Consider the following 56612-nt stretch of genomic DNA (forward strand, 5'->3'; position numbering starts at 1 on the left):
TCCACTACATCGGCCCCCACTTTTCGGTGCTGGATGGAATGCTGGACGGTCTGAAGGCGTTCGAGCAGGCGACTCGCGGACGGGAGGTACTGGCGCGGGCGGCCGCTATCGCGTTCGGTTTCGTCTACATCCACCCGATGAGCGATGGCAACGGACGCATCCACCGCTTCCTCATCAACGACACGCTGCAGCGCGACAAGGCCATTCCGGCCGGTGTGGTCCTGCCCGTGTCGGCGACCATCACCGGCGTGCGCGAGTTCGGCCACGGATACGACCGGGTGCTGGAGGTGTTCTCGCGCCCCTTCATGCGGCGATACGACACTGCGCACCGATTCGGGGAGATGGTCACGTACGAAGACGGTGTGCGGTCAAATTTCGTGTTCGATGCCTACGACGACGCCAACCATGCCTGGCGCTACCCGGACCTCACCGAGCACGCGATCTATACTGCCCAACTCGTCGCCCACACGATTCGGCACGAGATGGCGGACGAGGCTCGCGTCCTGGTGCGGTTCGAGCTCGCGCAGCGGCGCATCAAGGACGTGCTGGAGATGCCGGACCCGGACGCCGTGCGCATGATCCGGTCGATCAAGGAGAACGGATGGCGAATCTCGGGCAAGCTCGCGAAGGAGTATGCGGTGCTCCATGACAAGGCCCTGGCCTTGCGCGTCGTCGAGGCCGTGCAGTCCGCGTTCGAGGATCGCGAGCCGGCGCCCATCATCGAGTGACCCCGTGGCCTTAGGTCGACGCACGCCGGGACGCCTGACCGAGAGCGCCGGGGCCTGATCGAGCCGAGCAGCGAATTGCTCGAAGATCGCGTGCACCGCATGGGCACGCTGCGGCAGGTGTTCGGTGAAGGCGACTGGCTGAGTTCGGCGCAGTTGAATGCACTGAAGATCATCCCGCCCAAGACGGTGGGGCGACGAGAAGCGCGCTGCCGCTTCTGGCACAAAAAAAACCACGGCGTTCGGCCATGGGGGATCCGCTCATGCGGCTCGCCTCGTTTCTTCCATATCGGCTCGGCCGCTGCCCGCCTTGTCTCGGTCGAGATCGAGTTCCTTCTCCAGCGCCCGCTGGCGGGCCAGCAGGTCGGCGAGCCGGCCTTCGTGTTCAAAGGGCCGGGCCAGCTCCAGTTGCAGGTCTTCCAGGCGCTTGCGCCGGTTCGCCTGCGACTTCACCGCATCGGCGTGCGACTTGCCCATCAGTTCCAGCGCCGCGACCAGCGCCGGCCTCGTTTGGTAAGGGTCGGCGTGATACTGGCAGTTTCCGGCCAGATACAGATTCGGCACCTCGCCGCCGCGGGTGGCCCGGATGCCCAGCTCGAAGCCGCCGAAGCGGCCCACGATCCGTTCGACCGGGTGGCTTGCCGTTCGCAGGTCTTCCTTCGCGGACTTCACCAGGCTACGCAGCGCGTCGCCCACGGCATCGGCGCTGACGATCCGCCGGTGGCCGATGTCCACGGAAATACCCTCGAGGGTCGCGCCGGCGATCGCCTTCCAGATCCTCCTTCGTCGCCATCAGTACTGCGGCGTTCGGGTAGCAAGACATCCGGGCAGGGCACAAGAAGTTTGGGAGCGCCTCCCGGGCCGGGGCTGCCACGCCTGCAGAATCACATTTGACATTGTCAGTTATTTTGCTTCATAGTTTTGACATTGGAGGTGCTGATGAGCGATGGCCCTTACAGAAGCCTGCCCATGTCGCGCGGATGGAAGCGATTGGCGGAGTTTGCAGAGAACGTGAATTTCGATCGCGCTGATACCAGCGCGGCGGCCAGCCACGCCCTAAAGACGACCTGGACCAACGAAGTCCCCGCCATCGTCGTCAAGGGTCTTCGCGACGTGTTTTTAGAGAAGGAACCGGGGCTCTTCGCCGATACGCGCCTTGCGCGCGTCGAGGCTGTAGTCGCCGACACGGCGGGCTATGGGCTCGGCCGCCTGCTGGCTGCTCATGCCTCATCCGTCCTCGCCGAGGGGCTCACCGGTGAAGCAGGCCTCACGGAAGCGACGAGGCGCGCGCTCGAGTCGTACGCGGCACGGTCCGTGCGCCAAATCGAAGAGCATTACTGCCGCAAAGCATCCGCGCGTCTGACTGCGCAAGTCCGTACCCGTATCTCGGACGCTATCGGCAGTGCCGATATCACGACGCTCGCACGCCAGTGTGCAGGACTGGAGCCCCGCGCGCGACTGGGGAGGGGCATCCGCAAGCATGACGACATTGACGCAGGAGTTGCGCTGTGAAACTTGATGATGACAAGGCTGCAGTCCCGTCCTTGCGCGTCGATGTCGTCGAGACCGGCCAGCGCCCCCGGCGCGGCCGGACGCCCTGCGAGATCGGCGGCGACCTGACCTTCACGACTGAGCATCTAGAAAGCTACTGCTTGGCGCAGTGGGAGCCGATCATCTTTGACGCGCTGGTCGTCGCAGCGGCTGTGGAGTTCTGTGATCGCATGCAGCGGCGCAAAACCCAGCATTGGGGCCGGATCTTCGAGCTTTGCATTCCCGTTCACGATCCTGACCGCTGGCGCGCTGCCGCCGTAAGCACTAGCCTCAAGGACGCACTTGAATTCCTCACCGGGGACCGGTGGGAGATGTCTTTTGTTTCGCGCAAGGCTCCCGCCTATGTGCCGCATCAGTTTCCTTTTGATCTGTCGAGCGACGCGCAGGCTGTGATCCCCTTCAGCGAAGGGCTGGACTCTCGCGCCGTCGCGGGCCTGATGCACCGCGAAATGAGAGACGGCCTGATACGCGTGCGGCTCGGCACCAAGGAATTCCTGCCGGGCACCGGCGCATCGGATGTGAAGCAGCCCTTTACCTCGATTCCCTACCGGGTGAAGCCCAAGACCGGCGTGTTCAGAGAGTCGAGCGCACGCTCGCGCGGCTTCAAATTTTCGTTGGTAAGCGGCATCGCTGCCTATCTGGTCAAGGCCAAGCGGATCATCGTGACGGAGAGCGGTCAAGGTTCGCTCGGACCTGTGCTCGTAACCGTGGGTCAGGGCTACGAGGACTACCGCAGCTATCCGCCGTTCATGGACCGCATGGAAGTCTTCCTTCAAGCGCTGTTCAATTACCGCGTACAGTTTGAGTTTCCCCGGCTCTGGTACACCAAAGGCGAAACGCTGGCCGCCTTCGTGCGCGCGTGCACCGATGGGGGGGCGTGGAGCACGACCTGGTCATGCTGGCAGCAAAACCGGCAATCCTCCGTTGACGGACACAGACGCCAATGCGGCATCTGCGCGGCCTGCATGCTCAGGCGCTTGAGCGTCCATGCCGCAGGCCTGAGCGAAGCGCCAGAGATGTATGTGTGGGAGAACCTCTCGGCACAGACGTTTGAGGGTGGTGCAGCGCCCGGTTTCGCACACACCACGAAGGCGCTGCGCGAATACGCTATCGCGGGCACGCTTCACCTTGACCACCTGGCGACGCTACAAAAATCGCCGATGAACAAGGGAATGATCGACCTCACTATTTCTCAGCTTAGCCACTCCCGTGCGCTTCCCGAAGACACGGTCCGCGCTTCGCTGAACCGCCTACTAAATCAACATGAGAGTGAATGGATGAGTTTTCTGGATAGCCTCGGACCAGAGGCCTTCGTGATGAACTGGGTGGGGCGGCCATGACCGAATCCCCGCTAAGCGCGATGTCACCTGCCGAAGTGGGCGAGCGCCTGCGCCTTGCCCGCGAAGCCGTCCGCATGACGCAAAAGCAAGCCGCTGATGCCATATCGGTTGCGCGCACGACGTTGGTTGCCGTCGAGCAAGGCCAGCGCCGTGTGCGGATCGATGAACTGCAGCAGCTCGCCAAGACGTATGGCGTGTCCGTCAACGCCATCCTGCGTCGCGAGGCCGTGCATGTCGATCTGGTGCCCCGCTTCCGTAAACTTTTCGACGCCAAAGACTTTGCCGCTGCCGCGGCGACCGAACTGCTTGCCAACCTGGCGCGCGCCGAAGTGGAACTGGAGAACGTACTGGGCGTAAAGCGCGCCCGCAATTACCCGCCGGAGCGGCCGATCCTTCCCGGTGACGTGCGAGTGCAGGCCGAACAGGATGCACTGGAGCTACGACAACGCCTAGGCTTGGGCTTCGCCCCCATCGCCGACATCGTCACTCTGCTGGAGATGGAGCTTGGCATACGGGTGTATGTCCGGCGCTTCGAAGGATCGGTCTCAGGCGTCTTCGTCTACGATGAGACGCTCGGTGCATGCATCCTGCTCAACGCCAATCATCCGCGCGAACGCCGCAACCAGACGGGCGGTCACGAGCTGGGGCATTTCATTTCGGTGCGGCACGAGCCCGAGGTCCTGCATGCGGACGAGCCGGAGAACTCCCGAGAAGAGCGTTACGCCAATGCCTTCGGCCGTTCCTTCCTGACGCCTGCAGGGGGCGTGCGCCAGAAATTTCAAGAGATCACTGCAGGCTCGACGCATCTGACGCGCCGCCACATCATCGTGCTGGCGCACTTCTTCGGCGTATCACGCGAAGCTATGGTCCGGCGGCTTGAAGAGCTGGGTCTGACCAGGAAGGGTACGTGGGACTGGTTCGCGGCAAACGGCGGCATCACCGATGCGCAGGCGCAGCAGGTGCTGGGCGACCTGCGCACGGCCGACCACCAAAAGGCAGAGGCAGACAAGCCGACCACTCTGAGGCTCAATCTGCTGGCCGCCGAAGCCTATCGGCGCACGCTATTGAGTGAAGGGCAGCTTGCACGGCTTCTCCATCTTGATCGCATCGAGCTCCGTGAGATGCTGCAAGACATCGAGCTGCAGGAGGACGAGGCTGATGGCGCCCCCACCCTCCTTGCCTGAGAAACCCGCGCTCCTGATCGCGGATACAAGTGTCGTAATCAATATAAACGCGACGGGCTGTGCTGAGAAGCTTCTCAAGGCGTTGCCTCATCGCGTTGCGGTGGTTGATGTCGTCGTTGACGAGATCAAAGGCGGCCTCCGGAAAGGCCGTCAGGATGCAGTCAGGCTGGCGCAGCTCATCGACTCTGGTTTGGTCGAAGTGGTGACGCTGAGGTCACACGGCCTGATTCAATTCGAAAATCTGGTGATCGGCGCGTCCGGCGGGACCCTCGACGACGGCGAAGCCGCCACGATTGCCTACGCCGCCGATATCGGTGCGCATGCGCTCATCGAAGAGCGCAAGGCGCGCCGTCTGGCTGCCGATCAATATACGGCCGTGCCGCTCGGCTGCACGGTGGATCTCCTCAAGCATGCCAGCGTTGAGCGCGCACTCGGCATAGGAGGCATTGCCGATGCGCTTCACAACGCCCTTACCGGTGCCCGGATGCGTGTGCTGCCGCATCACATCGCATGGGTAGTCGGCGTCATCGGCGATGAGCGTGTGGCGGGCTGCCTGTGCTTGCCGGAAGCGGTCCGCAAACAGGCGCTTGCGCGCCTTTGACAAGTCGCCATGCCGATGCCACCCGCAACCCGGAGAGGGTGCGGGCGACAGCCGTGTGGTCAGTATTCGTTGGGCAACAGAATCGTCGCCACTGACCGGGCGGCTTCGGTCATGATCCAGAGGCAGTTGTCGCCAAAACCCGCACAAGGCTTCTCGGGATAGATGGCGTAGGCCGAGAGGATGCGCTCACCGGTATCGACCGCGTGCAGGTTCATCTCGGCGTTCTCGGGATCAATGCATCCCCGATCACGGTGGATGTGGCGTGCCACAAGGCCCGGAAACGTGGCGTTGAGCACCGACGAGCTGCGCTCATGCGCTGACCAAGGGACCGCTTGGTGTCAATCAGCGTGAGTACGTCGACCCGCAACCAAAGTCGGCAACCGCTGCACTCCGGTCATTGGGGCGAAAAGGCCGAACGGCTGTTGAGGGTCGGTAGTTCCAATTCGCAGGATGGAGAAGCTGTCATTCGCCGTCGCCTGACGGCCGAGCGGCAGGTGACCAGCGCATTGCCGCCCGACATCACGATACGCTGTCGTACCCTATGGCAGTGGCTGCAATTCTGGGAACAAGAACTCCCCCAGGTCCTGATGTTCTCGGGCGGGCTCAAACGCTGTGCGTCCTCGGCGCGACACGGCGTATAGCGCTTTTTCCAGCGCTCCGGCGTTCCCTCCGTCTGCATAGATTCTACCCCGCGCGACCAGAACACAGGATCGCCTACCGAGCTACACTACAACGAGTTGTTGAGGAAATCTGCTGCGCACCAGCGTCACCGCCCACGCCAGTGGTGCGTAGTGTGGGGTACTAATGGGGTATGTAAAAGTTCGAATTGAAGAAGGTGCTTTTAATCAATATTTTGAAAGCCAAATTCGACCCCGTCAGCACCCACCAGACATGCTGCCAGTCAGCAATTCAAAAGCCCGGCAAGCCGGGCTTTTGCTTTTCCGTCGCCGAACAAGGCAAAACCGATGTTCGGGAGCTGAGCGACAGGCGCGGGTTCTTTCAGGCGAGGGGAAAACCTTCTTCGCGCAAGGCGTTCATGGCCTCGCTGCCTCTCAGTGACAGGCATACCTTCTTCCCTGATGTGGTGCCCGCTTCGCGCAGATTGATGCGGATGAGCGGCGCCCCCTGTCTTTCGCCGAACAGGCGGACGGAAGGAATGGTCGTGCCGGCGCCGATCTCGATCACGACCAGGCGTTCGACCGTGCACCGCCAGGCATCCAGTCGGGCGTGTTGTGCCTCCGAACGGTTTTCGATCCAGCCCCAGTCGCCGAACATCAGGATGTTCGGGCGCGCCATCGTGCCGCAGCGGGGGCACAGGGGCGGGGCGTTGATCAGTTCGCAGGCCTTGGCATCGATCTCCGGGCTGAAGCCCTCGGCGGGCCAGATCGCGGCGCTGCAAGGTTCCATGCATTGCAGATGGTGAATCGAGCCGTGGCATTCGACGATGCGATCGGCGCTGAACCCCGCTTGCTGAAACTGCCCGTCCACATTGCTGGTGAATACGAAAGCGCCTTGCGGCAGGTGCTGTGCAATCTCCCGCAGCATGGTGAACGCGGGGCCGGGGCGGGTCTGCCGGTACAAGGCCAGCCGATGGCCGTAGAAACCCCAGGCGAGCCAGGGCCGGCGGCGAAAGGCGGCCGGGTTGGCGATTTCCTGGAAGTGCATGCGGGCTTTGCCGAGCGCGGGGTAAGCTTGCCACATGCCCTCGTTGCCACGGAAATCCGGCAGACCGGAATCGACGCCCAGGCCGGCGCCGGCCGTGATGAGAAGCCCGTCGGCCTGGGCGATGAGTCGGGCGCAGTGGATGAAATCGGCATTCAGATCGTGCATGGTGTGGTCTGTGGCGTGGTGTGTCATACAGCGATTGACCATTCTAGCGGCACAGCGACAGGCTGTTGCCGTATGAGAAGTGGATCGCCGCAGCGATCGGAGAAACGCAGAACGAGGGAGGAAAAATGAAGTTTCTGCGCACATGGCTTGAACCTCGCATTCTTGCGGTGGTGCTGTTGCTGGCTTCGGCGGCCTGGATTTTCATCGCGGTTGCGGACGAAGTGGCGGATGGCGATACCGTGACCCTGGATCGCGCCATCATGCTGGCGCTGCACCCGCAACCCGATACCGGCGGGCCGATGTGGCTGCAGTCGGCAGCGCGCGACGCCACCGCGCTGGGCAGTACCACGGTGCTCAGCCTGCTGGTGTGCATGGCCGTGCTGTTTCTGCTGCTGTCCGGGCGAAGAGGCATGGCGCTGTTCGTGCTGGCGTCGACCCTGGGCGGGACCTTGCTCAGCACCTTGCTCAAAGGTGTCTTTTCCCGGCCGCGGCCGGATGTGATCCCGCACGGCGACTTCGTGACGAGTGCGAGCTTTCCGAGCGGGCACGCGATGATGTCGGCCGTCGTATATCTGACGCTCGGTGTCCTGCTCGCCCGCCTGGCGAATGCACAGGCGCAGAAGCTCTACATCATGGGGGCCGCGCTTTTTCTGTCGGGTATCGTGGGCTTGAGCCGGGTCTATCTCGGTGTCCACTGGCCGACCGATGTGCTGGCAGGCTGGGCGGCCGGCGCGGCCTGGGCCCTGGGCTGGTGGATGGTGGCCGAACTGGTGTGGAGAAGGTGCGGATGAAGGGCGGTGCTGCGGGCAAGTGGAGCCGCTGTCAAGACAGGATTTGCCCGGCAGTCAAGCGACCGACAAAAAGCCGGCTTGACGGGCCAGGGTGCCGCTTCTACAATGCGCCCTCTTTGCGGAAGGGCGGTTAGCTCAGCGGTAGAGCACTGCCTTCACACGGCAGGGGTCACTGGTTCGATCCCAGTACCGCCCACCAGGCCTCAAGCGCCTCCTTTCGCAGACCGATCGCGCGAATCTTTCGCCGGATCGGGCGGTTAGCTCAGCGGTAGAGCACTGCCTTCACACGGCAGGGGTCACTGGTTCGATCCCAGTACCGCCCACCAGAATCCAAACCCCAGTCCGTCCCGGCTGGGGTTTTCGTTTTGTGCTCCCGTATGCTGAATGCGAGGCTCATTCCGTCAAGGCCGCTCCTGACTGAAGAGTGGAACGCATTTGCTCGATGGTGCCGAGAAAGGCTTCGAGAATCGGGGATTGATCGTCGCTGCGGTAGATGCAGCTCAGATCGACCTGGGCATGGTCCGGCAGGCCGGTGAGGGGTTTGTATATCACCCCGGGCAGGGCCAGCGAGGTGGTCGATTCCGGTACCAGGCAGACGCCGAAGCCGCCGGCGGCCAGTGCCACGCCGGTGATGGCGTCGCTCACTTCCTGCGAAACGAGGGGTTCGAAGCCCGCTTCGTGGCACAGCGTCATCACCTTGTCGATGAAGTTCGGGCGCGCGCCGGTGGGGAAGAGCACCAGCGGGTGATCGCGCAGCGCCGGGAATGGCACCGATTCTTGCGCGGCCAGCGGGCTGGTGTGGCTCATGGCCAGCAGCAGCCTCTCGTTGGCCACCAGCCGGGTGGTGATGTCGGGCAGTGGCGCCAGCATGCGGTTGAAGCCGACCGTGATGCGGCGCTGGCGCAGGGCTTCGATCTGTTCGCCCTTGTTCATGGTGTGGAGGACGATCTTCACCTCCGGGTAGGAGCGGCGGAAGGCCAGCAGCAGCTTGGGGATCGCGTCGAGGATCGCGGTACCGAAGATGCCGACGTCCAGCCGCCCGAGCTTGCCTTGCCCCGCGCGCTGGGTGCGCTCGGTGGCCTGCTCGACGACGGCGCGGATGTTGCGCGCTTCGTCGAGGAACAGCGCCCCGGCCTGGGTCAGCTCGACGCCGCGCGGCGTGCGGTTCAGCAGGCGGACGCCCAGTTCTTCTTCGAGCTGCTGGATCTGCCGGGTGAGCGGCGGCTGCGAGATGTGGAGCCGGGTGGCGGCGCGGCCGATGTTCTGTTCCTCGGCGACGGCGATGAAATATCTCAGGTGGCGCAGGTCCATGCGCTTTCTCCGGTATTGATCCGGGATGATCATACTTTAAAGGTATTAATCGGTCCATAAATCGGTATTGGACGGCATTTCGACTGCTCTATAAGGTTCGTGCCATCCCGGTAGGTCGGATACGGATCCGGGATCCAGATAACGATTGGAGGAGGAAGGCATGGACAAGAGGGCACACCCGCACGGCCGTACCCGTTTTCGCATCAAATCCGTCTGTCGTGCCGTTGCCGGCGCGTTCGCGGGGCTTGCGGCCTCCGGCGCCGCGCTCGCGTTTCAGATCGATACCGGCAATCCGGACATCAGGATGAGCTGGGACAACACCGTCAAGTACAGCGCGAGCTGGCGCGTGAACGGCATCGACCGCGGCGTGGCGGACGACTCCATCGGGCCGCAGGCGAACACCAATGACGGCGACCAGAATTTCGGCCGGGGGCTGGTCTCGAACCGGCTCGACCTGCTGTCCGAGCTCGATTTCCGCTATATGCGCAAGTACGGCTTCCGCATCAGCGGGGCGGCCTGGTACGACCAGGTCTACAACGAGTCGAACGACAATCCGGGCGCCCTCGGCGGCGCGCTGCTGAACCAGCGCTCGGCGCGCTACAACGAATTCACCCGGGCGACGAAGAAGCTGCACGGGCGCAAGGCCGAGTTCCTGGATGCCTTCGTCTATGGCAGCTTCGAGCCGGCCGGCATGAACCTCAACCTCAAGGCGGGGCGCTTCACCCAGCTTTACGGCGAGAGTCTGTTCTTCGGCTCGAACGGCATCGCCGGGGCGCAGACGCCGCTCGACCTCGCGCGTGCGCTGTCGGTACCCAACTCGCAGTTCAAGGAGGTCGCGCGCCCGGTCGGGCAGGTGTCGGTGACGCTGCAGATCAACCCCGAGGTGACGCTCGGCGCCTATTACCAGGCCGAGTGGCGCAAGTCGCGCCTGCCGGCGGCGGGCAGCTATTTCAGCTTTGCCGACTTCGTCGATGAGGGCGGCGAGCGCCTCATCCTTGGGCCGGGGCAGGAGGTCTTCCGGGGCAAGGACATCGAGGCGAAGGATTCCGGCCAGGGCGGGGTGCAGCTCCGCTTCAAGGCCGGGGATTCGGAATATGGCTTCTATGCTGCCCAGTTCCACGACAAGATGCCCCAGTTCTACGTGCGCCCGGGCGTCAACGTCCAGCCCGGCAGCATCGGCGACTACGTCATGGTCTATGCGGAAGACATCCGCACCGTGGGCGCCAGCTTCAGCACCCTGCTGGGCGAGACCAACGTCGCCGGCGAACTGTCCTTCCGCGACAACATGCCGCTGGTGGGCAGCGGCATCACGATGATCCTGCCGGGCGACGCCACGGCCGACGGCGGCGACGACGCGGCCTTCCCCAAGGGCCGGACGATGCACCTCAACCTGTCGGCCATCAGCGTGCTGGGCGGCAGCGCGCTGTGGGACGGTGCGACCTTCATCGGCGAGTTCGCCTACAACCGGCGGCTGAAGGTCACCGACAACGCCCATCAGCTCGACCGCCTCGCCACGCGCAGCGCGAGCGCGATCCAGCTCGTGTTCACGCCCGAGTACTTTCAGGTGGCGCCGGGGCTCGACCTGCAGGTGCCGATCGGTCTCAGCTACGGCCTCAGCGGCCGCTCCTCGGTGAATGGCGTGCTGTTCCCGTCCGAAGGCGGCGGCAACTTCAGCATCGGCGTCAAGGCCGACTACCAGCGGACCTGGCAGGCGGGCCTGAACTACACGCGCTACTTCGGTGCGGGCGGCTCCGTGATCCGCTACGACACCGCGGTGCCCGAGCTTTCGTACGACAACTTCCACCGCGACCGGGATTTCGTCTCGCTGTCGATCCAGCGCACGTTCTGACCCCCGGACACGAGAATTTCAGGAGACGACAATGATGAAGCACAAGATTCTGCCGCTGGCCGCGACGGCCGCCATGCTGATGGCGCAGGCCACCGGCGCGGCGGTCACGGCCGACGAGGCCGCCAGGCTGAAGAGCGCGCTGACCCCGCTGGGCGCCGAGAAGGCGGGCAACGCCGACGGCAGCATCCCGGCCTGGGACGGCGGCATCACCAAGCCGCTGCAGGGCCGGAAGGTGGGCGACATCCCGGGAGAGATCTTTGCCGCCGAGAAGCCGCTGTACCAGGTCACGGCCCAGAACATGGGGCAGCACGACGCCGTACTGTCCGAAGGGACGAAGGCGCTGCTGCAGAAGTACCCGGACAGCTTCCGGCTGGACGTCTACCCCACCCACCGCGCCGCGGCGGCGCCGCAGCGCGTCTATGACAACACCGCGCTGAACGCGACGCGCTGCAGCACCAGGGACGGCGGCTATTCGCTCGAAGGCTGCATCGGCGGCATTCCCTTCCCGATCCCGAAGGAAGGCGTCGAGGTGATGTGGAACTTCCTGCTGCGCGTCGAGGCGCCGTCGATCGAATACCGCTTCAAGAACATCGTCGGCAACGCCGACGGCTCGCACACGCTGGCCACGCGCAACGAGATCGCCTTCCAGTACCCGCCGTACTACGAGGACGCGACCATCGAGAAATGGTCCGGCGAATACGCGATGTTCCGCTTCAACACGCTGGAGCCGCCGTTCAAGGCGGGCGAGTCGCTGGTGATCCGCGACGGCATCGACCAGAAGAACGCGCGCCAGGCCTGGCAGTACCTCGTCGGCCAGCGCCGCGTGCGGCGGGCGCCGACGGTGTCCTACGACACGCCCGATTTCGTCGCCTCCGGGGCCAACTACTTCGACGAGGTGCAGGGCTTCTTCGGCCAGCTCGACCGCTTCGAGTGGACGCTGGTGGGCAAGCAGGAGATGCTGATCCCGTACAACAACAACGGGCTGGTCGGCGCCAAGCTGGAAGAGGCGCTGTCGCGCCACCACCTCAACCCCGATCAGGTGCGTTGGGAGCGCCACCGCGTGTGGGTGGTCGAGGCGAACGTCGCCGCCGGCAAGCGCCATGCGGTGCCCAAGCGTCGCTACTACCTCGACGAGGACACTTGGCTGATCGCGCTGATCGACGGCTACGACGCCGAGGGCAAGCTGTGGCGCACGACCCAGGTGACGCCCTTCGTGGTGCCGAAGATTCCGGCCACGTTGATGAAAACCGCCACCGTCTTCAACCTGCAGGCGGGCACGATGAGCGTCATTCAGGCGCTCAACGACGAGGACTTCAAGGTCGTCGAGCGCAAGGCGGAGACCTACTTCACCGGCGACGCGGTGGCGGCCGACGCGGCACGCTGACCTGCGCGGCGCCGGGCCGCCGGTCGCCGCTTCCCCAGTTCTTCAGATTGCTCGCCGCCGCCGCCCGCCACCAGGCGGGCCGGGGCGCGGCGAGGACACGGGTTCCGAATCATGTCCATCAGGGTTCCAGGCCGGCGCGGCATTGCGCGCGCGGCCGTCGTTCTGCCTGCCGTCCTGGCTGCGGCAATGGTCCTGGCCACCGAAACGCAGGCCGTGCCCGATCTTCTCGAGGCGCCGGCCGGCGCCGACGTCCGCGCGCAGCAGTCGCCGCAGTTGAGCGTGGCGGCGGCGGGCAGCCGCTTCGTCGGCGTCGGCGTGCGCGGCCTCGTGCTGCTGTCGGACGACGCCGGGCGCACCTGGCGCCAGGCCGGGGCGGTGCCGGTCAGCGTCGCGCTCACCGACGTCCACTTCGTCACATCCACCGACGGCTGGGCCGTCGGCCACGGCGGCGTGGTGCTGCAGACAACGGACGGGGGCGAGACCTGGCTGCGTCGGCTCGATGGGCGCGAGGCCGCGCGCATCGTCTTCGAGGATGCCCGGGCCCGCGCGGACGCGGATGCGGGCGACGCCGCTGCTGCCCGCGCGCTGCGCGACGCCCAGCGCCTCGTCGAGGAGGGGCCGGACAAGCCTTTCCTCGGCGTCCACTTCCTGGACGGGCAGCGCGGCTTCGCCGTCGGGGCCTACGGACTCGCGCTGGCGACCGGCGATGGCGGGCGGAGCTGGCATTCCTTGACGGGGCGCATCCCCAACCCGCGCGGCAAGCACCTGTACACGGTCCGTGCCAGCGGCGCCGACGTGCTCATCGCCGGCGAGCAGGGGGCGCTGTTCAGGTCGCTCGATGGCGGGCAGCGCTTCAGCGCGATCGAGACCCCTTACCCCGGGACCTGGTTCGGCGCGCTGGCGCTCGACCGCGACACGCTGCTGGCCTACGGCTTGCGCGGCAACGTCTGGCGCAGCGCGGACGGCGGCACCAGCTGGCGGCAGATCGAGCTGGGGCAGGCGGTGACGCTGACCAGCGGCAGCGTGCTGGCGGACCGCTCCATCGTGCTCGCCGACGAAAGCGGGCGCCTGCTGCGCAGCGTCGATGGCGCACGCAGCTTCACGCCCGTGGCGGGCAGTTTCCCGGCCGGCCTCACCGGCATCGCCCAGGGCGACGACGGGACGCTCGTGCTGTCCGGCGCGCGCGGACTGAGCCGTGTCGAACCGGCTCGACTTGCTGTGGAATCCAGATAATGGCTGTCGCACATACCCTTCCGGCCGAGGCTGTGATCGCGGACATCGCGGAATTCGATGCGCGTTCGGGCTCGCTGCCCGAGCGCCTGCTCTTCAACAACCGCCTGGCCGTCGTCGCCGTCTGCCTGCTGGTGACCGTGGTGCTGGCCTGGCAGGCGTTCGGCCTGCGGCTCAACGCGGCGTTCGAGAAGATGATTCCGACGAGCCATCCCTACATCGTCAACTTCCTGGAAAACCGCAGCCAGCTCGCCGGCATGGGCAACAGCCTGAGGATCGCGGTCGAGACCACCGAAGGCGACATCTTCAGCGCGGCCTATCTCGACACCGTGCGCAGGCTCGGCGACGAGCTGTTCCTGATGCCGGGGGTGGACCGCCCCTACATGAAGTCGCTGTGGGCGCCGTCGGTGCGCTGGACCGGGGTCACCGAGGACGGCCTGGACGGCGGCCCGGTCATCCCGGACGACTACGACGGCTCGCCGGAAAGCCTGGAGCAGGTCCGCATCAACGTCGAGCGCTCCGGCGAGATCGGCCAGCTCGTCGCCGCCAACTACCGTTCCAGCATCCTCTTCGTGCCGCTGCAGGACGTCGTCGCCGACACCGGGGAGCGTATCGACTACCACGCGCTGTCGCAGCGCATCGAGCAGTTGCGCGGCAAGTACGAGTCGGACACGGTGAAGATCCACGTCACCGGCTTCGCCAAGGTCGTCGGCGACCTGATCGACGGCCTGCGCCAGGTGATGGTGTTCTTCGCGGTGGCGATCGCCATCTGCACCGCGGTACTGTTCTGGTACACCCGCTGCCTGCGCAGCACGCTGCTGGTGGTGGCGTGTTCGGTGGTCGCGGTGGTCTGGCTGCTGGGCCTGCTGCCGACCCTGGGCTACGAGCTGGACCCTTATTCGGTGCTGGTGCCCTTCCTGGTGTTCGCCATCGGCATGAGCCACGGCGCGCAGAAGATGAACGGCATCATGCAGGACATCGGCCGCGGCACCCACCGCCTGGTGGCGGCGCGCTACACCTTCCGCCGCCTGTTCCTGGCCGGGCTCACCGCCTTGCTGGCCGACGCGGTGGGGTTCGCGGTGCTGATGGTGATCGACATCCAGGTCATCCAGGACCTGGCGGTCACCGCCAGCATCGGCGTCGCGGTGCTGATCTTCACCAACCTCGTGCTGCTGCCGATCCTGCTGTCCTACACCGGCGTCAGCCCGGTCGCCGCCCAGCGCAGCCTGGCGGCCGAGCTGATGGAGGCCGGCGACGGCGGCCATGCCAAGCACCCGTTCTGGGCTTTCCTCGACCTGTTCACCCGGCGCAAGTGGGCCACCGTCGCCGTGGCCTGCGGCCTGGCGATGGGCGCGTTCGGCCTGGCGGTCAGCTTCCAGCTCAAGATCGGCGACACCGACCCCGGCGCCCCCGAGCTGCGCCCGGATTCGCGCTACAACCGCGACAACGCCTTCATGACCGCCAACTACGCCGCGAGCAGCGACGTCTACATCGTCATGGTGAGGACGCCGCAGTACGCCTGCGGCCAGTACGGCACGCTGATGGCGGTCGATGCGCTGGAGCGCGCGCTGCAGCAACTGCCCGGCGTGGAGGCCACCAGCTCGCTCGCCGGCCTGGCCAAGGTCGCCAACGCCGGCATGAACGAGGGCAGCCTCAAGTGGTTCGAGATCCCGCGCTCGCAGGACATGCTCAACGCCATCATCACCCGCGCGCCGCGCGAGATGTTCAACCAGAACTGCGACCTGCTGACGGTCTATGCCTACCTGAAGGACCACAAGGCCGACACCCTGGCCAGCGTGGTGGACGTGGTCGAGGGCTTCGCCGCGCGCCACGGCACGGACGCGCTGCGCTTCCTGAACGCGGCCGGCAACGCCGGCATCGAGGCGGCGACCAACATCGTCGTGCGCAAGGCCAACGTGCAGATGCTGTTCCTGGTCTATGCGGCGGTGATCGTGCTGGCCTTCATCACCTTCCGCTCGTGGCGGGCCGTGGTGTGCGCGGTGGTGCCGCTGATGATCACCTCGGTGCTGTGCGAGGCGCTGATGGTGTGGCTCAACATCGGCGTCAAGGTGGCGACGCTGCCGGTGATCGCGCTCGGCGTCGGCATCGGCGTCGACTACGCGCTGTACGTGATGACGGTGACGCTGGCCCGGCTCAAGGAAGGCATGAGCCTGTCCGAGGCCTATTACCGCGCGCTGATCTTCACCGGCAAGGTCGTCGTGCTGACCGGCATCACGCTCGGCCTCGCCGTGGCGACCTGGGTCTGGTCGCCGATCAAGTTCCAGGCCGACATGGGCATCCTGCTCGCCTTCATGTTCGTCTGGAACATGCTGGGGGCGCTGATCCTGCTGCCGGCGCTGGGGCACTTCCTGCTGCGGCCGAAGCAAGCGATCGCGGTCTGATCCGAAGGAGACGGGACATGTATCGACATCTGCTGGTGCCGCTCGACGGCTCCGAACTGGGCACGGGCCTCGTCACCCGGGCCGTCGCCTTCGCCGCGGCGCTGGGGGCGAAGATCACCTTCTTCACCATGCGCGAGGACTACGGCGCCTGCGGCGAGGGAGCGCTGGCGCGGACCTTGTCGCCGCAGGCCTTCGCCGAGCTGGCGATGGGCGAGGCCAACGCGATCCTGGCCAAGGCCGTTGCCGCGGCCGGCGGCGCCGGGGTCGACTGCGACGGCGTGGCGCGCACCGGCGCGCGGCCCTACGAGCTGATCCTGGACGTGGCGGCCGAGCGCGGCTGCGACCTGATCTACATGGCCTCGCACGGCCGGCGCGGCGTGCGCGCGCTGATCATCGGTTCGCAGACGCAGAAGGTGCTGGCCCATGCCACGCTGCCGGTGCTGGTGGCGACGGTCGAGGCCAACGTGCGCGGCACGCCGGCCGCGGCGGCGGTCGACATCATCAAGGACGAGCACCGCGCCATCGCCGCGATCTGCGCCGGGCTGCGGGAACAGGCGGCGCGCCTGCGTTCCGGCGCCGAGATCGACCACACGCTGACCGCGTCGCTGCTCCACTACCTGCGCGCCTTTCCCGAGCGGCTCCACCACCCCAAGGAAGAACGGCACCTGTTCGCCAGGCTCGGGCAGCGTAGCGCCGAGGCCGGGCCGCTGATCACCGACCTCGAGCGCGAGCACGCGGAGGGCGGCCGCCGCTTGGCCGAACTTGAGGAGGCCGTGGCCCGCCTGGGCGAAGCCGGTGGCGATGCCCGGGCGCGTACCCGCCTGGGCGACGACATCGACCGTTTCGTCGAAGGGCAGTGGCGCCACCTGAACACCGAGGAAAAGCTGCTGCTGCCGCTCGCCGCCCGCCATCTGCGGGACGAGGACTGGGCGGAGATTGCGCTGGCCTTCCGCGAGAACGCCGAGCTCGGCAAGGCGGGTGCGCAGGACGAGGCCTTCCGCCGCCTGTTCTCGCGCCTGATGAACCTGCGCGCCGGCCGCCCCACGTATTGACATCGGATACGGCGGTGCGCGCGCGGGCCGCTTCAGGCCGGCCCGCGCCTTGCCGGCCTCTACACTTTGGTGCGCCAGTCGCGTAACGTGGCGCCTCGTGTGGCCGGCCGAGGCCACTTGGAACAGACCGGCCGGCGCCGGGCCCCCCGCGATGCGGGCGGCGCGGCGCGTCTCAGAGCCGGATGCGGAGCGAGGACATGGCAGAGCAACGACTCATCGAACAGTTCAACCTGCGTTCGAGGCTGCGGTTCAACATCGACCAGGGGCAGATCTGGCTCGACGAGAACCGGATGCTGCTCCTGCACGCGCGGGCGATGGGCGCGCTGCGCAAGGAACTGTTCGATTCCCTCGGCACGCGGCGGGCGCAGGGCCTGCTGCTGCGCATGGGCTTCGTCTCCGGCCAGCAGGACGCCGACCTCGCCTCCACGCTGTACGGCAGCGGCGACAACTACGACGTCTTCCGCATCGGCCCCGAGCTGCATGCCTTCGAGGGCCTGGTCAGGGCGACGATCACGCGGGCCGACATCGACTGGGAGGTGGGCAGCTTCTTCGGCGAGGTCGAATGGGACAATTCGTGGGAGGCGGAATCCCACCTGCAGCAGTTCGGCAGCGGCCACGAGGCCGCGTGCTGGACCCTGGTGGGCTACGCTTCCGGTTATGTCACGGGTTTTTTCAAGCGCCTGATCGTGTTCCGCGAGACGCACTGCCTGTGCAAGGGCGACGGCAAGTGCGTCATCGTCGGCAAGCCGGCCGAGGCCTGGGGGGACGATCCCTACCTGGCGCATTTCAAGCCCGAGAACCTCGACTGGAAACTGCAGGAGATGGAGGCCGAGCTGGTCGAGCTGCGCGGCCAGCTGCGCGAGCGCAAGGAGCTCGGCCAGCTGGTCGGCCGTTCGCCGGGCTTCCGCGCCGCCTTCGACCTGCTCAGCAAGGCCGCCAACAGCCCGATCAGCGTGCTGCTGCTGGGCGAGACGGGCGTGGGCAAGGAAGTCTTCGCGCGCTGGCTGCACGAGAACAGCGACCGCCGCGAACAGCCTTTCGTCGCCGTGAACTGCGCCGCCATCCCGAACGACCTGATCGAGGCCGAGCTGTTCGGCGTCCAGAAAGGGGCGTACACCGGCGCCCAGCAGTCCCGCGCCGGTCGCTTCGAGCGCGCCGACGGCGGCACCCTGTTCCTGGACGAACTGGGCGAGCTGTCGCTGGCCGCGCAGGTGAAGCTGCTGCGCGTCCTGCAGACGGGCGAGGTCGAGCGCCTGGGGGACGAGAAGACGCGCAAGGTCAATGTCCGCGTCGTCGCCGCGACCAACGTCAATCTCCAGCAGGCGATCGCGCAAGGGCGTTTTCGCTCCGACCTGTACTACCGCCTCGCCACCTATCCGGTGACCATTCCGCCCCTGCGCGAGCGCAAATCGGATGTGCCGCTGCTGGTCGCGGCGATGCTCGACAAGTTCGCCCCGCAGTACAACAAGACGCTCGAAGGCCTGACCGACCGCGCGATGCAGGCCTTGATGAGCTACCAATGGCCGGGGAACATCCGCGAGCTGGAAAACCTCGTCGAGCGCGGCGTGCTGCTGGCGCCGGCCGGAGGGCGGATCGAGGTGGACCATCTGTTCGCGGGCGGGGCGCCGGCGGTCGGCGCCGCTGCGGCGGTCGATCACGAAGGCGGCGTCTGCCGCGCCGTCGATGCCGCCCGCGACCGCTTGTGCGAAACGTTGCTGAACGAGGAAGGCTTCGACCTCGATGCACACGAGAAGCGGCTGCTGAACCTGGCCGTGCAGCGCTCCCAGGGCAATCTCACCCATGCCGCCCGTCTGCTGGGCATCACCCGGCGCCAGCTTGCCTATCGCTTGAAGCAGGCCGGGGAAGCACGCGCGGACTGAAGGCCGGCCCAGCCGCCGGGCCGGGCCGCATCAGGCCGATTGCAGGGTGCGGCCGACCAGGGCGAGCAATTCGCCGGGGCCGACCGCTTCGCCGAAGGCACCCGTGCGCGTAGCTGTAGAACAGAACCACCGGCTCCATGGCAGTGCTCCTCCGATTCGCGGCCCGGTTTTCAGCTTGGATCAGATTCGTTCCTCAGTGAGCGCGGCGGCGGAGCCTTGCCTGGCCTGGAGGCGCCGAGGACGACCGGCGGCGGCGCGGCTCCGCGGCATTGCTGCGCTGCACCGTGACGTTTTCGTCAGGCTGGCGGCGCGGGCGGACCAAAGCGTCAGGCCTGGCGCCGCGGGGCCCCTGCCGATTTCAATGAAATGTCAATGAATACATGAGCTTGTCGATCATGGCACGGTCTCTGCATAAAGAATGGTGAAGTTTTGATAAGTGGGTTTGATGCTTGACGGATCGGTCAGGCGCCTTGCCCGCACTCACCGTTGAACAAGGAGACAAGAAGATGGCCATGACAGGAGTCCTGCGACCGGGGCACGTGCAGCTCAGGGTGATGAATCTCGACGATGCCGTTCGCCATTACCGCGACATCATGGGCTTGACCGAAACCGGGCGCGACGCCGGGGGGCGGGTTTATCTCAAATGCCGCGACGAGATCGACCACCACAGCGTGGTGCTGCGCGAAGCCGACTGCGCGGGGCTGGATTTCATCGGCTTCAAGGTGCTCGACGAGGCCACGCTGGACCGCTTCGAAGCCGAGCTGCGCGCCTATGGCCTGGACACCACGCGCCTGCCCGCGGGCGACCTGCTGGAGACCGGCGAGAGGGTGCGCTTCCAGGTGCCGTCCGGGCACTGGTTTGAGCTGTACGCGAAGAAGAGCGCCGTCGGCAACGGTTGCGGGCTGGTCGACCCGACGCCGTGGGCGCCCGAGAACAAGCGCGGCATGGCGCCGCTGCGTCTCGACCATGCCTTGCTGTACGGGCCGAACATCGGCGAAGTGCAGAAGATCTTCACCGAGGTGCTGGGGTTCACGCTGGTCGAGCGGGTGCTCAACCCCGAGGGCAACGCCAACCTGATCATCTTCCTGAACTGCTCGATCAAGTCGCACGACATCGCCTTCGCCGAGTACCCCGAGCCGGGCAAGCTGCACCACTGTTCCTTCCTGATGGAAAGCTGGGAAGACGTGCTGCGCGCCGGCGACATCATGTCCATGCACAAGGTGCCGGTGGACATCGGGCCGACCCGCCACGGCGTCACGCGCGGCCGCACCATCTATGCCTGGGACCCCTCCGGCAACCGCTTCGAGACCTTCAAGGAAGACCGCCAGCCCTATCCCGACCACGAGCCGCTGACCTGGACCTTCGAGGCGCTGGGCGCGGGCGGCGGGCTGGACTACGTCCAGCGCAAGCTGCACGAAACCTTCCTCACCGTCGTGACCTGAGGCGGCCGCCATGGCAGTCACCGAAACCAGTGCGGCGCCGGCCTTCGACACCGCCCGGCGCTTCGTGCGCGTCACCGGCGAACGGCCGAACGGCTTCGTCGAATTCGACTTCGCCATCGGCGAGCCCGAACTCTTCGTCGAGCTGATCCTGGGCCGCGACGCCTTCAGCGAGTTCTGCGCCGCCAACGCGGTGGAATTCCTGCCGCCGGCGGACGGCGACGCGGGCGGCAAGACGCCCGACGACTTCGACTGGCGGCTCGCCGACGCCACCCACACCCGATTCCGATGAACAGCAGGCGCCGTCCCCCCGGGGGCGGCGCAGGAGGGAAAACATGCAGATCGACCTTCGCACCGTCAGCATCCAGCCGCAGCGCAACGCCTTCGACCACCTGGTCCGCCGCTTCGGCGACAAGCCGGCGTCGCGCTACCAGGAAGGCAGCTACGACATCCAGGCCGCCGAGAACCTGCACTACCGGCCGACCTGGGACCCGGAGCAGCAGCTCTACGACGCCGGCATCACCCGCATCGTCATGCGGGACTGGTACGCGCTGAAGGACCCGCGCCAGTTCTACTACAGCACCTACACCCTGACGCGCGCGCGCCAGCAGGACACGACCGAGGCCAACTTCGCCTTCGTCGAGTCGCGCGGCCTGGCCGACAGGCTGGCCCCCGAACTGCGCGAGGCCGTGCTGCGCCTGCTGGTGCCGCTGCGCCACGCGGCCTGGGGCGCCAACCAGAACAACACCTTCATCTGCGGCTACGGCTTCGGCACCACCTTCACCCAGCCCTGCATGTACCACGCCATGGACAGCCTCGGCATCGCCCAGTACCTGTCCCGCCTGGGCATGCTGCTGGGCGATGTGGACGCGCTCGACGCCGGCAAGGCCGCCTGGCTCGACGGTCCGGCCTGGCAGCCGCTGCGGCGCTACGTCGAGGACTGCATGGTGGTGCGCGACCCGTTCGAGCTGTTCGTGGCGCAGAACGCCGCGCTCGACGGCCTGCTGTATCCGCTGGTCTACGGCCGCATCGTCGATGACGAGCTGTCGGCCAGGGGGGCGAGCGCGGTGGCGATGCTGACCCAGTTCATGGCCGAGTGGTTCGACGAGACGCGCAAGTGGGTGGATGCGGTGCTCAAGACCGCGGCCGCCGAGTCCGACCACAACCGCGAGGTCCTGCAGGGCTGGATGGCGCACTGGAGCGACCGCGCCGCCGCCGCGCTGGTGCCGGTCGTCGAGCTGGTGCTCGGCGCGGACGCCGACGAGGCCGTCGCCGCGCACATCGCCGCGTTCAAGGCCCGCATCCACAAGACCGGAATCCCTTTCTGAGGAAACACGATGTCCACCGTATTCATCGCCTTGCAGGCCAATGAGGAAACCCGCCCGATCATCGACGCCATCGAGATCGACAACCCGCAGGCGGTCGTCAACCGCCAGCCGGCGATGGTCAAGATCGACGCGCCGGGGCGGCTCGTGGTGCGCCGCGAGACCATCGAGGCGCAGCTCGGGCGCGCCTACGACCTGCAGGAGCTGCAGATCAACCTGATCACCCTGTCGGGCAACGTGGACGAGGACGAGGACACGCTGACCCTGAGCTGGAACGAATGAGCGAGGCAAACACCATGGATATGAAAGCCACCAAGAAAAAGCTGGGCATGAAGGAGCGCTACCGCATCCTGACCCGCGACCTGGGCTGGGAACCGGGCTACCAGTCGAAGAAGGCCATCTTCCCCTATGTCGAGTACGAAGGCATCAAGGTGCACGACTGGGACAAATGGGAAGACCCCTTCCGCCTGACGATGGACGCCTACTGGAAGTACCAGGCGGAGAAGGAGCGCAAGTTCTACGCCATCATCGACGCCCATGCGCAGAACAACGGCCACCTCAACCTGACCGATGCGCGCTACCTGTCGGCGCTGAAGATCTTCCTGCAGGCCATCAGCCCGGGCGAATACGCCGCGCACAAGGGCTTCGCCCGCATCGGCCGCGAGTTTCCGGGCGTCGGCACGCAGGTCGCCTGCCAGATGCAGGCGATCGACGAGATCCGCCACGCCCAGACGCAGATCCACGCGATGTCGAACTACAACCGCTACTACGACGGCTTTCATGCCTTCGCGGATGCGCGCGACCGCATCTGGTACACCTCGGTCGCACGCTCGTTCTTCGACGACGCGATGTCGGCCGGGCCCTTCGAGTTCATGATCGCGATCGGCTTCTCGTTCGAGTATGTGCTGACCAACCTGCTGTTCGTGCCCTTCATGTCGGGCGCGGCCTACAACGGCGACATGGCGACCGTCACCTTCGGCTTCTCCGCGCAGTCGGACGAGGCGCGCCACATGACGCTGGGGCTGGAGTGCATCAAGTTCATGCTCGAACAGGATCCGGACAACCTGCCGATCGTGCAGGGCTGGATCGACAAGTGGTTCTGGCGCGGCTTCCGCGTGCTCGGCCTGGTCAGCACGATGATGGACTACATGCTGCCCAAGCGCGTGATGTCGTGGCGCGAGGCCTGGGAAATCTACGGCGTCGAGAACGGCGGCGCGCTGTTCCGCGACCTGGCGCGCTACGGCATCCGCCCGCCCAAGGGCTGGGACGACGCCGAGCAGGCCATCGACCACATGTCGCACCAGTTCATGCTCGGCCTCTACCAGTGGAGCTTCGGCACCGCCTTCCATAGCTGGATTCCGTCGGACGACGACATGGCCTGGCTGTCGGCGAAGTACCCGGACACCTTCGACCGCTACTACCGCCCGCGCTGGGCGCACATCAAGAAGCTCAAGGCCGCCGGCACGCCGTTCAAGAACTACGGCCTGGCCAGGCTGTGCCAGTGCTGCCAGCTGCCGTGCGTGTTCACCGAGCCCGGCGACCCGACGCTGACCTGCCACCGCGAGACGGTCTACAAGGGCGAGAAGTACCAGTTCTGCTCCGACGGCTGCAAGGACATCTTCGAGCACGAGCCCGAGAAGTACATCCAGGCCTGGCTGCCGATGCCGGCACTGTTCAGCGAGCTGGGCGGCGACGTCGCCGCATGGATGGACTGGGTCAGCCTGCGCGACGGCGCCGACAACGGCGACTACGACGGTTCGCGGGACCAGCGCCACTTCGACGAATGGCGCGGGCTCGCGACCTCGAACCTGTGACCCGCGCCCACCAACACAAGGAGACTCGACAATGGCTGTCACCTCACTGAAGGAATACATCGGCGTCGCCCGCGACCGCGTGGAGAACTACGGCGGCAAGCAGATCGTGTACCTGAGCTGGGACCACCACCTGCTGTTCGCCGCGCCGCTGATGCTGTGCCTGCCGCCGGCCACGCCGTTCGGCGAGGTGCTGCGGGGGCCGCTCGCGGCGCTGCTGCAGGCCGACCCCGACGCCGCCGCGCTGGACTGGAACGAGGTCGAGTGGCTGAAGGACAACCAGCCCTTCGTCCCGGACCCGTCGCTGAGCCTCGCCGGCAACGGCATCGGCCACAAGGACCAGCTCCGCTTCCGCACGCCCGGGCGGAACACCCTGCTGGCCGCCGCATGAAGGGGCGAGGATGAGCTACGAACTGACCATCGAGCCGCTGGGCCAGACGATCGAGATCGAGGCGGGGCAGACCATCCTCGACGCGGCCCTGCGCGCCGGCATCTACCTGCCCCACGCCTGCTGCCACGGCCTGTGCGCGACCTGCAAGGTGCAGGTCAGCGACGGCGAGATCGACCACGGCGAGGCCTCGAGCTTCGCGCTGATGGATTTCGAGCGCGACGAGGGCAAGTGCCTGGCGTGCTGTGCGCGGGCCGAAAGCGACCTCGTGATCGAGGCCGAGATCGAGGAGGACCTGGACGCCGAGAACCTGCCGGTGCGCGATTTCGACGGCGTCGTCAGCCGCATCGAAACGTTGACGCCGACGATCAAGGGCGTGTGGATCGCGCTCGACGAGCCCGCCGGCATCCGCTTCCAGGCCGGGCAGTACATCAACCTGGAACTGCCCGGCGGCATCGGCAGCCGCGCGTTCTCGATCGCGAGCGCGCCGTCGCGGGCGGGAGAGGTCGAACTCAACATCCGCATCGTGCCCGGCGGCGAAGGCACGGCCTACGTGCACGAGCGCATGCAGGCGGGGGAACAGGTGCGCATCACCGGCCCCTACGGGCGCTTCTTCGTCAAGAAGTCGGCGCGCGTTCCGCTGCTCTTCATGGCGGGCGGCTCTGGCCTGTCGAGCCCGCGCGCGATGATCCTCGACCTGCTCGAGGAAGGCTTCGCGCTGCCGGTCACGCTCGTCTACGGGCAGCGCAGCCGCGAGGAGCTCTACTACCACGAGGAGTTCGTCGCGCTGGCCGGGAAGCATGCCAACTTCCGCTACGTGCCGGCCCTGTCGCACGAGCCGGAAGGAACGGACTGGACGGGGTTCCGCGGCTTCGTGCACGAGGCGGCGAAAGCGGCTTTCGACAACGACTTCCGCGGCCACAAGGCCTACCTGTGCGGGCCGCCGCTGATGATAGACGCCTGCATCACGACGCTGATGCAGGGGCGCCTGTTCGAGCGCGACATCTACACCGAGAAGTTCATCTCGGCGGCCGATGCGCAGCAGGTGCGCAGCCCCTTGTTCAAGGCGATCTGAGCCGGTTTGCGCGCGGGGAGGCGCGTGTCCGCGCCTCCCTTTTCGTTGCGCCAGATCGATACTTTAAAGGTATCGATAATTAGATAACAAAGTATTAGACGGTATTTCTCTTCTTTCTTAGACTCGTTTTCGAAGGTCGGGGCGATGCGTATCGCCGCCGGCACGAGTGACACATCCATACCTGGGGGGAGCATGCGTCTTGTAGACAATTTCATCGCGGGCGAATATCTGGCGTCAGCCTCGGGCCGCCGTTTCGACAAGCGCTCGCCGCTCGACGACCGCGTCATCGCCTCGGTCGCCGAGGCGGGGCGCGGCGAGGTCGATGCCGCGGTCGGCGCCGCCCGCGCGGCGCTGGCGGGCGAGTGGGGGGCGCTGACGACGGAGCAGCGCGTCGACCTGCTCCATGGCGTCGCCAACGAGATCACCCGCCGCTTCGAGGACTTCGTCGCCGCCGAGATGGCCGATACCGGGCAGCCGGGCCACGTCATGCGCCACGTGTTCATCCCGCGCGGCGCGGCCAACTTCAAGGTCTTCGCCGACGTCGTCAAGAACGTGGCGTCCGAGTCCTTCCGCATGGCGACGCCGGACGGGCAGGGCGCGCTGAACTACGCGATCCGCGTGCCCAAGGGCGTGGTCGGGGTCATCTGTCCGTGGAACGCGCCCTTCATGCTGATGACCTGGAAGGTGGGGCCGGCGCTGGCCTGCGGCAACACCGTGGTGGTCAAGCCGTCGGAGGAGTCGCCGCAGACGGCGGCGCTGCTCGGCGAGGTGATGAACGCCGTCGGCGTGCCGAAGGGCGTCTACAACGTCGTCCACGGCTTCGGGCCGGACTCGGCCGGCGAATTCCTGACTCATCACGCCGGCGTCGATGCGATCACCTTCACCGGCGAGACGCGCACCGGCGCGGCGATCATGAAGGCCGCCTCCGAGGGCATGCGCGACGTCTCCTTCGAGCTGGGCGGCAAGAACGCCGGCATCGTCTTCGCCGACTGCGATTTCGACGCCGCGGTCGAGGGCATCTTCCGCGCCGCCTTCCTCAACACCGGCCAGGTCTGCCTGGGCACCGAGCGCGTCTATGTCGAGCGGCCGATCTTCGCGCGCTTCGTGCAGGCGCTCAAGGCCAGGGCCGAGACGGTGAAGTACGGCCGCCCCGAGGCGCGCGATGCCGACTACGGGCCGCTGATCAGCCAGGAGCACCGCCGCAAGGTGCTGTCCTACTACCGCAAGGCGGTGGAGGAGGGCGCCACCGTGGTCACCGGCGGCGGCGTGCCCGAGATGCCGGAAGAACTCGCCGGCGGTGCCTGGGTGCAGCCGACGATCTGGACCGGCCTGGCCGACGACGCCGCCGTGGTGCGCGAGGAAATCTTCGGGCCGTGCTGCCATGTCCGCCCCTTCGATTCCGAGGACGAGGTCGTCGGCCTCGCCAACGACACCGTGTATGGCCTGTCCACGACGATCTGGACCACCAGCCTGGCGCGCGCGCACCGCGTCGCCGCGCGCGTCGAGGTGGGCATCACCTGGGTGAACAGCTGGTTCCTGCGCGACCTGCGCACGCCTTTCGGCGGTTCGAAGCAGTCCGGCATCGGGCGCGAGGGCGGGGTGCATTCCCTGGAGTTCTACACCGAGACGCGCAACATCTGCGTCAAGCTCTGAGGCCGAATCATGGACGAAAGCAGGATCAGGCAATTGGGCGACGAGCTTTTCGACGCCTGGCGCGCGCGCCGCACGGTGGCGCCGCTCGTCGAACGCGAGCCCGACATCGCGCTGGAGGATGCCTACCGCATCCAGTCGCGCTACATCGAACGCCGCCTCGCCGCCGGCGAGACGATCGTCGGCAAGAAGATCGGCGTCACCAGCAAGCCGGTACAGGATTTCCTCGGCGTGTTCCAGCCGGATTTCGGCCAGCTCACCTCGGGCATGGTGCATGAGGAGGGCGAGGCCATCGACCTCGGCACGCTGATCCAGCCCAAGGCGGAGGCCGAGCTGGCCTTCGTGCTGAAGGAGGACCTGAAGGGGCCGGGCGTCACGGCGATGGACGTGATCCGCGCCACCGACTACGTGGTGCCGTGTTTCGAGATCGTCGATTCGCGCATCACCGACTGGAAGATCCGCATCCAGGACACCGTGGCGGACAACGCCTCCTGCGGCGTGTTCGTGCTCGGCGCCAGCCGCGGCGACCCGCGCAGGCTGGACATCACGCTGGCCGGCATGGTGCTCGAAAAGAACGGCGAGCTGCATTCGACCGGCGTCGGGGCGGCGGTGCAGGGCTCGCCCGCCAACGCGGTGGCCTGGCTGGCCAACACGCTGGGCGAACTGGGCATTCCGTTCAAGGCCGGCGAGGTGATCCTGTCGGGGTCGCAGTCGACGCTGGTGCCGGTCGCCGACGGCGACGAGCTGGTGTGCACCGTCGGCGGGCTCGGCAGTTGCAGGGTGAAATTTTCCGGGAGAAGCGCGGCATGAGCATGAACATCACCTTGTCGCGCGAGGATGTCGTGCGCCTGTGCGAGCGCGTCGAGGGGGCGCAGCTGCGCGCCCGCGCCATTCCCAAGCTGACCGACGAATACCCGGGCATGACCATCGGCGACGGCTACGCGGTGCAGACCGAGCTGCGCCGCCGCTTCGTCGCCCAGGGGCACCGGCACGTGGGCTGGAAGGCCGGGCTGACCTCGCAGGCGAAGATGCGCCAGATGGGCGTCGACGTGCCCTCGATCGGCTTCCTGACCGACCGCATGGCGCGCGCCGAGAATGCCGCGATATCGACTTCCGACCTCGTCCATCCGCGCGTCGAGTGCGAAGTGGCCTTCGTTATGAAGAAGGCGCTCGCCGGCCCCGGCTGCACGCGCCAGGACGTGCTCGACGCCACGGATTACGTGCTGCCCGCGGTGGAGATCATCGATTCGCGCTTTTCCGGCTTCAAGTTCGACCTCGCCAGCGTGGTCGCCGACAACGGCTCGTCGGCGCGCTTCGTCGGCGGCGGCCGCGCCCGCCTCGTGGACGAGCTGGACCTGCGCACGCTCGGCGCGGTGCTGGAGAAGAACGGCGAGATCGTCGGTATGGGCGCCTCGGCGGCGGTGCTCGGCCATCCGGCGGACGCGGTCGCGATGCTGGTGAACATCCTTGCCGAGCTGGGCGAGACCCTGCCCGCCGGCAGCTTCGTCATGAGCGGCGGCATCACCGAGGCCGTCCCCGTGCGGCCGGGCGACAGCGTCGTCGCGCGCTTCCAGGAACTGGGCAGCGTGTCGATGCGCTTCGTCGATTGAGCGGGGCGGAAAGCCGGAGACGACAGATGCCAATCATCGAAATGCACATGATGCAGGGCCGCAGCGACGAGCAGAAGCGCGCGGTGGCCGGCGCCGTCACCGAGGCGGTGTCGCGCAGCCTGGGATGCAGCCCGGAGACGGTGCGCATCCTCATCACCGAACACGGCACGGAGGAATTCTTCGTCGCCGGACTGACCATGGCCGAGCGCGCGGAACGCCAGCGGCGCACGGCATTGCAGGAGCAGAACCCATGAAGAAGATTCGATGCGCCCTGATCGGCTCCGGCAACATCGGCACCGATCTCATCTACAAGATCAAGCGCAGCCCGGTGCTCGAGCCGGTCTGGATGGTGGGCATCGACCCCGCCTCCGAGGGCCTGGCGCGCGCCCGCGAAATGGGCCTCAAGACCACCGCCGAAGGCGTGGACGGCCTGCTGCCGCACGTGCTGGAGGACGGCATCCAGATCGCCTTCGACGCCACCAGCGCCTACGTGCATGCGGAGAACAGCCGCAAGCTCAACGAACTGGGGGTGATGATGATCGACCTGACGCCGGCCGCCATCGGGCCGCTGTGCGTGCCGCCGGTCAACCTGCGCGAGCATGCCGACCGGGTCGAGATGAACGTCAACATGATCTCCTGCGCCGGCCAGGCGACGATTCCCATCGTCAACGCGGTGTCGCGCGTGCAGGGCGTGGGCTACGCCGAGATCGTCGCCAGCCTGTCGTCGAAATCGGTGGGGCCGGGCACGCGCGCCAACCTGGACGAATTCACCTACACCACCTCCAGCGCCATCGAGCGCGTCGGCGGCGCCAGGAAGGGCAAGGCGCTGGCCATCATCAACCCCGCCGAGCCGCCGCTGATCATGCGCAACACGATCTACTGCCTGACCGACGAAGCGCCGGACGAGGCCCGCATCACCGACTCCATCCTGCGCATGATCGGCGAGGTGCAGCAGTACGTGCCGGGCTACAAGCTCGTCAACGGCCCGATCTACGACGGCAACAAGGTTTCCGTGTTCATGGAGGTCGCGGGCCTGGGCGACTACCTGCCCCGGTACGCCGGCAACCTCGACATCATGACCGCGGCCGCGACCCGCACCGCCGAGATGTTCGCCGAGGAAATCCTGGCCGGAAAGATCAAGCTGAAAGCGACGGAGGTGGCGTGATGAGCGCAACGCAATCCCTGAAGGGCCGCAAGGTCGTCCTGCACGACATGTGCCTGCGCGACGGCATGCATGCCAAGCGCGAACAGATCGGCGTCGAGCAGATGGTGAAAGTCGCCTGCGCGCTCGACGATGCCGGCATCCCCTACATCCAGGTGACGCACGGCGCGGGCCTGGGCGGCAACTCGCTGCAGCACGGCTTCGCGCTGGCGAGCAACGAGGAATACATCGCCGCGGTGGCGTCGCGGATGAAGCAGGCCAAGGTCTCGGTGCTGCTGATTCCCGGCCTGGGGACGATGAAGGAGCTGCAGGCGGCCTTCGACGCCGGCGCGCGCAGCGTGCATGTGGCGACGCACTGCACCGAGGCCGACACCTCGCCGCAGCACATCGCCTTCGCGCGCAAGCTCGGCATGGACACCACCGGCTTCCTGATGATGGCCCACCTCAACGACCCGGCCGGCATCGCCGAGCAGGGCAAGCTGATGGAGTCCTACGGCGCCCACACCGTGTATGTCACCGACTCGGCCGGCTACATGCTGCCGGAGGACGTGCGCGCGCGCGTCGTCGCGCTGCGCGAGGCGCTCGACCCGGCGACCGCGATCGGCTTCCACGGCCACCACAACCTGGGCATGGGCATCGCCAACTCGATCGCCGCGATCGAGGCCGGCGCCACCCGCATCGACGGCTCGGTGGCCGGGCTGGGCGCGGGTGCGGGCAACACCCCGTTGGAGGTGTTCGCCGCAGTCTGCGAGCGCATGGGCATGGACACTGGCGTGGACCTGTTCAAGCTGATGGATGTCGCCGAGGACATCATCGTGCCGATGATGGATCACCTCGTGCGGGTCGACCGCGAATCGCTGACGCTGGGCTTCGCCGGCGTGTATTCCACCTTCCTGCTGCACGCCAGGCGCGCGGCCGAGCGCACCGGGGTCTCCGCGCGCGACATCCTCGTCGAGCTGGGGCGCAAGAAGATGATCGGCGGCCAGGAGGACATGATCATGGACACCGCCATGACCATGGCCAAGGCGCGCGGGCTGGCGGGCGCGGCCTGATGTCCGGCGAGCCGTCCGAACTCGCCGTGGTGGTCGGCGCGACCGGCGCCTTCGGCCAGCACATCGTCGCCCGCCTGTGCGATCGCGGGCTGGGCGTGGTGGCCGTGTCGCGCACCGCGGCCGCGCTCGACGCGCTGCTCGCGCGCCATCCGCGGGTGCGCGCCTGCGTCGCCGACATCGCCGCCGACGAAGCCATCGCGCAGATCGCCGCCAGCGTCGACCGTCCGGTGCGGATGGTGGTGCATGGCCCCGGCGTCGCCGTGGCCGGCGGCATCGCCTCGGCGCCGGCGGCGGCGGTCGTGGATGCGGTCAACATCAAGGTGGGCGGCATGCTGCGGCTGGTGCGCGCGGTCGAGCCGCGGCTGGTGCGGGGTTCGCGGCTGGTCGCGATCGGCGGGCATTACGGGCTGGAGCCGACCGCCTACGCCGCCGCCGCGGGCATCGCCAACGCGGCGCTGGGCAACCTGATGCGGCAATTGAGCCTCGCCCACGGCGCGGCCGGCGTCACCGCCCACCTGATCGCGCCCGGGCCGGCTGACACCGAACGCCTGCACCGCGTCGCCGCCGACCGCGCCGCGCTGCGCGGCATCACGGTCGAGGACGTGATGGCGCAGATGCGCGCCGAATCCTCGATCGGCGCGTTCACGACGCCGGCGCAGGTGGCCTGGGCGGTGGCCCTGCTGCTCGACCCCGAAGCCGACGCGATGACCGGCAGCACCTTCATGCTCGACGCCGGACGGCGGCGCGGACTGCCTTGAGCCCCGGGGCCGGGGCCTGCCTGACAAGGAGACTCACATGCCGGTCGTCAATTTCCATCTGGTCGAAGGACGGGCGACGCCGCAGCAGGAAGCGGCGCTGCTGAAGGCCGCCTGCGCGCTCTACTGCGAGGTGCTGCACGCGCCGCTGGAGCGGGTGCGGGCCTTCATCACGCGGCACGCGCCGGCGCACGTTCTGGTCGCCGGCGAGTTGGTCGGCGATGGCGGGCCGCATGCGCCGGTGTTCGACTTCATCGTCCTCGAAGGCCGGCCGCTGGAAGAGCGCCAGCGCCTGCTCGCCGGCTTCACCACGCTGCTCGTCGACATCCTGGGCGTGGAGCGGACGCTGGTCAGGGGTAGCTGCACCCGCGTGCATCCGGAGGACTGGGCGATCGGCGGCCGCCCGGCGAGCGAGCTGCGCGCCGACGAAGTGCGCGCGCGGGCGCTGCGGGCGGCGGACGGCGCGGCGTGAGCGCGGCGGGGCCGGGGCGCGTGAGGCACGACGTCGAGATCGCCGGCACCGGCGAGCACTACGCCTGCGGCAGCGACGAATCGGTGCTCGACGGCATGGCGCGGCTCGGCCGGCGCGGCATTCCGCTGGGCTGCCGGGGCGGCGGCTGCGGCGTGTGCAAGATCCGCATCACCGCGGGGCGCTACCGCTGCCGGGCGATGAGCTGCCAGCACGTCGGCGCCGAAGACCTCGCGGCGGGCGTGGTGCTGGCGTGCCGGGTCATGCCGGAAAGCGACCTCGTGCTCGAGGTGCTGGGCCGGATGCAGAAGTGCGTATGCGCGGGGCGCACGGCGGGCGCGGCCGATGGCGCCGGCGAATGAGGGGCCGCGGCCGGGCCTGATCGCGGCCCCGTCCTTTTCATGCTGATGGCCTCTCCCCATCTCCTCGGTCGTCGGCACTTGCGCTCCGGAACCCGTTCCGGGGCTTTTTTTCGTCTTGGGCCGTCCCAGGACGAAAAGGCCCCCTTGGGGGGCAGCGAGTCCGCGCAGCGGATGAGCGTGGGGGCTTTTCTCATCCGTTTTTCCCGTCCATGGCCGGGCATCGCCGGCCGTCGTATACTCTTGCGCCCTTCGGCTTCCGCCCTCACCACCGCCCTGCCTGCCATGCCGTCCGACCGCATCGACCCCGCCCAGTACGAATCTCAACTGGCCCTCAAGCTCGCCGCCTTCAAGCAGGATTTCGCCGATTTCGGCCTGCCCGAGCCGGAGATCTTCCGCTCGGCGCCGCTGCACTACCGCATGCGCGCGGAGTTCCGCCTGTGGCACCACGGCGGGCGCATCGACTATGCGATGTTCGAGACCGCCGGCGACGACAAGAAAGTCGTGCTGATCGAGGACTTCCCCGCCGCGGCGCAGCCGATCCGCGAACTGATGCCGCGCCTGCGCGACGCCCTGCAGGACAGCGAAGTGCTCAAGCGCAAGCTGTTCCAGGTCGAGTTCCTCGCCACCCACAGCGGCGAGCTGATGGTGAGCCTGATCTACCACCGCCCGCTCGGCGACGACTGGACACAGGCGGCGCAGGCGCTGGCGGACCGCTTCGGCGTGCAGCTCATCGGCCGCAGCCGCAAGCAGAAGATCGTGCTCGGCCGCGACTGGCTGCTGGAATCCTTCGAACTCGACGGCCGCACGCTGCGCTACCAGCAGATCGAAGGCAGCTTCACCCAGCCCAATGCCGGCGTTAACCGGCAGATGCTGGGCTGGGCCCGCCGCCAGGTGGCGGATGCCGGCGGCGACCTGCTGGAGCTGTACTGCGGCAACGGCAACTTCACCGTGGCGCTGGCGCCGGCCTTCGGCAAGGTGCTGGCGACCGAGGTCAGCAAGTCCTCGGTGCGCGCGGCCAACTACAACCTGGACGCCAATGGCATCAGCAACGTCGCCATGGTGCGGATGTCGAGCGACGAGATCAGCGACGCGCTGGCCGGCGGGCGGGAATACCGCCGCATGAAGGACGTCGATCTGGCCGGCTACCGCTTTTCGACGCTGTTCGTCGATCCGCCGCGCAGCGGCCTGGACGCGGCCACGGTCGAGCTCGCCCGCGGCTTCGAGCGCATCCTGTACGTGTCCTGCAACCCGGCCACGCTGCGCGACAACGTCGCCGCGCTGCACGATACGCACGAGATCGCCGCCGCCGCGGTGTTCGACCAGTTCCCCTATACCCACCATCTCGAAAGCGGCCTGCTGCTGAAGCGGCGTTCGGCCGAAGGCTGAGCAGCGACGGAGCTGGAGCAGCGGACACGAGGGCTGCGAGGCGACGCACGCGCTACGGCAGCCCGGGTCGACGCGGGCGATGCAGGATGGTAAATACAGGGCTTCCCGCACGAAGGTTCGAGCCCCGTGCCAATCCCGCTGACAACCGGACCCGCGACACGATGCCTTCCGCCTTGCCCGCCGTCGAATACCGTATCCGCCCTGCCAATCCCGGCGCCCATCTTTTCCATGTGAGCTGCACCGTCCGCGATCCCGATCCGGCCGGCCAGGTCTTCCGCCTGCCGGCGTGGATTCCGGGCAGCTACATGATCCGCGAGTTCGCGCGCAACATCGTCACGCTGCGCGCCGAGCTGGATGGCGAGCCCTGGCGGATCGACAAGCTCGACAAGCACAGCTGGCGCGCCGCGCCCTTGCCGGACGGCGGCGTGCTTTGCCTGCACTACGAGGTCTATGCCTGGGATCTGTCGGTGCGCGCCGCCCATTTGGACAGCACCCACGGCTTCTTCAACGGCACCAGCGTGTTCCTGGCGGTGGAAGGGCGCACCGATCGAGCCTGCCTGGTCGACATCGAGCGGCCGGATGGCGTCGACTACCGCGACTGGAAGGTCGCCACCGCCTTGCCGCTTGCGCATGGCGTCGTCGGCGCGGCGCGGCCCTACGGTTTCGGCTGGTATCGCGCCGCCGATTACGACGAGCTGATCGATCACCCGGTCGAGATGGGCAGCTTCGCTCTCGGCCATTTCGAGGCTGCCGGCACCACCCACGACGTGGTGCTGACCGGCCGTCACGACTGCGACCTCGAGCGGCTGTGCAAGGACCTGCAGCGGATTTGCGAATGGCAGATCAAGCTGTTCGGCGCGCCGCCACCGATGGATTACTACGCTTTCCTGACCATGGTGGTGGGCGACGGTTATGGTGGGCTGGAGCATCGCGCTTCGACTGCGCTGCTGTGCAGCCGCGCCGACCTGCCGTGGAAGGGCATGGAAGGCCTGCCCGACGGCTACAAGAGCTTTCTCGGCCTGTGCAGCCACGAGTATTTCCATACCTGGAACGTCAAGCGCATCAAGCCGGCGGCCTTCACGCCTTACGATCTGACCCAGGAAAACTACACCCGCCTGCTGTGGGCCTTCGAAGGCTTCACCTCGTATTACGACGACCTCGCGCTGGTACGCAGCGGCGTGATCACGCCCGAGGACTACCTCGGCCTGCTCGGCAAGACCGTCTCCGCCGTGCTGCGCGGCAGCGGACGGACCAAGCAAAGCGTGGCGGAGTCGTCCTTCGATGCATGGACCAAGTATTACCGCCAGGACGAGAACGCACCCAACGCCATCGTCAGCTATTACGCCAAGGGCGCGCTGATCGCGCTCGCGCTCGATCTGCAGTTGCGCGCCGGCAGCGACGGCCGGACCAGCCTGGACGACGTCATGCGCCTGCTGTGGCAGCGCCATGGACAGACCGGGCTGGGGGTGGTGGAAGAGGGCATCTTCGACGCGGTGCGCGAGGTGGGCGGCAGCACACTGGGAAGCAAGCTCGCGCGCTGGCTGAAAAAAACGGTCGAGGGCACCGACGACCTGCCGCTGGCGAAGCTGCTGAAGGGCTTCGGCATCGACTGGCAGGCCGAGCCGACGGCCGCCGCGCCTTCGCTCGGTATCAAGCTGGCGGCCGGCAATGGCGAATGCAGGCTTGCCAGCGTCCATGACGGCGGTGCGGCGCAGGCGGCCGGGCTGTCGGCCGGCGACGTGCTGATCGCGCTCGACGGCCTGAAACTGGGCAGCGGCAAAGCGCTCGACGACATGCTCGGCCGGCGCCGGCCCGGCGACGAAGTGGAGATCCACGCCTTCCGCCGCGACGAGCTGATGGTGTTCAGCGTCGTGCTGGGCGAACCCGTCGTCGACAAAATCAGCCTGAAGCCTGCGGAAAAGGCTTCCGCCGGAGCGCTGAAGCTGCGCAGGGGCTGGCTGGGCCGGGCCGCCTGAGCGCTCGGCTGCAGAAGCAGGATCATCCCTGCCGGCGCCGGATTCCCGCAGTTCCCGGCCGGCAGACCTCGGCTCCACGTCGGTGCGAGCCAGGCGGATTCAGGCTGCGTTCAGGCAGGCCGGGCGAAACTTGGGCATCGTCAATCGAAAAAGTACGGCGGGAGGCGTACGGCGATGAAACCGATCAAGACAGGCCTCGTGGTTTTGCTGGGTGGGCTGAGCGTGCTGTGGCTGATGGCGGACGGCTTCTTTCCCCAGCCTTTCGGTTATTTTCCGTTCCGCAAGGTATTCGTGCAGTACTCCGGTGTTATCGCCATGGGGGCCATGAGCGCCGCCATGATCCTGGCGCTGCGCCCGGTGCGCCTGGAGCCGATGTTCGACGGCCTGGACAAGATGTACCGCCTGCACAAATGGCTCGGCATCACTGCGCTGGTGGCCGGCACCGTCCATTGGCTGTTCGCCAAGGGCACCAAGTGGGCCGTCGCTTGGGGCTGGCTGGTCAAGCCGGGCAAGGGCGGCGGACAGGCATACGAAGGCATCGAGGCGCTGTTGCGCACCCAGCGCGGGCTGGCCGAAACCGTCGGCGAATGGACTTTCTACGCGGTTGCGATCCTGATCGTGCTGGCGCTGGTCAAGCGCTTTCCCTACCGCCTGTTCGCCAGGCTCCACACGTTGCTGGCCGCCGGTTACCTGTTGCTGGTCTTCCACAGCGTCATCCTGATCAAGCACGAATACTGGACCCAGCCGATCGGCATCGTCATGGCGCTGCTGATGGCCGCAGGCAGCCTGGCCGCCTGTATCAGCCTGGCCGGCCGCATCGGCCGCAAGCGCCAGGTGGGCGGGCGCATCGAGGAACTGATCCATTACCCCGAAATGCAAACCCTGGTCACGCGCATCCAGCTCGACGAAGGGTGGAAGGGGCACCAGACCGGCCAGTTCGCCTTCGTCACTTCGGATCCCCGCGAAGGCGCTCACCCCTATACCATCGCGTCGGCATGGGACCCCGGCAAGCGGCAGATCACCTTCGTCACCAAGGGCTTGGGTGACCACACCAGGCGCCTGCCGGAGCGCCTGAAGATCGGCGATCCGGTGACGGTCGAAGGGCCTTATGGCTGCTTCACTTTCTCGGACCAGCGGCGCCAGATCTGGATCGGCGCAGGCATCGGCATCACGCCTTTCCTGGCCCGGCTGCAGTATCTTGCCGGGCGCCCCGCTGAAAGCCGCCAGGTCGACCTGTTTCACCCCACGACCGTGCTGGCACCGCAGGCTCGCGAGATTCTGGCCGAAGCGGCCGGGGCTGCCGGTGTCAGGCTGCACCTGCTGGTAGGCGATGGCGAGGACCGGCTGGATGGTGAGCGCCTGCGCCGCACCGTGCCCGGCTGGAAGGATGCCAGCGTCTGGTTCTGCGGTCCTTCGGCGTTCGGCCGGGCCTTGCGTGTCGATCTGCTGGCTCACGGGCTTCCCCCGGGAGCCTTTCATCAGGAATTGTTCGAGATGCGCTGACGTTCCATCACCCGCGCCAGCAGCCAGCCGAACAGCACGGAAGCCAGCACGGTCGCCGCCACGCTGGCCTCCCAGAAGCCGGCGACGCTGGGCGCCGCCTCGCGGCCGAAGGCGTGGTAGGTGGCCCAGTAGCCGCCGCCCAGGCCGATGCCCCAGAAACACAGGGTGTGCAGCAGCATCGGCAGCAGCGTGACCTTGAAGCCGCGCAAGGCATGCGCGGCCACGGTCTGGATCGCGTCGGTCAGTTGATAGATGCAGATGTAGACGATCAGGCCGAGCGCCACCGTGCGTACCGCCGGGTCGGTCGATGACAGGCCGATCACCGGCTCGCGCAGCAGCCACAGGCCGATGCCGATCAGCATGGCGAAGCCGGAACTCAGCCACAGGCTGACTTTCACCGTCGCGCGTGCACGTGCCCAGTCGTGCGCGCCGGCTGCCTGGCCGACCAGCACCAGGGTGGCGATCGACATCGCCAGCGGCAGCATGTAGACCAGCGCCGACAGGTTGGCGACCACCCGATGGCCGGCCACCGCTTCGGAACCGAGGCGGGCGGCGAACAGCGCGATCAGCGTGAAGGAAGTGATCTCGATGAAGGTGGAAAAACCCATCGGCACGCCCAGGCGCAGCAGCGAGCCGATCTCGCGCGGGCGGGGCGCCTGCCACTGCGAGAAGATCGCATACTGGCGGTAGGCCGGGCTGCGCAGCAGGTGCAGCAGGCCGCAACCCAGTCCCAGCCAGCTGACGATGGCGGTCGAGATGCCGCAGCCGATGCCGCCGAGCGCGGGCAGGCCGACGAAGCCGAACAGGCCGTGGGTCAGCGCCCAGGCGAGCGGCACATGCACGCAGACGGCGATGAAGCTGATGACCATCAGCACCCGAGGCCGTCCGACCGCGTTGTTGAAGGCGTAGAAGGTGCGATACAGCAGTACCGCCGGCAGGCCGAAGGCGGTGGCCCGCAGATAGGCGCCGGCGCCTTCGGCAATCTCGGGCGGCACGCGGGCGAAGCGGAGCAGGGGCTCCGGCTGGCCGAGCACCAGGCAGCCCGGTACGGCCAGCATCAGCGCCAGCCAGAAGCCCTGCTGCAGGGCCGGCCCGATCGCGCTGGTTCTTCCGCCACCGACATGGTGGGCGATCGTCGGTGCCACCGCCTGCAGCACGCCGACCAGCAGCATCACCACCGAGATGTACAGCCCGTTGCCGATCGCGACCGCCGCGAGATCGGCGGTGCCGTAGCGGCCGGCGATCAGCGTGTCGGCGATCATCATGCCCATCGACAGCACCTGTGCGACCAGCACCGGCCAGGCGTGGTGCAGCAACTGGCGGGCGATGGCCACTGCGGACGGCGGCGGCGCGGCTGACGACACGGCGAGCGTGCTGGAAGGACTCAATCTTGCGTCGCGCTGCGGGGGAACAGGCGCGGGCGCCAGTAGCGCCAGGCGAGGAAGCCGAACAGCACGGCCATGATCAGCCAGAAACCCACACCCTGCCAGAAGGCGATCGGATCGGTGGCGAGGAAGTAGTCGCGCGGCGGGCGCACGAAATGGATGCGGCCCTCATACAGGCCGCGCCCGGCGGCGGCAATGGCGGCCAGCGCGGGCGAGAACCACACCAGCAGGCCGACTGCGACGATGGGTTTGTCGAGCGCAGCGCTGGTCGTGCGCCTGGGCAGGTAGACGCTGTCCACGCCGAACCAGACCGCCAGCAGGAAGCCGATGGCGGCCGCCAGCGGTGCAATCGCCAGCACCGCGCCGAGCAGCGTGGCCGCGGCCATGAAAGGCAGGCCTTCGAGTGGCAGGATCCGGTCCCAGATCGGTTCGAGCCGGCTGAACAGCCACCACGAGATCGGCAGCGCGATGATGAAGGTGAGCAGGCTCCGTTTGGCACGGCGGCGGGCGGCGTCGCCCGGCAGTTCGGCAGGTATGTCGGGAGCGTGAGGAGAAGAGGGGGAGGGCATGTCTGTTCTTGTCCGGCAGGCCGGGAAAAATGTGCCGGGGAGTGTACTACGTTCGCAAGGCGCTTCCCGGCGCAGCGACCGCGTCAGCCGAAGCAGCCGTGCAGGAACCAGCCGTCCGGCGATGCGAGATCATGGAAAACCCAGCACAGACTGCTGTCGTCACGGCGGGCGAGGTAGTAGTCGCGGTGGATGTCGCCTTCATCCCACCAGCCGCTTTCGATGCGTTCGGCGTTGCCGAGCAGCGTGTACTGCCGTGGGTCGATCGCTCGCGGTGCAGGGAGCAGCCACAGGGGACGCAAGTTTCGGGTGAGGGAAGGTTCTGCCTGGCTGCTGCGGGGCTGCTCCCCGCAGGTTTTCCAGGCGACTTCCGGGCGGTGGTCGGCGAGCGGCGCGAGGCGGCGCACCGCGCCGTCGCCGAGCCGTGCGCGCAGGCGGTCGAGCAGCCGCAGCGCTTCGTCCCGGGCCTGGCCGGGAGTGCCGAACAGGTCGGTGGCATGCGCGCCGCGCTCGAGCGGATGCTCGGCTTCCAGGCGCAGGATGCAGATCTCGGCAGGCAGCACCTGCATGCCCAGGCGTTCGCGCGTGATCAGGGCGAGATGCTCCGCATCGTCTGAAGGATGGCCGAGCACGATGTCCAGCGGCGTTTCCCCGCTGCCTTCATGGACCAGCGACAGGCGGCAATGGTCGATGCCCGCATGCCTGGCCCGCAGCCAGGCCGACAGGCTGGTGAACAGTCGGCGGGCGGCGAACAGCAGGGCTTCGCTGTGATGGGTCGGCGCCGGCAGCGCCAGTTCGTGCGAAAAGCGCGCGGGCGGCTCGAACCAGGGGCGAGGGTCGGGCTGTTCGCCGCGGGCGCGGGCGATCAGCAGGCCGACGGCCTGGGCCTGGCGACGGGCCAGGCCTGCCGCGGGCAGTGCACGTACCGCGCCGATGCTGCGGGCGCCGAGGCCGTCGAGCAGTTCGAGCGTGCTGGCGGAACAGGCCGTGGCGGCATGAGCGAGCGTTTGGGGGAGAGCCGGGTCGCCGTCCGCGCCGCTGCCGAGTACGGACAGCGGCAAGCCGTCCAGCGCCTCGCGCCAGTCGATGCCGCCTGCGGGGGCCTGCCCGCAGGCGGCGAACCAGCAGGCAGCCAGCGGCGTGGGTGCGCAGGCGAGGCGGGCTTCGATGCCGAGCTGCAGCAGGCCTTCGCGGGCTTGCTGGCGGATCACGTCCACGCCGCCGAACAGGCGCAGGCTGGCACCGATCTCGAGCAGCACGGTGTCGGGCGGAGCAAGGCTGACGCGAGGTGTGAAGCGCCCGGCCCAGCAGGCGATTTCATTCAGTAGGGCGGCTTCGCGCGCGGTCTGGCGAGCTTGCAGCTGCAGCTTTGGCGCCATGGCCTGCGCGGCCGACAAGGCCTGGCCGGCAAAGACGCCCTGGGCGCAGGCGGCGCCGTTGGCGGCGAGGATGCGGTTACGGCGGCCGCTGTCGATCACGCCGAGCGGCGTGTCCTCGTCGGCCAGGCCGCGGGTGAATATCTGCAGCGGCAGCTCCGGCAGCTTGATCGCGAGCCACGGCATCTTTGTTCAGCCGACGAGGGCGAGGCGCCGTGCCGTGCCGGCGCAGGCGTCGTTCGTCGCGGTGGTGTCGTCGCACCAGCTCAGCAGCACAGGGCGTGCTGCAGGCGGGCCGCGCCGTTTCAGGATGTCGATGCGCAGCCCCCCGGTCGTGGGCGCCAGGGCCAGGCGCAAGGGCGCGGGTGAGGCATGGTGTGCCATGCCGCGTGTGCGGAACAGGAACAGTGGCGTGGCGCTTTCTTCGGCAGCCAGTTGCAGGCGGCGCAGCGCTGCGGTGTCGGGCCGCGCAAGCCAGGTCAGCACCAGGGCACAGGCGCCGCTGGCCGTCGCCTGGCGGGCGGCCCACAGGGCTTCTGCCGCGCTGCTTGGCTGGACCAGCAGCAGGCGCTGCAGCGGCACGCCGGCAGCGGCCAGCGCCGGTGCGTAGGGCAGCAAGGGCGGCGCGATACAGGCGATCCAGCGTTCGGCGCCGGCCTTGCGCATCAGCGGCAGCAGCAGGGACAGCTCGCCCACGCCGGGGTGTTCGGCCAGCAGTTCGATCAGCGCGCCGGCCGGCCAGCCGCCGCCGGGCAGCTCCGCATCGAGTGCCGGAAAGCCGGTGGGCAGGATGCCGCCGGGCGGCAGCGCCAGATGCGAGCCCTGCCAGACGAGGCCGGCGGGCAGGTTCTCGAGCAACTGGGCCACGGCGTGCTCCGCGTGATTCGTCGATGCGCGGCAGGCGCGGACAGGACAGGGAAAACTCAGTGATCCTGGCGGATCAGGCCGACCATGATGCCTTCGATGGCCAGCGGATCGCGCCGGGTGTCGACGACGATGGGCGAGAAGTCGGGGTTGGCGGGCAGCAGCTCGACCAGCGGCCCCTTGCGCTGCAGCGTCTTGACGGTGACTTCGTCTTCCAGCCGGGCGACGACGATCTGGCCGTTGCGCGCCTCGGGGCTGCGATGCACGGCGATCAGATCGCCGTCGAGGATGCCGGCGTCGCGCATGCTCATGCCGCGCACGCGCAGCAGGTAGTCGGCGCGCGGCGAGAACAATGCGGGGTCGAGCTGGAGCCGGGTTTCGACATGCTCCGCCGCTAGGATCGGGCTGCCGGCGGCGACGCGGCCGACCAGCGGCAGGCCCAGCGCTTCGGCCAGGCGGATGCCGCGGGCGCGGCCTTCTTCCAGCAGGATGGCGCCTTTGGCGGCGAGCGCGCGCAGATGGGTTTCGGCCGCGTTGGGTGAGCGGAAACCGAAGGCGGTGCAGACTTCGGCACGAGTGGGGGGGCGGCCTTCGCTTTCGACGGTGGCGCGGATGAAATCGAGGATTTCCTGCTGGCGGGCGGTGAGCTTCTCGCTGCGGACGTTCATTACAGCCTCCTTGTGGATGGCTGTAATTTTAAACAGTTGATGGAGAACGGCAAGCCTGGCTAGTGGGTCATCAGGGAATCAGCACCGCGGCGCCCTGCAGCGCACCCCGGCGCAGCCGGTCGAGGGCGTCGTTGGCATCGGCCAGCGCGAAGCGTCTCACTTCGGTGCGCACCGGCACGCGGGCAGCCAGGGCGAGGAATTCGTCGCCGTCGCGCCGGGTCAGGTTGGCGACCGACATGATGCGGCGTTCGCCCCACAGGATGTCGTAGGGAAAGGAGGGGATGTCGCTCATGTGGATGCCCGCGCAGACCACGCTGCCGCCCTTGCTCAGCGCCCGCAGCGCGGCCGGCACCAGTTCGCCCGCCGGGGCAAAGATCAGCGCGGCGTCCAGCGGCTGCGGCGGCAGCTCGTCCGATGCGCCGGCCCAGCAGGCGCCGAGCGAGCGCGCAAAGTCGCGGCTGGCTGTGTCGTCGCGGCGGGTGAAGGCGTAGATTTCGCGCCCTTGCCAGACGGCGACCTGGCAGATGATGTGGGCGGCGGCGCCGAAGCCGTAGATGCCCAGTCGGCGCGCGTCGCCGGCCATCGCCAGCGCCCGGTAGCCGATCAGGCCGGCGCACAGCAGCGGCGCGGCCTCGGCGGCGTCGATCATGTCGTCGAGCGGAAAGCAGTAGCGCGCGTCGGCCAGGGTGAATTGCGCATAGCCGCCGTGGATCTGGTAGCCGGTGAAGCGGGCCTCGTCGCACAGGTTCTCGCGCTGGCTGTCGCAGTAGGCGCAGTGGCCGCAGGTCCAGCCCAGCCAGGGCACGCCCATGCGCTGGCCGAGGCGGATGCCGTGCACGCCGCAGCCGATCGCGGCGACGCGGCCGACGATCTCGTGGCCGGGAATCATCGGCAGCACGGGGTCGGGCAATTCGCCGTCGATCAGATGCAGGTCGGTGCGGCAGACGCCGCAGGCTTCGACCCGGAGCAGAACCTGGCCGGCCTGCGGCACGGGGCGCGGCAGTTCGACAGCCTTCAATGGCTCGAAAGGACGTTCGAGCACCATCGCGCGCATGCGATCCGGCAGATCCGGGAGAGGGAGCCCCGACTGGGAGTCATGCTTGATGGAGGACATCGCCGTGTCTCCTTGGTGAGGCGCTTCGAGCATGGCCCGTCTCCGGGTTTTGCCCGATGCAGACGAGGAGATTTTCGGCTCCACACGCTTGCCGGGCAAGCATTCCGTCGCCGACGGCGGCTCGGGCAGATCAGGCGCGACCGTTTGAAGGCTGGGTCGATGTCTCCGCAAACGGCTTGGAAGCCGGCCGGCTCAGCGCCACGACCAGTTCTCGCCATCGATGACGATCGACGTCCGGCTGCCGAAGCTGCCTTCAGAGGAGAGTTCGAGCAGGTTGCCGGAACTGATGTAGGCCTTCGTTCCGACCGCCTTGAGCAAGGATGGGGAGGGCTTCACGCCGGCGCAGGAGGCGAGCCAGGGCAACTCGCGCTGCAAGGCCTCGAGCCAGCGCTGGGCCATGGAGTCGTCGATGACCAGTAGCTCGAGGTCAACGTCACGACGCCTCATGAGCTTGCTCCTTTCTGGTTGCTGTACGAAAATACAGTATAAAAGGAAACGCCATGATGAAAAACCCTACACCACATCTGAACTGTCCGAGTTGCCACACGCCGGTGGTGCTGGATCGCTACGATCGTGCCTGCACCGCTGCTAACAATTACCTAGTCTGCCCTGAGTGCGGCTACGCTTTTTTGTTGGAAGGCGTGCTGAATGGCACATTCGAACCATCCTGACTTCTTATCGGTCGAGGGCACGCGACGTGCAGCGCAATGTGAAGCAGATATTCCATTTCGACGACAGGCTTCAGGGCGCCGAGGCGACCGGCGTGGGGAACAGCCTGATGGTCCAGCTTGTCTTGTCGATATGGATCGAATCGAACGATTCGCCTAATGCCGGCCGATGCACTCGCGTTGGTCGAGGCGTAGGGCGCAGCGGCGTCTGACGGACGAAGCCTTGTCCGTACGCGCTTAGAAAAACTGCCGGAACAGGGCCGCCGCGACGATGCCGGCAGCAATTGCGGGCAGAGGCTTCTTCAACAGCAGCATCGTCGCGGCGGTGGCCAGCAGCGCCAGCCGCGCGCCGCTGTCGCCATTCACCGCCAGCGGCGCCACGAGCGCCACCAGCACAGAGCCGGACATGGCGCTGATGAAATTCTGAACCCTGCGGCCGATGGGAACGAAGGACATGACGAAGATCCCGCCCCAGCGGGTGGCCAGCGTCACCACGGCCATGACCAGGATGACGACCAGCGTGCCGATGGCCGATGTCTCGATGTTCACGGCTTTTTCTCCATCCAGATTGCTCCGAGCAGACCGCCTGCCAATGCGCCGACGACGACATGGCTGTTCTCCGGCAGATACCGGTAGGCCAGCAGCGACGAGCCGGCTGCCACGGTCCATATCGCGAGCATGCGCAGGCTCTTCTGTCCGCCGATCGCCATCGCCAGCATGAAACAGCCCATCACCATGTCCAGGCCCAGACTCATCGGATCGTGGATGGCGCTGCCGAAATGGAGGCCCAGCCAGGAACCCAGTATCCAGGCCAGCCAGAGGGCGATGCCGCCGCCGAACAACAGCCCCATGCCCGATTCGCCACGTCCGAATGCCTGCATGGACATCGCCCAACTGGCGTCGGTGACGACGAGCATCATGCCGTAGCGTCTTGCCGGCGGCAGATGGCGAAGCCAGGGATACAGCGTGGCGCCCATCAGCAGGTGGCGGGCGTTGACGGCGAAGACCGTGATGGCCAGCGGGATCAAGGGCACTTGCGTGCCCCACAGATCCAGCGCGGCGAACTGCGACGCGCCGGCAAAGACCAGCGTGCTCATGATGACGATCGAGGTGCCATCGAGTCCCGACTGCGTCGCTGCAAGGCCGAACGCCAGGCCAAAAACGACGACGAAAAGGGAGATCGGCAGCAACTGCTTGAAGCCGGACCACAGCTCATGGCGATCGAGTTCGTATGCTCTTGCAGCATTGCTCGTCAAAACCGGACCTCCTTCACCTTTGCCTCCAGCGAAAACATGGATTGCGTGCGATGGCCAACAGCTGGCCGGAAGTGCATGCAAGCGGGAAGGATGAGTCAGACAGTGGGTGACGAAAAGCGCATAATTTTGCTATCTACCATCCGTAAATCGAATAATTCAGTACGCCATGAACTACCCGGATCTGCAGGTCGATTGGCTCAAGTGCTTCGTCGCGGTCGTGGATGCGGGCTCGTTGTCCAGTGCCGCGCCGGAGCTGCATCGCTCGCAGTCGGCAGTGAGCATGCAGCTCAAGAAGCTGGAAGCCGCGGTGGGGCGGCAACTGCTGGTGCGCGGCCCGCGGCAGCATCAACTGACGCCCGACGGGCAGGTTCTGCTGGGCTACGCGCGGCGCATTCTCGATCTGCACGCCGAGGCGCAGACGGCCTTTCATGGCGAGGAGCTGGCAGGCCGTGTCCGGCTGGGGGTGCCGGATGACTACGCCGCCACCTACCTGACGCCCGTGCTCAAACGCTTCGCGCCGAGACACGGCAACGTGGAGATCGAACTGGACTGCGAGCAATCTACATCCCTGATCCCCCGGGTCGAAAAGGGTGAGCTGGATCTGGCGCTGATTTCGCGGGACCACGCCCGGCGTGGCACCTTGCTGTTCCACGAGCCGATGGTCTGGGTGGGTTCACCCCAGTTCGACGCCTGGCGGCGTGATCCGCTGCCCATCGCGGTCTATGAACACACCAGTCTGGCGAAACGCAGCGCGATCAATTCACTGGGCCTGCAGGGGCGCCGCTACAGGGTGGTCTACAACAGCTCGAGCCTGGCGGGGCAGATCGCCGCCGTCGAGAGTGGGCTGGCCGTCGCCGTGCTGACCCGCTGCAGTGCACCGCCCCACCTGGAAATCCTCGGCAGCGCGCATGGGCTGGGGCCGCTGGAACCGATGGAAGTGTCGGTGTACCGGAGCAGGGCGTCACGCGGCTCGAAGGCCGTGGATAGCCTTCATGAACTGCTGATCAGGACGCTCAGAATTTCCGAATCAGCCTGAGATCCTGTCGGTTCGAGGGCAGGTGGCCCGTGTCGCCGACGTTGGAAGAACAAGGTTCGGGAACCCCCGCCGCCATGGCGACAGGGGGCTCAACTGAATGAAGTACGGCAGGGCCTGGCCCCTGAGGAAGTGGCTGTTCAGGCGGCGCGCAACGCCTTTGCCGCTTCCACCATGTTGGCCAGCGCCGGAATGACCTCTCCCCACTGGCGGGTCTTCAGCCCGCAGTCGGGATTGACCCACAGGCGTTCGGCCGGGATGCGCTCGGCGGCCTTCTTCATCAGATCGACGATGTGCGTGGTGCTCGGGATGTTCGGCGAATGGATGTCATACACGCCGGGCCCGATCTCGTTCGGGTACTTGAAGTCGTCGAAGGCATCGAGCAGCTCCATGTCCGAGCGCGAGGTCTCGATCGTGATCACGTCGGCGTCCATGCCGGCGATGGACTCGATGATGTCGTTGAACTCCGAGTAGCACATGTGGGTGTGGATCTGGGTTTCGTCGCGCACGCCGTTGGCGGTGATGCGGAAGCATTCGACCGCCCAGCCGAGGTAGTCCTTCCACTGCGAACGGCGCAGCGGCAGGCCTTCGCGCAGCGCGGCTTCGTCGATCTGGATCACGCGCAAGCCGGCTTTCTCCAAGTCCAGCACTTCCTCGCGGATCGCCAGCGCAAGCTGCTTGCACGACTCGGCGCGCGGCTGGTCGTCGCGCACGAAGGACCAGTTCAGGATGGTCACCGGGCCCGTCAGCATGCCCTTCATCGGCTTGTGTGTGAGCGACTGCGCGTACTTGGTCCACTCCACCGTCATCGGCCGCGGGCGGCTGATGTCGCCGAACAGGATGGGCGGCTTGACGCAGCGCGAGCCGTAGGACTGCACCCAGCCGAACTGGCTGAAGGCGTAGCCGTCGAGCTGTTCGCCGAAGTATTCCACCATGTCGTTGCGCTCGGCTTCGCCGTGCACTAGCACGTCCAGGCCCAGCTTTTCCTGTTCGCGCACGCTGCGCTCGATCTCGGCCTGTATGGCCTGGCGGTAGGCCGTGGCGCCGATGCGGCCAGCCTTGTAGTCGGCGCGTGCCTGGCGGATTTCCGCGGTTTGCGGGAAGGAGCCGATGGTGGTGGTGGGGAACTTGGGCAGCTTCAGTAGCGCGGCCTGCTTGGGCGCGCGCCGCGCATAGCTGCTCTCGCGCATGCCCAGATGGGGCACGATACGGGCCACTGCGTCGCGTACCTTGGGGTTGTGTACCCGGGGCGAGCTGCGGCGGGCGTCCAGGTCGGCCTTGTTGGCCGCCAGTTCGCCGGCGACTGCCGCGCGGCCGTCGCGCAGCGCGGTGGCAAGCAGCTTCAGTTCGTCGAGTTTCTGCAGCGCGAAGGCGAGCCAGGATTTGAGTTCGGGGTCCAGCTTCTGCTCGCCGGCGAGATCCACCGGCACGTGCAACAGCGAGCACGAGGGCGCGAGCCACAGGCGGTCGCCCAGACGCTCGGCGATCGGCTCCAGCCAGTCGAGCACTGCCGTCAGGTCGGTTTTCCAGATGTTGCGGCCGTTGATGACGCCGAGCGACAGCACCTTGTGCGAGGGCAGCAGGCCGATCAGCGACAGCACCTCGTCGCGGCCGTTGATCGCATCGATGTGCAGCCCGGCCACCGGCAGGTTGGCGGCGAGGTACTGATTCTCCGCCAACTGACCGAAGTAGGTCGCCAGCAGCAGCTTGACGCGGCAGCTCTTCAACTCGTGGTAGGCGGTGGTGAAGGCATGCTGCCAGTCGGCATCCAGTTCGGTGACCAGGATGGGTTCGTCGATCTGCACCCATTCGACGCCCTGGTCGGCCAGCGTCTCGAGCAGTTCGGCATACACCGGCAGCAGGCGCGGCAGCAGGGCGAGGCGGTCGCAGCTTTCCTTTTCCTGGTCCCTGACCTTGCCGATGGCGAGATAGGTGACGGGGCCGACGATCACCGGCTTGGCGCGCACGCCTTGCGCCCTGGCTTCGGCGAGCTGCTCCAGCAGGAGCGAGGCGTCCAGGCGGAATTCGGTGCCGGCGGTGAATTCGGGGACGATGTAGTGGTAGTTGGTATCAAACCACTTGGTCATTTCGCCGGCGGCGACGCCGCCGCAGCAATCGGCGTGGCCGTCGGCCTTTTCCGCGGATCGACCGCGGGCCACGCGGAAGTAGTTGTCCAGCACGTCGCCGTGGAAGCCCTGCACGCGCTCGGGCAGGTTGCCGAGCATGAAGCTGGTGTCGAGGATCTGGTCGTAGAACGAGAAGTCGCCCACCGGCACCAGGTCGAGGCCGGCCTGGTCGTTCCAGTGGCGCTGGCGCAGGCCGGCGCCGGTCGCCTTCAGTTCGTCGAGGGGCGATTCACCCTTCCAGTAGGATTCGAGGGCGAACTTCAGTTCGCGTTTTGCGCCGATGCGTGGAAAGCCGAGATTGTGTGTGAGTGCCATGGGAATGCGGATACGGGTTGGTCGTGGCGCAATCCTATGGCAGTGCGTTCATGAATAAAAATGGTATTGTTTCATCAATCGATCAATATCGTTCATGTAAAAATGGCCATCCTGGAACGCGCCCACCTGGAAATCGTCCGTGCCGTCGATCGATACGGCTCGCTGACCGCCGCCGCCGAAAAGCTCCACGTCACCCAGTCGGCGCTGAGCCACACCGTGCGCAAGCTGGAAGACCAGCTCGGCACCGCGATCTGGCATCGCGAAGGGCGCAGCCTGCGGCCCACCCAGGCCGGCGAATACCTGCTGGCGGTGGCCCAGCGCCTGCTGCCGCAGCTCGAACTGGCGGAGGAGCGCCTGCGCCAGTTCGCCCAGGGCGAACGCGGCGCACTACGCATCGGCATGGAATGCCACCCCTGCTACCAGTGGCTGCTGAAGATCGTCTCGCCCTATCTGGCGGCGTGGCCGGCGGTGGATGTGGACGTGAAACAGAAATTCCAGTTCGGCGGCATCGGTGCGCTGTTCGGCTATGAGATCGACCTGCTGGTGACGCCGGACCCGCTGCACAAGACCGGGCTGGTCTTCGAGCCGGTGTTCGACTACGAACAGGTGCTGGTGGTCAGCCGCGCGCATAGGCTGGCCGGTGCCGGCCATGTGAACCCCGAGCAGCTCTCGGATGAAACCCTGATCACCTATCCGGTGAGCCTGGACCGGCTGGACGTCTACACCCGCTTCCTCACGCCGGCGGGCATTTCGCCGAAGCGCCACAAACCGATCGAAACCACCGACATCATGTTGCAGATGGTCGCCAGCGGCCGCGGCGTGGCTGCGCTGCCGCGCTGGCTGGTGGAGGAGAACGCCAAGCGCTTCGGCGTGGTCCCCGTAAAGTTGGGGCCGCAGGGCGTGGATAAGCAGATATTCCTGGGCTACCGCGAGGCGGATGGCGGCATCGATTACCTGCGTGCCTTCATCGAGATGGCGCGCAGACATCGCGACACGGGAAGGTGATCTGTGCCTGTCGTCATGCTTGCGCAGCGGGCACTCAGCGCTTTTCCCGATACAACGTTCGTACTGGATGCCCGCCTTCGCGGGCATGACGGACTTGGTCAGAGGTTCCCGAGGGGAATGATTCAGTTCTGCCCCAGATCACGATAGAAGTTCTCGTGTGGCCCGACGGCTTCCAGATAAACCAGGCGCACCTGTTCCGTAATGGTGTAGCCGAGAAGGTAGAGCTGGTCCTGGCTACGGAACTTCACGACCCGCAACTCGGCCAGATCGCCTTTTTTGTGCTCTCCGCTATCCGGGGCCGCCGCCACGCCAGCGACTGCACGGTCGACGTCGGCTGTGACATTGTTGTGAAACATCTGCTTCAGAACGTGTACTTCATGTTGACCGAGACCCGGCGCGGCTCGCCATAGGTAACGGAGTTGCTCCAACTGTTTTCGTAGTATTTCTTGTCGAACAGGTTGTAGACATTGAACTGCACCGCCAGTGGCTTGCTGATCTGGTAGCGTGCCATCAGGTTGATCAGCGCATAGGCTGACTGGCCGACATCTTCCGCATTGCCGGTCACCGGGTTGATGCGGATGTGCGGCATATCGCCCTGCCAGTCCACACCCCCACCGATACTCCAGCCTGAAAGCGCGCCGGTCAGTTCGTATTTGGTGAACAACTTGAGCATCCGTGTCGGGAAACGCGTCGAAACACGCTGGCCGTCTGGATTGCGAGCGAGAAACTGAGCCCAGCTCAGGCCTATGTCCCACTGCGGATTGATCTGGCCCACTAGTTCCAGCTCGTAGCCTTCGGATACGATGCCCCTTTCACCGCGATATGCTTGTCCGCCCGTGCCGGGCACCTGTGCATCGCCGTCTGGCACGGCAAAGTTGTCCTGCTCGATACGAAACACTGCGGCGGATGCATTGAGCGCGCCCCCGAAGAACTCGCCTTTGAGGCCGGCTTCGTAACTATTCCCTTCCAGCGGATCGAGCGTTTTGCCACTGCGGTCGAGGGAACTCTGTGGCTGGAAGATGCTGGTGTAGCTGGCATAGGCGGTCAGCCAGTCGTTGAGGTCATAGAGCACACCGGCATACGGCGTGAACACGGCGGATTCGTTCAGTTCGGAAGTCGACGCGCCCCGTGCAGTGACATTGTCACGCTCATAGCGGGTCACGCGTACCCCGGCGATAATCTTGAGCGGATCAGCCGGATTCAGCCGCACGGCAGCATAACCAGCCGTCTGGGTCTGAAGCTCGGAGTTGCTGAAATACCGAGGGCCGTAGACCGGCTCGGGATAGTTGCCGTCCCACTGGTTGAAATTACCCACCGGCGCGGGAGAGCCAATCTGGTCAGGCATGTGCAAGGCGTATTTGGTGCGCGTATAGACAGTGCCTACCGTCATCTCGTGCGTACGCCCCAGCAGGTCGAACGGGCCGCTGGCCTGCACATTGAAGCGGCTTTGCCGCGCCGTCTTGTCATATAAAAGCGGAGAGGCACTCATGCCCAGGCCGGTTTCCCGATCAGGCCGGGCACTGCTGAACCACAGCAGATTGCTGATTTCATCGCTGTCGGTGTACTGTCCATCGACCTTGACCAACCAGCCATTGTCGAAGGCATGCTCCAGCGAGGCGAAAACGTTTTGCGTATGGATGTCCCACTGGTGCCATTTTGCAGCCGTGGTTGTGGAGCGGCTCCAGTGAGTGCGCGTGCCGTCTGCGTACCACATGGGCAAGCCGCCCCAATAAGTGCCATTACGATCGTCGCGTTGATCGCTGATACCCAGGCTGAGCCGGGTAGCACTGCCCAGGTCGGCGTCCAGCGCGAAGTAATACACGGCGGTTTGTCTTTCTTCAAAATCCATGAAACCGTTCTGGTTACGGTAGTTGATCACCGCGCGGCCCCGTAACGATCCCTCCTGGTTCAATGGTGTGCTCAAATCCACCATGCCGCCGTAACGGTCCCATGACCCCCCTTCCAGCGCAATGTGACCGGTGAAGATCTTGCTGTTAGCGTGCTTGCGTACCATATTGATCGACGCGCTCGGATTGCCGGCGCCTGACATCAATCCATTGGCGCCACGCACCACCTCGAAGCGATCATAAATCGCCGTACTGACGACGTCCGATTGAATACCCGATGCAATCACCGGGATGCCATCGACCTGAAAATTGGAAACGCCGAAGCCGCGTGCAAAGTATTCGCCACGGCCACGATCCTGAGCCTTGACTGCCACGCCAGGCATATTGCGCAGCACTTCGTTGAAATCCGTCAACGCCTGATCCTCGATGCGCTGGCTGGTGATGACGCTGACCGACTGCGGCGTCTCGCGCGGCGACAGGGCCAGCCCAGTGGCGGTGTTCGTGCTGTGCGTGGTGTAGCTGCCCGTGCCTTCGGTAGTGCCGCTGCGGTCGGCTCCGGCTGTCACTGTCATCGGCGTCAGCACGGTCTCTCCGCTCGCCGCCGGCAGTCTGTACAGGATATAGCTTCCATCCCCGCGTGCTTGTGCCGCCAGTCCGGTACCTTGCAGCAACCGGGCAAGGCCGCCGGCAAGGTCGTGGCTGCCCTGCAGACCGGGACTGCGTAGGCCGGTGGAGAGGCCGGTGGAAAAGCTCAGCGTGATGCCGGTCTCGTGGCCGAAGCGGTTCAGCGCCGCTTCCAGCGGACCGGCGGGGATGTCGTAGGTGCGCTGGATGGCGGCGTTGGCGGCGCCGGCCGGTTCGGCAGCGAGTGCCGGGACGAGCATGAGTTGGGCGACGGCCAGGGCCAGCAGGCTCAGGCGGGGCAGTGTGCGGTGGGGCATCGGGTTTCCTCGGGGGGTGGTGAAAAATGTGGCTTCACCTGACTTGTCCCGCGAGAAGCAAAAGTAGACCACCCCGAGTGGCGCGGAGCGTGATCGTGCGCGGCTCAGGCGGCGGGGTGCACCGTGACCCAGTAGCGCGTGAGGAAGTGGATGCGCACCGGCAGGCTGGCGCGCAGGACGTCGAGGATGCGGTCGGTGTCGTCCAGCCGGTAGGTGCCGGAGACGCGCCAGTCGGCGATTTCCGGCGCGCAGGCGAGGCGGCCGTGGCGGTGCCGGCCGACTTCGGCGAGGAAGTCGGCGAGCCGCATGTTGCTGGCGACCAGGATGCCGTCGCGCCAGGCGACGGTGTTTGCGTCGGCGGTCCGCGGCGCTTCGGCCAGGCCGGGGGCGAAGCGCAGTTGCTGGCCGGCCTGCACGGTGGCGCGCGGCGCGGTGTCCCCGCGGTGCAGGACGGCGACGGCGCCTTCGAAGACTGCGAGGTGACCGGCGTCCGACAGCACCCGCACCGCAAAGCGGGTGCCGAGCGGGTGCAGCGTGCCGTAGCGGGTGAGGACGAGGAAGGGGCGCCGGGCTTCGTCCGGCGCGGTACGGATGAGGATTTCGCCGCGGTGCAGGGTCAGTTGGCGTACCTGGCCGTCGAAGCGGACGTCCAGTGCGCTGTCGCTGTTGATCGCCAGTTCGCTGCCGTCGGCCAGTTCCAGCGTGCGGCGCTCGCCGACGCCGGTACGCAGGTCGGCCAGCAGGCCGGTGCTGCGGCGGCCGTGCCCGCTGTTCAGCCACAGGCCGCCGATGGAGCCGGCGGCAAGCAGGGCAATGAGCAGGTCGCGGCGTTGGCGGCGGCGGGGGGCGAGCAACGCCTTGCGCACGGGCGGTGCGTTGTCGGCCACTTGATGCAAGCGGGCGTTGACGTGCTGGATGTGTTCCCAGGCCCGGCGGTGTTCGGGGTGTTCGGCCAGCCAGGCTTCGAAGGCCTGGCGAGGCGCTTCGGCGTCGCCGTCTTCCTGGAGTTCGAACAGCCACTCCACCGCGCGGCGGGCGGTCTCCGGATCGAAGTCGGCGGACGGCTGTGGCGTGGCGACGGGCATGTCAGGCCTTCTGCCGGGCAGGACGTGCAAGGCCGGCATTTCTCGAAGGCCGTGGGCGTGGCAGGTGTTTCATGTCAGCCGGCATCGAGGGCGAAGTAGCACAGGGCGCCGGCCCGTGTCAGGTGACGTTTGACAGTGGTCACCGAGACACCGAGTTCCGCAGCGATCTGGGCCTGGTTGAGGCCGTCGAGCTGCGACAGCAGGAAGGCGCGGCGCACTTCGCCGGGCAGCGTTGATAGCAGGGCGTCGATCTCGATCAGCGTGGAGAGGATCACCTGCCGCTCTTCGGGCGAGGGGGCCAGTGCTTCAGGCTGCAGGGCGAGTGCTTCGAGGTAGGCCTTCTCCAGATATTCGCGCCGCCAGTGGTTCGACAGCACGCGCTGCGCGACGGTGGTCAGGAAGGCGCGTGGTTCCTGGATGGCGATGGGCTCGTCGCGCGCGAGCAGGCGTAGGAAGGTGTCGTGCGCCAGGTCGGCGGCGCGGTGGGAGCAGCCGAGCTTTCTTCGCAGCCAGCCGTGCAGCCACTTGTGGTGATCGGTGTATAGCGCGGCGACGTCGGGGGCGGCAGGCACGGCAGGCTCCGGGAAACGATAAGGAAGCGCTAACAGGCTGAACTGCGTGGACTGAACCTGTTATCGATAATCGTTCCCATTTTCTGTCGCGTGCGTCAGAGAGGTCAATGTTGTCTATTCCGTCGCTGCGAGACACGGCACCCGAGCGGGCACCGTGCCGGCAGGCCGCTCAGTTGGCGCTGCCCTGCAGCAGCTTGATGATGCTCGAAAAGTCCAGTCCGCCGTTGCCGGCACGGCTGTGCGTGGCGTACAGCGACTCGGCCAGGCTACCCAGCGGCACCGGCGTGCGCTGGGCAATGGCTGCTTCCAACGCGAGGCCGAGGTCCTTCAGCATCAGGTCGGTGCCGAAGCCGCCGCTGTAGCCGCGCGAGGCGGGCGCGGCTTCCATCACGCCGGGCACCGGGTTGTACTTTTCCAGCACCCAGTTGCCGCCGGAGCTGACCTTCATGATGCCGGCCAGCACCGCCGGGTCCAGGCCGAGCGACTGGCCCAGCGACAGGGCCTCGCTGGTGCCGACCATCAGGATGCCGAGCAGCATGTTGTTGCACAGCTTGGCCGACTGCCCGGCACCGGCAGCGCCGGCATGGAAGACGTTCTGGCCCATGTGGCGCAGGATGGGTTCGGCGCGGGCGAGGTCGTCCGCCGCGCCGCCGACCATGAAGGTCAGCGTGCCGGCGGCAGCGCCGGCGGTGCCGCCGGAGACCGGCGCGTCCAGCACCGCAATACCGGCGGCCTGGCCGGCCGCGGCCAGCTTCTGCGCGCTGGCCGGGGCGATGGTGCTGCAGTCGATCAGCAGCGTGCCGGCGGGCAGGGCGGTCAGCAGACCGGGTTCGCTGCCGTTACCGAGGAACAAGCCTTCGACGTGGCGGCTGGCGGGCAGCATGCTGATCACCACGCCCGCGCCTTCGGCCGCGGCGCGTGCGGAGTCGGCGACGGAGGCGCCGTGCTCGGCGACCCGCGCGCAGGCGGTGGCGTCGAGGTCGAAGGCCTTCACTTGCAGGCCAGCCTTGGCGAGGTTGATGGCCATCGGTCCGCCCATGTTGCCGAGGCCGATGAAGGCGATGTGTTTGTCTGTCATGCTGGTGTCTCCTCCTGCTTGAATTGTGGTCTGGCGGGGGCCTCGCGCTTCAGCCCAGGTCGGCCAGCGGATGCGGGCCGCTGTAGCGCGGGGCGAAGTGGTCTGCGATCGCGGTCTCATCGACCTCGGCCAGCGAGGCGTAGCGCCAGCGCGGGCTGCGGTCCTTGTCGATCAGCAGCGCACGCACGCCTTCGGCGAAGTCGTGGTGGGCGGTGGCGGCGACCGAGACGTGGTATTCGGTGCGGAACACCTCGGCCAGCGACATGTGGCGAGTCCTTTGCCACAGCTCCCACGACAGCCGTGCCGAACTCGGCGCGCCGCGCACGAAAGTCTTGCTTGCGTTGGCGAGCCAGGGGTCGGCATCGTCGACCAGCGCGGCAATCCGGCTGGCGATGTCTTCCAGGCCGTCGTGGCCGATCAATGCCTCGATGCGGTCGTAATGGGCACGCAACGGCGAGTCCGGCACTGCTGTGGATTCGGCCAGGCGGTCGAGCAGGGCGCCCAGGCGGGCGTGGTTGGCGGAGTTGCCGGCCGCATCCGGTGCTTCCCAGCGGGTGTCGGCGAGCAGCGCCGGCAGTTGCGCACGCTGGGCGTCGTCGATGATGAAGTCGGCCAGCCCGGCGAAGCGGGCGTCGGCGGCGTTGATCGGTACGCCGGTCAGCGCCAGGAACAGCCCGCTGCGGCCCGGCATGTGGCGCAGGAACCAACTGCCGCCGACGTCCGGGTACAGACCGATGGTGATCTCCGGCATCGCCATGCGGGTGGTGGGGGTGGAGACACGGTGCGAGGCGCCGGCCATCAGGCCGATGCCGCCGCCCATGACGATGCCCTGGCCCCAGCACAGCACCGGCTTGGGGTAGGTGTGGATGCGGTGGTCGAGCCGGTATTCGCGCTCGAAGAAGTCCTTCGCCGCTTGCGGCGCCTGGCCGGCGGGCATGGCCTTGATGGCGTGGTAGAGCGCGGCGACGTCGCCGCCGGCGCAGAAGGCCTTCTCCAGTGAGCCGTCGAGCAGCACGCCGACGATGGCAGGGTCGGCCGCCCAGGCGTCGAGCTGCGGCGCGAGGCGGTCGATCATCTCCAGCGACAGGGCGTTGAGGCTCCTGGGCGCGTTCAGTGTGGCATGGCCGAAGCGCCGGCCGCAGGCGGTATCGAATTCACGCAGGAGCACGCAGTCGTTCATGTTGCTGTCGTCCATCGCTGCCCCTCAGGCGTTGCGCCACTGCGGCGCGCGCTTTTCGAGGAAGGCGGTGACGCCTTCGCGCTGGTCGGCGGAGTCGAACAGCTCGACGAATTCCGCGCGCTCCTCGGGCAAGGCCTGGCTCGGCGGCGTGTTGCGGGCGGCCTGGATCAGGCGCTTGCAGGCAGCCACGCTGGTGGGGCTCTGCTTTTCGACGGCGTGGGCTAGTTCCAGCGCGCGCTCCAGCGCCTCGCCGCGGCCGGTGACTTCTTCCACCAGGCGGATGCGCAGCGCAGTCGCGGCGTCCAGGCGCTCGCCGCACAGGATCAGGCGCTTGGCCCAGCCTTCGCCGGCCAGCCAGGACAGCCACTGGGTGCCGCCGGCGCAGGGCAGCAGGCCGACGGCGGCTTCGGGCAGCGCCAGCACCGCCTGTTCCTCGGCGA

Annotated in this window: 55 protein-coding genes and 2 tRNA genes (2 of these 57 running past the window's edge); 36 read left to right on the plus strand and 21 right to left on the minus strand. The window is 67.0% G+C overall.

The features are described from left to right. Nucleotides 1-728: the 3' portion of a Fic family protein gene (locus tag NX068_RS00800; protein WP_263459385.1), read on the plus strand. Its footprint begins 817 nt before the window's first position; the window shows 728 of its 1545 coding nt (coding positions 818-1545); its start codon lies beyond the left edge, outside the window; its stop codon occupies nt 726-728. 258 nt (nt 729-986) lie between these two features. Here NX068_RS00800 and NX068_RS00805 read toward each other — a convergent pair whose 3' ends face one another. After that, a complete protein-coding gene (locus tag NX068_RS00805) occupies nt 987-1460 on the minus strand; it encodes a hypothetical protein (protein WP_263459386.1) in 474 nt (157 codons plus the stop codon). 204 nt (nt 1461-1664) lie between these two features. Between NX068_RS00805 and NX068_RS00810 the strand changes: the two genes are divergently transcribed. From NX068_RS00810 to NX068_RS00825, 4 genes are read left to right on the plus strand one after another with little or no spacing between them, the layout of a single operon-like run. Then, a complete protein-coding gene (locus NX068_RS00810) occupies nt 1665-2237 on the plus strand; it encodes a hypothetical protein (protein ID WP_263459387.1) in 573 nt (190 codons plus the stop codon). Further along, nucleotides 2234-3616, plus strand: a complete 1383-nt coding sequence (locus NX068_RS00815; RefSeq protein WP_263459388.1) for a 7-cyano-7-deazaguanine synthase — start codon at nt 2234-2236, stop codon at nt 3614-3616. Before NX068_RS00810 ends, NX068_RS00815 begins: the two co-directional genes overlap by 4 nt. Continuing rightward, entirely contained in the window at nt 3613-4800 is a 1188-nt protein-coding gene (locus NX068_RS00820; protein WP_263459389.1) for an XRE family transcriptional regulator, read from the plus strand. The genes NX068_RS00815 and NX068_RS00820 overlap by 4 nt, the downstream gene beginning before the upstream one ends. Continuing rightward, nucleotides 4775-5401: a PIN domain-containing protein gene (locus tag NX068_RS00825; RefSeq protein ID WP_263459390.1), complete on the plus strand. Its 627-nt coding sequence runs from the start codon at nt 4775-4777 to the stop codon at nt 5399-5401. Before NX068_RS00820 ends, NX068_RS00825 begins: the two co-directional genes overlap by 26 nt. A gap of 59 nt (nt 5402-5460) precedes the next feature. Here NX068_RS00825 and NX068_RS00830 read toward each other — a convergent pair whose 3' ends face one another. Beyond that, entirely contained in the window at nt 5461-5697 is a 237-nt protein-coding gene (locus NX068_RS00830; protein ID WP_263459391.1) for a hypothetical protein, read from the minus strand. A gap of 703 nt (nt 5698-6400) precedes the next feature. Then, nucleotides 6401-7231: an SIR2 family NAD-dependent protein deacylase gene (locus tag NX068_RS00835; RefSeq protein ID WP_263459723.1), complete on the minus strand. Its 831-nt coding sequence runs from the start codon at nt 7229-7231 to the stop codon at nt 6401-6403. A 125-nt stretch (nt 7232-7356) separates the two neighbouring features. On the opposite strand from NX068_RS00835, the gene NX068_RS00840 reads away from it, so the two are divergent. The 3 genes from NX068_RS00840 (at nt 7357) to NX068_RS00850 (ending at nt 8348) form a co-directional block, all read left to right on the plus strand. Further along, nucleotides 7357-8022, plus strand: a complete 666-nt coding sequence (locus tag NX068_RS00840; RefSeq protein WP_263459392.1) for a phosphatase PAP2 family protein — start codon at nt 7357-7359, stop codon at nt 8020-8022. A gap of 124 nt (nt 8023-8146) precedes the next feature. Next, nucleotides 8147-8221 (plus strand) — tRNA-Val (locus tag NX068_RS00845). A gap of 52 nt (nt 8222-8273) precedes the next feature. Then, nucleotides 8274-8348 (plus strand) — tRNA-Val (locus tag NX068_RS00850). 67 nt (nt 8349-8415) lie between these two features. On the opposite strand, the gene NX068_RS00855 is transcribed toward NX068_RS00850, so the two are convergent. Continuing rightward, entirely contained in the window at nt 8416-9333 is a 918-nt protein-coding gene (locus NX068_RS00855) for a LysR substrate-binding domain-containing protein (RefSeq protein WP_263459393.1), read from the minus strand. A 160-nt stretch (nt 9334-9493) separates the two neighbouring features. On the opposite strand from NX068_RS00855, the gene NX068_RS00860 reads away from it, so the two are divergent. The 25 genes from NX068_RS00860 to NX068_RS00980 all read left to right on the plus strand — a co-directional run bounded on the left by NX068_RS00860 (nt 9494) and on the right by NX068_RS00980 (nt 37093). After that, nucleotides 9494-11182, plus strand: a complete 1689-nt coding sequence (locus NX068_RS00860; protein ID WP_263459394.1) for a DUF1302 domain-containing protein — start codon at nt 9494-9496, stop codon at nt 11180-11182. A 31-nt stretch (nt 11183-11213) separates the two neighbouring features. Further along, entirely contained in the window at nt 11214-12566 is a 1353-nt protein-coding gene (locus tag NX068_RS00865) for a DUF1329 domain-containing protein (protein WP_263459395.1), read from the plus strand. 186 nt (nt 12567-12752) lie between these two features. Next, nucleotides 12753-13799, plus strand: a complete 1047-nt coding sequence (locus NX068_RS00870; protein ID WP_327084797.1) for a WD40/YVTN/BNR-like repeat-containing protein — start codon at nt 12753-12755, stop codon at nt 13797-13799. Next, nucleotides 13799-16198: an efflux RND transporter permease subunit gene (locus NX068_RS00875; protein WP_263459397.1), complete on the plus strand. Its 2400-nt coding sequence runs from the start codon at nt 13799-13801 to the stop codon at nt 16196-16198. The genes NX068_RS00870 and NX068_RS00875 overlap by 1 nt, the downstream gene beginning before the upstream one ends. Nucleotides 16199-16215: 17 nt before the next feature. Further along, nucleotides 16216-17250, plus strand: a complete 1035-nt coding sequence (locus NX068_RS00880) for a universal stress protein (protein WP_263459398.1) — start codon at nt 16216-16218, stop codon at nt 17248-17250. Between the two features lie 197 nt (nt 17251-17447). Continuing rightward, the gene (locus NX068_RS00885) at nt 17448-19130 is read left to right on the plus strand and encodes a sigma-54-dependent Fis family transcriptional regulator (RefSeq protein ID WP_263459399.1); all 1683 of its coding nucleotides are present in this window, start codon (nt 17448-17450) and stop codon (nt 19128-19130) included. 506 nt (nt 19131-19636) lie between these two features. Continuing rightward, nucleotides 19637-20572: a catechol 2,3-dioxygenase gene (locus NX068_RS00890; RefSeq protein ID WP_263459400.1), complete on the plus strand. Its 936-nt coding sequence runs from the start codon at nt 19637-19639 to the stop codon at nt 20570-20572. A gap of 10 nt (nt 20573-20582) precedes the next feature. Continuing rightward, nucleotides 20583-20861, plus strand: a complete 279-nt coding sequence (locus NX068_RS00895; RefSeq protein WP_263459401.1) for a phenol hydroxylase subunit — start codon at nt 20583-20585, stop codon at nt 20859-20861. 43 nt (nt 20862-20904) lie between these two features. Further along, entirely contained in the window at nt 20905-21897 is a 993-nt protein-coding gene (locus NX068_RS00900) for an aromatic/alkene monooxygenase hydroxylase subunit beta (protein WP_263459402.1), read from the plus strand. Nucleotides 21898-21906: 9 nt separating this feature from the next. Beyond that, the gene (locus NX068_RS00905) at nt 21907-22176 is read left to right on the plus strand and encodes an MmoB/DmpM family protein (protein ID WP_263459403.1); all 270 of its coding nucleotides are present in this window, start codon (nt 21907-21909) and stop codon (nt 22174-22176) included. 14 nt (nt 22177-22190) lie between these two features. Further along, nucleotides 22191-23708 carry a YHS domain-containing protein gene (locus NX068_RS00910; protein ID WP_263459404.1) on the plus strand — a complete coding sequence of 506 codons (1518 nt, stop codon included), beginning with the start codon at nt 22191-22193 and terminating at the stop codon, nt 23706-23708. Nucleotides 23709-23739: 31 nt separating this feature from the next. Continuing rightward, nucleotides 23740-24096, plus strand: coding sequence for a phenol hydroxylase subunit P4 (locus NX068_RS00915; RefSeq protein ID WP_263459405.1), 357 nt, complete (start codon nt 23740-23742; stop codon nt 24094-24096). A 10-nt stretch (nt 24097-24106) separates the two neighbouring features. Then, the gene (locus NX068_RS00920; protein ID WP_263459406.1) at nt 24107-25168 is read left to right on the plus strand and encodes an NADH:ubiquinone reductase (Na(+)-transporting) subunit F; all 1062 of its coding nucleotides are present in this window, start codon (nt 24107-24109) and stop codon (nt 25166-25168) included. A 192-nt stretch (nt 25169-25360) separates the two neighbouring features. Further along, nucleotides 25361-26821: a 2-hydroxymuconic semialdehyde dehydrogenase gene (locus tag NX068_RS00925; protein WP_263459407.1), complete on the plus strand. Its 1461-nt coding sequence runs from the start codon at nt 25361-25363 to the stop codon at nt 26819-26821. 9 nt (nt 26822-26830) lie between these two features. Continuing rightward, on the plus strand, nt 26831-27628 hold the full coding sequence (gene dmpE, locus NX068_RS00930) for a 2-oxopent-4-enoate hydratase (protein WP_263459408.1): 798 nt from the start codon (nt 26831-26833) through the stop codon (nt 27626-27628). Continuing rightward, nucleotides 27625-28428, plus strand: coding sequence for a 2-oxo-3-hexenedioate decarboxylase (dmpH, locus tag NX068_RS00935; protein WP_263459409.1), 804 nt, complete (start codon nt 27625-27627; stop codon nt 28426-28428). The genes dmpE and dmpH overlap by 4 nt, the downstream gene beginning before the upstream one ends. Next, on the plus strand, nt 28425-28682 hold the full coding sequence (locus NX068_RS00940) for a tautomerase family protein (RefSeq protein ID WP_263459410.1): 258 nt from the start codon (nt 28425-28427) through the stop codon (nt 28680-28682). The genes dmpH and NX068_RS00940 overlap by 4 nt, the downstream gene beginning before the upstream one ends. After that, nucleotides 28679-29593 carry an acetaldehyde dehydrogenase (acetylating) gene (locus NX068_RS00945; protein ID WP_263459411.1) on the plus strand — a complete coding sequence of 305 codons (915 nt, stop codon included), beginning with the start codon at nt 28679-28681 and terminating at the stop codon, nt 29591-29593. The genes NX068_RS00940 and NX068_RS00945 overlap by 4 nt, the downstream gene beginning before the upstream one ends. Further along, on the plus strand, nt 29593-30642 hold the full coding sequence (gene dmpG, locus NX068_RS00950; protein WP_263459412.1) for a 4-hydroxy-2-oxovalerate aldolase: 1050 nt from the start codon (nt 29593-29595) through the stop codon (nt 30640-30642). Before NX068_RS00945 ends, dmpG begins: the two co-directional genes overlap by 1 nt. Beyond that, nucleotides 30642-31400 (plus strand): SDR family oxidoreductase, encoded by a 759-nt coding sequence (locus NX068_RS00955; RefSeq protein ID WP_263459413.1) that lies wholly within the window; start codon nt 30642-30644, stop codon nt 31398-31400. Before dmpG ends, NX068_RS00955 begins: the two co-directional genes overlap by 1 nt. A gap of 37 nt (nt 31401-31437) precedes the next feature. After that, the gene (locus NX068_RS00960; protein WP_263459414.1) at nt 31438-31869 is read left to right on the plus strand and encodes a tautomerase family protein; all 432 of its coding nucleotides are present in this window, start codon (nt 31438-31440) and stop codon (nt 31867-31869) included. Then, nucleotides 31866-32228 (plus strand): 2Fe-2S iron-sulfur cluster-binding protein, encoded by a 363-nt coding sequence (locus NX068_RS00965; RefSeq protein WP_263459415.1) that lies wholly within the window; start codon nt 31866-31868, stop codon nt 32226-32228. The genes NX068_RS00960 and NX068_RS00965 overlap by 4 nt, the downstream gene beginning before the upstream one ends. Nucleotides 32229-32510: 282 nt before the next feature. Further along, nucleotides 32511-33614, plus strand: coding sequence for a tRNA (uridine(54)-C5)-methyltransferase TrmA (gene trmA / locus NX068_RS00970; protein WP_263459416.1), 1104 nt, complete (start codon nt 32511-32513; stop codon nt 33612-33614). A gap of 161 nt (nt 33615-33775) precedes the next feature. Continuing rightward, the gene (locus NX068_RS00975; RefSeq protein ID WP_263459417.1) at nt 33776-35590 is read left to right on the plus strand and encodes a M61 family metallopeptidase; all 1815 of its coding nucleotides are present in this window, start codon (nt 33776-33778) and stop codon (nt 35588-35590) included. Between the two features lie 174 nt (nt 35591-35764). Then, nucleotides 35765-37093: a ferredoxin reductase family protein gene (locus tag NX068_RS00980; protein ID WP_263459418.1), complete on the plus strand. Its 1329-nt coding sequence runs from the start codon at nt 35765-35767 to the stop codon at nt 37091-37093. Here NX068_RS00980 and NX068_RS00985 read toward each other — a convergent pair. The 7 genes from NX068_RS00985 to NX068_RS01015 all read right to left on the minus strand — a co-directional run bounded on the left by NX068_RS00985 (nt 37069) and on the right by NX068_RS01015 (nt 43513). Then, nucleotides 37069-38481: an MATE family efflux transporter gene (locus NX068_RS00985; protein ID WP_263459419.1), complete on the minus strand. Its 1413-nt coding sequence runs from the start codon at nt 38479-38481 to the stop codon at nt 37069-37071. The genes NX068_RS00980 and NX068_RS00985 overlap by 25 nt on opposite strands. Then, nucleotides 38478-39047, minus strand: a complete 570-nt coding sequence (locus NX068_RS00990) for a hypothetical protein (protein WP_263459420.1) — start codon at nt 39045-39047, stop codon at nt 38478-38480. The genes NX068_RS00985 and NX068_RS00990 overlap by 4 nt, the downstream gene beginning before the upstream one ends. 83 nt (nt 39048-39130) lie before the next feature. Continuing rightward, nucleotides 39131-40606, minus strand: a complete 1476-nt coding sequence (locus NX068_RS00995) for a Y-family DNA polymerase (RefSeq protein WP_263459421.1) — start codon at nt 40604-40606, stop codon at nt 39131-39133. A gap of 6 nt (nt 40607-40612) precedes the next feature. Continuing rightward, on the minus strand, nt 40613-41287 hold the full coding sequence (gene imuA / locus NX068_RS01000) for a translesion DNA synthesis-associated protein ImuA (RefSeq protein ID WP_263459422.1): 675 nt from the start codon (nt 41285-41287) through the stop codon (nt 40613-40615). 56 nt (nt 41288-41343) lie between these two features. Beyond that, nucleotides 41344-41952 (minus strand): transcriptional repressor LexA, encoded by a 609-nt coding sequence (gene lexA / locus NX068_RS01005; protein ID WP_263459423.1) that lies wholly within the window; start codon nt 41950-41952, stop codon nt 41344-41346. A gap of 70 nt (nt 41953-42022) precedes the next feature. Beyond that, nucleotides 42023-43066, minus strand: coding sequence for a zinc-dependent alcohol dehydrogenase family protein (locus tag NX068_RS01010; RefSeq protein ID WP_263459424.1), 1044 nt, complete (start codon nt 43064-43066; stop codon nt 42023-42025). A 192-nt stretch (nt 43067-43258) separates the two neighbouring features. Further along, nucleotides 43259-43513, minus strand: a complete 255-nt coding sequence (locus NX068_RS01015; protein ID WP_263459425.1) for a hypothetical protein — start codon at nt 43511-43513, stop codon at nt 43259-43261. Between the two features lie 53 nt (nt 43514-43566). Between NX068_RS01015 and NX068_RS01020 the strand changes: the two genes are divergently transcribed. Next, the gene (locus tag NX068_RS01020) at nt 43567-43737 is read left to right on the plus strand and encodes a hypothetical protein (RefSeq protein ID WP_263459426.1); all 171 of its coding nucleotides are present in this window, start codon (nt 43567-43569) and stop codon (nt 43735-43737) included. A gap of 234 nt (nt 43738-43971) precedes the next feature. Here the strand turns inward: NX068_RS01020 and NX068_RS01025 are convergent, their stop codons facing one another. Both NX068_RS01025 and NX068_RS01030 read right to left on the minus strand, forming a co-directional pair. Further along, nucleotides 43972-44283, minus strand: coding sequence for an AzlD family protein (locus tag NX068_RS01025; RefSeq protein ID WP_263459427.1), 312 nt, complete (start codon nt 44281-44283; stop codon nt 43972-43974). After that, a complete protein-coding gene (locus NX068_RS01030) occupies nt 44280-44990 on the minus strand; it encodes an AzlC family ABC transporter permease (RefSeq protein WP_263459428.1) in 711 nt (236 codons plus the stop codon). Before NX068_RS01030 ends, NX068_RS01025 begins: the two co-directional genes overlap by 4 nt. A 166-nt stretch (nt 44991-45156) precedes the next feature. On the opposite strand from NX068_RS01030, the gene NX068_RS01035 reads away from it, so the two are divergent. Continuing rightward, nucleotides 45157-46026 carry a LysR family transcriptional regulator gene (locus NX068_RS01035; protein WP_263459429.1) on the plus strand — a complete coding sequence of 290 codons (870 nt, stop codon included), beginning with the start codon at nt 45157-45159 and terminating at the stop codon, nt 46024-46026. Nucleotides 46027-46163: 137 nt separating this feature from the next. Here the strand turns inward: NX068_RS01035 and metE are convergent, their stop codons facing one another. Further along, nucleotides 46164-48464 (minus strand): 5-methyltetrahydropteroyltriglutamate--homocysteine S-methyltransferase, encoded by a 2301-nt coding sequence (gene metE, locus NX068_RS01040; protein ID WP_263459430.1) that lies wholly within the window; start codon nt 48462-48464, stop codon nt 46164-46166. A 102-nt stretch (nt 48465-48566) separates the two neighbouring features. On the opposite strand from metE, the gene NX068_RS01045 reads away from it, so the two are divergent. Continuing rightward, complete coding sequence (locus tag NX068_RS01045; protein WP_263459431.1) at nt 48567-49469, plus strand: LysR family transcriptional regulator; 903 nt, start codon at nt 48567-48569, stop codon at nt 49467-49469. Between the two features lie 122 nt (nt 49470-49591). On the opposite strand, the gene NX068_RS01050 is transcribed toward NX068_RS01045, so the two are convergent. The 7 genes from NX068_RS01050 to NX068_RS01080 form a co-directional block, all read right to left on the minus strand. After that, nucleotides 49592-49825, minus strand: a complete 234-nt coding sequence (locus tag NX068_RS01050) for a type II toxin-antitoxin system RelE/ParE family toxin (protein ID WP_263459432.1) — start codon at nt 49823-49825, stop codon at nt 49592-49594. 5 nt (nt 49826-49830) lie between these two features. Then, a complete protein-coding gene (locus NX068_RS01055; RefSeq protein WP_263459433.1) occupies nt 49831-52257 on the minus strand; it encodes a TonB-dependent siderophore receptor in 2427 nt (808 codons plus the stop codon). Between the two features lie 104 nt (nt 52258-52361). Continuing rightward, entirely contained in the window at nt 52362-53342 is a 981-nt protein-coding gene (locus NX068_RS01060; protein ID WP_263459434.1) for a FecR domain-containing protein, read from the minus strand. Nucleotides 53343-53416: 74 nt separating this feature from the next. Beyond that, nucleotides 53417-53914 carry a sigma-70 family RNA polymerase sigma factor gene (locus NX068_RS01065; RefSeq protein WP_263459435.1) on the minus strand — a complete coding sequence of 166 codons (498 nt, stop codon included), beginning with the start codon at nt 53912-53914 and terminating at the stop codon, nt 53417-53419. A 169-nt stretch (nt 53915-54083) separates the two neighbouring features. After that, the gene (gene mmsB, locus NX068_RS01070) at nt 54084-54992 is read right to left on the minus strand and encodes a 3-hydroxyisobutyrate dehydrogenase (protein WP_263459436.1); all 909 of its coding nucleotides are present in this window, start codon (nt 54990-54992) and stop codon (nt 54084-54086) included. Nucleotides 54993-55041: 49 nt separating this feature from the next. Continuing rightward, a complete protein-coding gene (locus NX068_RS01075; RefSeq protein WP_263459437.1) occupies nt 55042-56187 on the minus strand; it encodes an enoyl-CoA hydratase/isomerase family protein in 1146 nt (381 codons plus the stop codon). A 9-nt stretch (nt 56188-56196) separates the two neighbouring features. Further along, nucleotides 56197-56612: the 3' portion of an enoyl-CoA hydratase gene (locus NX068_RS01080; protein ID WP_263459438.1), read on the minus strand. Its footprint extends 373 nt past the window's final position; the window shows 416 of its 789 coding nt (coding positions 374-789); the start codon falls outside the window, past its right edge; it ends in the stop codon at nt 56197-56199.

This window comes from Thauera carbonicopians, from assembly GCF_025699485.1.
In the GTDB taxonomy this organism is placed as follows: Bacteria; Pseudomonadota; Gammaproteobacteria; order Burkholderiales; family Rhodocyclaceae; genus Thauera.

Coding starts and splice junctions, on each gene's coding strand:
- NX068_RS00810 (WP_263459387.1), top strand. CDS start 1,665: ATGAGCGATGGCCCTTACAGAAGCCTGCCCATGTCGCGCGGATGGAAG.
- NX068_RS00820 (WP_263459389.1), top strand. CDS start 3,613: ATGACCGAATCCCCGCTAAGCGCGATGTCACCTGCCGAAGTGGGCGAG.
- NX068_RS00825 (WP_263459390.1), top strand. CDS start 4,775: ATGGCGCCCCCACCCTCCTTGCCTGAGAAACCCGCGCTCCTGATCGCG.
- NX068_RS00835 (WP_263459723.1), bottom strand. CDS start 7,231: ATGCACGATCTGAATGCCGATTTCATCCACTGCGCCCGACTCATCGCC.
- NX068_RS00840 (WP_263459392.1), top strand. CDS start 7,357: ATGAAGTTTCTGCGCACATGGCTTGAACCTCGCATTCTTGCGGTGGTG.
- NX068_RS00855 (WP_263459393.1), bottom strand. CDS start 9,333: ATGGACCTGCGCCACCTGAGATATTTCATCGCCGTCGCCGAGGAACAG.
- NX068_RS00860 (WP_263459394.1), top strand. CDS start 9,494: ATGGACAAGAGGGCACACCCGCACGGCCGTACCCGTTTTCGCATCAAA.
- NX068_RS00865 (WP_263459395.1), top strand. CDS start 11,214: ATGATGAAGCACAAGATTCTGCCGCTGGCCGCGACGGCCGCCATGCTG.
- NX068_RS00870 (WP_327084797.1), top strand. CDS start 12,753: ATGGTCCTGGCCACCGAAACGCAGGCCGTGCCCGATCTTCTCGAGGCG.
- NX068_RS00875 (WP_263459397.1), top strand. CDS start 13,799: ATGGCTGTCGCACATACCCTTCCGGCCGAGGCTGTGATCGCGGACATC.
- NX068_RS00880 (WP_263459398.1), top strand. CDS start 16,216: ATGTATCGACATCTGCTGGTGCCGCTCGACGGCTCCGAACTGGGCACG.
- NX068_RS00885 (WP_263459399.1), top strand. CDS start 17,448: ATGGCAGAGCAACGACTCATCGAACAGTTCAACCTGCGTTCGAGGCTG.
- NX068_RS00890 (WP_263459400.1), top strand. CDS start 19,637: ATGGCCATGACAGGAGTCCTGCGACCGGGGCACGTGCAGCTCAGGGTG.
- NX068_RS00895 (WP_263459401.1), top strand. CDS start 20,583: ATGGCAGTCACCGAAACCAGTGCGGCGCCGGCCTTCGACACCGCCCGG.
- NX068_RS00900 (WP_263459402.1), top strand. CDS start 20,905: ATGCAGATCGACCTTCGCACCGTCAGCATCCAGCCGCAGCGCAACGCC.
- NX068_RS00905 (WP_263459403.1), top strand. CDS start 21,907: ATGTCCACCGTATTCATCGCCTTGCAGGCCAATGAGGAAACCCGCCCG.
- NX068_RS00910 (WP_263459404.1), top strand. CDS start 22,191: ATGGATATGAAAGCCACCAAGAAAAAGCTGGGCATGAAGGAGCGCTAC.
- NX068_RS00915 (WP_263459405.1), top strand. CDS start 23,740: ATGGCTGTCACCTCACTGAAGGAATACATCGGCGTCGCCCGCGACCGC.
- NX068_RS00920 (WP_263459406.1), top strand. CDS start 24,107: ATGAGCTACGAACTGACCATCGAGCCGCTGGGCCAGACGATCGAGATC.
- NX068_RS00925 (WP_263459407.1), top strand. CDS start 25,361: ATGCGTCTTGTAGACAATTTCATCGCGGGCGAATATCTGGCGTCAGCC.
- dmpE (WP_263459408.1), top strand. CDS start 26,831: ATGGACGAAAGCAGGATCAGGCAATTGGGCGACGAGCTTTTCGACGCC.
- dmpH (WP_263459409.1), top strand. CDS start 27,625: ATGAGCATGAACATCACCTTGTCGCGCGAGGATGTCGTGCGCCTGTGC.
- NX068_RS00945 (WP_263459411.1), top strand. CDS start 28,679: ATGAAGAAGATTCGATGCGCCCTGATCGGCTCCGGCAACATCGGCACC.
- dmpG (WP_263459412.1), top strand. CDS start 29,593: ATGAGCGCAACGCAATCCCTGAAGGGCCGCAAGGTCGTCCTGCACGAC.
- NX068_RS00955 (WP_263459413.1), top strand. CDS start 30,642: ATGTCCGGCGAGCCGTCCGAACTCGCCGTGGTGGTCGGCGCGACCGGC.
- NX068_RS00960 (WP_263459414.1), top strand. CDS start 31,438: ATGCCGGTCGTCAATTTCCATCTGGTCGAAGGACGGGCGACGCCGCAG.
- trmA (WP_263459416.1), top strand. CDS start 32,511: ATGCCGTCCGACCGCATCGACCCCGCCCAGTACGAATCTCAACTGGCC.
- NX068_RS00975 (WP_263459417.1), top strand. CDS start 33,776: ATGCCTTCCGCCTTGCCCGCCGTCGAATACCGTATCCGCCCTGCCAAT.
- NX068_RS00980 (WP_263459418.1), top strand. CDS start 35,765: ATGAAACCGATCAAGACAGGCCTCGTGGTTTTGCTGGGTGGGCTGAGC.
- NX068_RS00990 (WP_263459420.1), bottom strand. CDS start 39,047: ATGCCCTCCCCCTCTTCTCCTCACGCTCCCGACATACCTGCCGAACTG.
- NX068_RS00995 (WP_263459421.1), bottom strand. CDS start 40,606: ATGCCGTGGCTCGCGATCAAGCTGCCGGAGCTGCCGCTGCAGATATTC.
- lexA (WP_263459423.1), bottom strand. CDS start 41,952: ATGAACGTCCGCAGCGAGAAGCTCACCGCCCGCCAGCAGGAAATCCTC.
- NX068_RS01010 (WP_263459424.1), bottom strand. CDS start 43,066: ATGTCCTCCATCAAGCATGACTCCCAGTCGGGGCTCCCTCTCCCGGAT.
- NX068_RS01015 (WP_263459425.1), bottom strand. CDS start 43,513: ATGAGGCGTCGTGACGTTGACCTCGAGCTACTGGTCATCGACGACTCC.
- NX068_RS01020 (WP_263459426.1), top strand. CDS start 43,567: ATGATGAAAAACCCTACACCACATCTGAACTGTCCGAGTTGCCACACG.
- NX068_RS01035 (WP_263459429.1), top strand. CDS start 45,157: ATGAACTACCCGGATCTGCAGGTCGATTGGCTCAAGTGCTTCGTCGCG.
- metE (WP_263459430.1), bottom strand. CDS start 48,464: ATGGCACTCACACACAATCTCGGCTTTCCACGCATCGGCGCAAAACGC.
- NX068_RS01045 (WP_263459431.1), top strand. CDS start 48,567: ATGGCCATCCTGGAACGCGCCCACCTGGAAATCGTCCGTGCCGTCGAT.
- NX068_RS01050 (WP_263459432.1), bottom strand. CDS start 49,825: ATGTTTCACAACAATGTCACAGCCGACGTCGACCGTGCAGTCGCTGGC.
- NX068_RS01055 (WP_263459433.1), bottom strand. CDS start 52,257: ATGCCCCACCGCACACTGCCCCGCCTGAGCCTGCTGGCCCTGGCCGTC.
- NX068_RS01060 (WP_263459434.1), bottom strand. CDS start 53,342: ATGCCCGTCGCCACGCCACAGCCGTCCGCCGACTTCGATCCGGAGACC.
- mmsB (WP_263459436.1), bottom strand. CDS start 54,992: ATGACAGACAAACACATCGCCTTCATCGGCCTCGGCAACATGGGCGGA.
- NX068_RS01075 (WP_263459437.1), bottom strand. CDS start 56,187: ATGGACGACAGCAACATGAACGACTGCGTGCTCCTGCGTGAATTCGAT.